General features: G+C 46.0%; 40 protein-coding genes and 1 tRNA gene (2 of these 41 running past the window's edge). 32 read left to right on the top strand and 9 right to left on the bottom strand.

Annotated elements, in window-relative coordinates; all coding sequences use genetic code 11:
- Both JT717_RS16130 and JT717_RS16125 read left to right on the top strand, forming a co-directional pair.
- Positions 1 to 982, top strand: partial view of a LacI family DNA-binding transcriptional regulator gene (locus tag JT717_RS16130; protein ID WP_205511525.1) — the 3' portion only. The gene continues 32 nt to the left of window position 1, outside the view; 982 of the gene's 1014 nt are visible here — the last part of the coding sequence; its start codon lies off the left edge, out of view; its stop codon occupies positions 980 to 982.
- A 315-nt stretch (positions 983 to 1297) separates the two neighbouring features.
- Complete coding sequence (locus JT717_RS16125) at positions 1298 to 2116, top strand: response regulator transcription factor (protein ID WP_205511524.1); 819 nt, start codon at positions 1298 to 1300, stop codon at positions 2114 to 2116.
- A gap of 446 nt (positions 2117 to 2562) precedes the next feature.
- Here JT717_RS16125 and JT717_RS16120 read toward each other — a convergent pair whose 3' ends face one another.
- Positions 2563 to 2985 (bottom strand): response regulator, encoded by a 423-nt coding sequence (locus tag JT717_RS16120; RefSeq protein ID WP_205511523.1) that lies wholly within the window; start codon positions 2983 to 2985, stop codon positions 2563 to 2565.
- A gap of 91 nt (positions 2986 to 3076) precedes the next feature.
- On the opposite strand from JT717_RS16120, the gene JT717_RS16115 reads away from it, so the two are divergent.
- The 3 genes from JT717_RS16115 (at position 3077) to JT717_RS16105 (ending at position 5676) form a co-directional block, all read left to right on the top strand.
- A complete protein-coding gene (locus JT717_RS16115) occupies positions 3077 to 3892 on the top strand; it encodes an alpha/beta fold hydrolase (RefSeq protein ID WP_205511522.1) in 816 nt (271 codons plus the stop codon).
- Entirely contained in the window at positions 3892 to 5121 is a 1230-nt protein-coding gene (locus JT717_RS16110) for a PAS domain-containing sensor histidine kinase (RefSeq protein WP_205511521.1), read from the top strand. The genes JT717_RS16115 and JT717_RS16110 overlap by 1 nt, the downstream gene beginning before the upstream one ends.
- A gap of 141 nt (positions 5122 to 5262) precedes the next feature.
- A complete protein-coding gene (locus JT717_RS16105; RefSeq protein ID WP_205511520.1) occupies positions 5263 to 5676 on the top strand; it encodes a response regulator in 414 nt (137 codons plus the stop codon).
- On the opposite strand, the gene JT717_RS16100 is transcribed toward JT717_RS16105, so the two are convergent.
- Positions 5667 to 8501 carry a PAS domain-containing sensor histidine kinase gene (locus tag JT717_RS16100; protein WP_205511519.1) on the bottom strand — a complete coding sequence of 945 codons (2835 nt, stop codon included), beginning with the start codon at positions 8499 to 8501 and terminating at the stop codon, positions 5667 to 5669. The two genes, JT717_RS16105 and JT717_RS16100, sit on opposite strands and share 10 nt — an antisense overlap.
- Before the next feature lie 784 nt (positions 8502 to 9285).
- Between JT717_RS16100 and JT717_RS16095 the strand changes: the two genes are divergently transcribed.
- Together JT717_RS16095 and JT717_RS16090 are read left to right on the top strand one after the other, a co-directional pair.
- On the top strand, positions 9286 to 14199 hold the full coding sequence (locus JT717_RS16095; protein ID WP_205511518.1) for an ATP-binding protein: 4914 nt from the start codon (positions 9286 to 9288) through the stop codon (positions 14197 to 14199).
- Positions 14200 to 14208: 9 nt separating this feature from the next.
- On the top strand, positions 14209 to 14649 hold the full coding sequence (locus JT717_RS16090; RefSeq protein WP_205511517.1) for a response regulator: 441 nt from the start codon (positions 14209 to 14211) through the stop codon (positions 14647 to 14649).
- A gap of 48 nt (positions 14650 to 14697) precedes the next feature.
- Here JT717_RS16090 and JT717_RS16085 read toward each other — a convergent pair whose 3' ends face one another.
- The 3 genes from JT717_RS16085 to JT717_RS16075 form a co-directional block, all read right to left on the bottom strand.
- On the bottom strand, positions 14698 to 15009 hold the full coding sequence (locus JT717_RS16085; protein ID WP_205511516.1) for a hypothetical protein: 312 nt from the start codon (positions 15007 to 15009) through the stop codon (positions 14698 to 14700).
- A gap of 168 nt (positions 15010 to 15177) precedes the next feature.
- The gene (locus JT717_RS16080) at positions 15178 to 15588 is read right to left on the bottom strand and encodes a response regulator (protein WP_205511515.1); all 411 of its coding nucleotides are present in this window, start codon (positions 15586 to 15588) and stop codon (positions 15178 to 15180) included.
- A gap of 146 nt (positions 15589 to 15734) precedes the next feature.
- Complete coding sequence (locus JT717_RS16075; RefSeq protein WP_205511514.1) at positions 15735 to 16154, bottom strand: response regulator; 420 nt, start codon at positions 16152 to 16154, stop codon at positions 15735 to 15737.
- 302 nt (positions 16155 to 16456) lie between these two features.
- On the opposite strand from JT717_RS16075, the gene JT717_RS16070 reads away from it, so the two are divergent.
- The 5 genes from JT717_RS16070 to JT717_RS16050 all read left to right on the top strand — a co-directional run bounded on the left by JT717_RS16070 (position 16457) and on the right by JT717_RS16050 (position 28365).
- On the top strand, positions 16457 to 19162 hold the full coding sequence (locus JT717_RS16070; protein WP_205511513.1) for a glycoside hydrolase family 2 protein: 2706 nt from the start codon (positions 16457 to 16459) through the stop codon (positions 19160 to 19162).
- A gap of 89 nt (positions 19163 to 19251) precedes the next feature.
- Positions 19252 to 21522 (top strand): GH92 family glycosyl hydrolase, encoded by a 2271-nt coding sequence (locus tag JT717_RS16065; protein WP_240348144.1) that lies wholly within the window; start codon positions 19252 to 19254, stop codon positions 21520 to 21522.
- A gap of 125 nt (positions 21523 to 21647) precedes the next feature.
- Positions 21648 to 23957, top strand: a complete 2310-nt coding sequence (locus tag JT717_RS16060; RefSeq protein WP_240348142.1) for a GH92 family glycosyl hydrolase — start codon at positions 21648 to 21650, stop codon at positions 23955 to 23957.
- A gap of 98 nt (positions 23958 to 24055) precedes the next feature.
- Positions 24056 to 26611, top strand: a complete 2556-nt coding sequence (locus JT717_RS16055; RefSeq protein WP_205511512.1) for a glycoside hydrolase family 38 C-terminal domain-containing protein — start codon at positions 24056 to 24058, stop codon at positions 26609 to 26611.
- 125 nt (positions 26612 to 26736) lie between these two features.
- Positions 26737 to 28365: a DUF5005 domain-containing protein gene (locus JT717_RS16050; RefSeq protein WP_205511511.1), complete on the top strand. Its 1629-nt coding sequence runs from the start codon at positions 26737 to 26739 to the stop codon at positions 28363 to 28365.
- 6 nt (positions 28366 to 28371) lie between these two features.
- On the opposite strand, the gene JT717_RS16045 is transcribed toward JT717_RS16050, so the two are convergent.
- On the bottom strand, positions 28372 to 29448 hold the full coding sequence (locus tag JT717_RS16045) for a prolipoprotein diacylglyceryl transferase (RefSeq protein WP_205511510.1): 1077 nt from the start codon (positions 29446 to 29448) through the stop codon (positions 28372 to 28374).
- A gap of 229 nt (positions 29449 to 29677) precedes the next feature.
- Between JT717_RS16045 and JT717_RS16040 the strand changes: the two genes are divergently transcribed.
- From JT717_RS16040 to JT717_RS15980, 13 genes are all read left to right on the top strand, one after another.
- Entirely contained in the window at positions 29678 to 33031 is a 3354-nt protein-coding gene (locus JT717_RS16040) for a SusC/RagA family TonB-linked outer membrane protein (protein WP_205511509.1), read from the top strand.
- 9 nt (positions 33032 to 33040) lie between these two features.
- Positions 33041 to 34534 (top strand): RagB/SusD family nutrient uptake outer membrane protein, encoded by a 1494-nt coding sequence (locus JT717_RS16035; RefSeq protein ID WP_205511508.1) that lies wholly within the window; start codon positions 33041 to 33043, stop codon positions 34532 to 34534.
- 76 nt (positions 34535 to 34610) lie between these two features.
- Positions 34611 to 35591: a FecR family protein gene (locus JT717_RS16030; RefSeq protein WP_205511507.1), complete on the top strand. Its 981-nt coding sequence runs from the start codon at positions 34611 to 34613 to the stop codon at positions 35589 to 35591.
- Positions 35592 to 35662: 71 nt separating this feature from the next.
- Positions 35663 to 37354 (top strand): RagB/SusD family nutrient uptake outer membrane protein, encoded by a 1692-nt coding sequence (locus JT717_RS16025; protein WP_205511506.1) that lies wholly within the window; start codon positions 35663 to 35665, stop codon positions 37352 to 37354.
- 24 nt (positions 37355 to 37378) lie between these two features.
- On the top strand, positions 37379 to 37804 hold the full coding sequence (locus tag JT717_RS16020; RefSeq protein ID WP_205511505.1) for a DUF5004 domain-containing protein: 426 nt from the start codon (positions 37379 to 37381) through the stop codon (positions 37802 to 37804).
- A 13-nt stretch (positions 37805 to 37817) separates the two neighbouring features.
- The gene (locus JT717_RS16015; RefSeq protein ID WP_205511504.1) at positions 37818 to 38789 is read left to right on the top strand and encodes a DUF4961 domain-containing protein; all 972 of its coding nucleotides are present in this window, start codon (positions 37818 to 37820) and stop codon (positions 38787 to 38789) included.
- Positions 38790 to 38830: 41 nt separating this feature from the next.
- Positions 38831 to 41731: a SusC/RagA family TonB-linked outer membrane protein gene (locus tag JT717_RS16010; RefSeq protein ID WP_205511503.1), complete on the top strand. Its 2901-nt coding sequence runs from the start codon at positions 38831 to 38833 to the stop codon at positions 41729 to 41731.
- A 5-nt stretch (positions 41732 to 41736) separates the two neighbouring features.
- Entirely contained in the window at positions 41737 to 43434 is a 1698-nt protein-coding gene (locus JT717_RS16005) for a RagB/SusD family nutrient uptake outer membrane protein (RefSeq protein ID WP_240348140.1), read from the top strand.
- A gap of 28 nt (positions 43435 to 43462) precedes the next feature.
- Positions 43463 to 46492 carry a SusC/RagA family TonB-linked outer membrane protein gene (locus JT717_RS16000; protein WP_205511502.1) on the top strand — a complete coding sequence of 1010 codons (3030 nt, stop codon included), beginning with the start codon at positions 43463 to 43465 and terminating at the stop codon, positions 46490 to 46492.
- 2 nt (positions 46493 to 46494) lie between these two features.
- Complete coding sequence (locus JT717_RS15995; RefSeq protein WP_205511501.1) at positions 46495 to 47889, top strand: SGNH/GDSL hydrolase family protein; 1395 nt, start codon at positions 46495 to 46497, stop codon at positions 47887 to 47889.
- Positions 47890 to 47929: 40 nt separating this feature from the next.
- Positions 47930 to 48808 carry an ROK family protein gene (locus JT717_RS15990; RefSeq protein WP_205511500.1) on the top strand — a complete coding sequence of 293 codons (879 nt, stop codon included), beginning with the start codon at positions 47930 to 47932 and terminating at the stop codon, positions 48806 to 48808.
- 44 nt (positions 48809 to 48852) lie between these two features.
- Complete coding sequence (locus JT717_RS15985) at positions 48853 to 49866, top strand: LacI family DNA-binding transcriptional regulator (RefSeq protein ID WP_205511499.1); 1014 nt, start codon at positions 48853 to 48855, stop codon at positions 49864 to 49866.
- 118 nt (positions 49867 to 49984) lie between these two features.
- Positions 49985 to 50557: an RNA polymerase sigma-70 factor gene (locus tag JT717_RS15980; protein ID WP_205511498.1), complete on the top strand. Its 573-nt coding sequence runs from the start codon at positions 49985 to 49987 to the stop codon at positions 50555 to 50557.
- A gap of 138 nt (positions 50558 to 50695) precedes the next feature.
- On the opposite strand, the gene JT717_RS15975 is transcribed toward JT717_RS15980, so the two are convergent.
- Positions 50696 to 50779, bottom strand: a tRNA-Leu gene (locus JT717_RS15975).
- Positions 50780 to 51008: 229 nt separating this feature from the next.
- Here JT717_RS15975 and JT717_RS15970 point away from each other — a divergent pair.
- Both JT717_RS15970 and JT717_RS15965 read left to right on the top strand, forming a co-directional pair.
- Positions 51009 to 51665 (top strand): YdeI/OmpD-associated family protein, encoded by a 657-nt coding sequence (locus tag JT717_RS15970; RefSeq protein WP_205511497.1) that lies wholly within the window; start codon positions 51009 to 51011, stop codon positions 51663 to 51665.
- Positions 51666 to 52155: 490 nt separating this feature from the next.
- A complete protein-coding gene (locus tag JT717_RS15965) occupies positions 52156 to 53553 on the top strand; it encodes a PQQ-dependent sugar dehydrogenase (RefSeq protein ID WP_205511496.1) in 1398 nt (465 codons plus the stop codon).
- Positions 53554 to 53861: 308 nt separating this feature from the next.
- Here JT717_RS15965 and JT717_RS15960 read toward each other — a convergent pair whose 3' ends face one another.
- Positions 53862 to 54491 carry a hypothetical protein gene (locus JT717_RS15960; protein WP_205511495.1) on the bottom strand — a complete coding sequence of 210 codons (630 nt, stop codon included), beginning with the start codon at positions 54489 to 54491 and terminating at the stop codon, positions 53862 to 53864.
- Between the two features lie 18 nt (positions 54492 to 54509).
- Complete coding sequence (locus JT717_RS15955) at positions 54510 to 54779, bottom strand: hypothetical protein (RefSeq protein WP_205511574.1); 270 nt, start codon at positions 54777 to 54779, stop codon at positions 54510 to 54512.
- Between JT717_RS15955 and JT717_RS15950 the strand changes: the two genes are divergently transcribed.
- From JT717_RS15950 to JT717_RS15930, 5 genes are all read left to right on the top strand, one after another.
- Positions 54767 to 55582, top strand: a complete 816-nt coding sequence (locus tag JT717_RS15950) for an AraC family transcriptional regulator (protein ID WP_240348138.1) — start codon at positions 54767 to 54769, stop codon at positions 55580 to 55582. The genes JT717_RS15955 and JT717_RS15950 overlap by 13 nt on opposite strands.
- A gap of 160 nt (positions 55583 to 55742) precedes the next feature.
- On the top strand, positions 55743 to 56117 hold the full coding sequence (locus tag JT717_RS15945) for a VOC family protein (protein WP_240348136.1): 375 nt from the start codon (positions 55743 to 55745) through the stop codon (positions 56115 to 56117).
- A gap of 67 nt (positions 56118 to 56184) precedes the next feature.
- Positions 56185 to 56511, top strand: coding sequence for a DMT family transporter (locus JT717_RS15940; RefSeq protein ID WP_205511492.1), 327 nt, complete (start codon positions 56185 to 56187; stop codon positions 56509 to 56511).
- Positions 56512 to 56568: 57 nt separating this feature from the next.
- On the top strand, positions 56569 to 57378 hold the full coding sequence (locus JT717_RS15935) for a helix-turn-helix domain-containing protein (RefSeq protein ID WP_205511491.1): 810 nt from the start codon (positions 56569 to 56571) through the stop codon (positions 57376 to 57378).
- Between the two features lie 79 nt (positions 57379 to 57457).
- On the top strand, positions 57458 to 57671 hold the start of the coding sequence (locus JT717_RS15930; RefSeq protein ID WP_205511490.1) for a DUF8817 family protein. The gene runs 521 nt beyond the window's last position; 214 of the gene's 735 nt are visible here — the first part of the coding sequence; the start codon lies at positions 57458 to 57460; its stop codon lies off the right edge, out of view.

Genomic DNA, 57671 nt, shown 5'->3' with positions numbered 1-57671 from the left:
GGTAATTGAAAAAGTTAAAGGTTCTTCCATCAATGCGAAAAAGTTGCTATTTGATCTCCCCTATAAACGCCACCAGCAGTTTGCTCTTCAAACCGGTATTCAATCCGGTCCTTACGGAAGAAAGATAAAAAAACCAGCCGCCAATACGATTGGCGTGCTGGTGCATACATTGCACAGCCACTTTATCAGGTCTGCATTGACCGGCATGGAAGAGGTAGCCGATCAGCTGGGGTATGAAATAATGATCATGCATTCGCAGGAAAACAGCAAAAGAGAAGCGGCAAATGCGCAAATGCTTTTTGATCTGCAGGTAGCTGGATTGATCGCCTCGCTTTCACTTGATACAAGGAGCCTGGACCACTTTAATATTTTTACCAGCGAAAGTATACCGGTCGTTTTTTTCGACAGGGTCGATACAAGGGGTAACAATCGTTCGGTGGTGATCGATAATGTTGGTACCGGTTATGCAGCCACCCACCATTTGATTCAACAGGGTTGTAAGCGTATTGCCATTATTACATCCTGTCTTGAAAGGAATGTTTATGCAGACAGGTTCACCGGATTCCGCAATGCGTTGCATGATGGGGGCATTGCCTTTAATGATGATTTGCTTTTTGTAAACGATATAACGGAATCAGCAGGGGTGGAAGCGGCCAAACAGATCCTGAAAATGCGAAATAAACCAGATGGATTATTTATAACCAATGATGTGGTGGCGGCCGCTTGTATGCGTAGTTTGATGGAAAATGGTGTACAGGTGCCGGATGATATTGCCATTGTGGGTTTCAATAATGACCCTGTTTGTAAGTTAACAGTGCCTACGATCACTACTGTTGATTATCCCGGTATAGAAATGGGCCGGACAGCCGCCAAACAATTGATCAATATGATGGCAAAAAGAGATTGCCCTGCCATTGAAACGCTTCCAGCCGCTTTGGTCATAAGGCAATCGTCTTTGAAGAACGCCGTCTTTGGTAGCTAGCGATGTAAAATTAATTGGCGGAATCTGGATCCAAATAATATATTACATAATTTGATCATGATGCAGCAGCCAGTTCAGAACCTTTGCCTTGGCTGAAATAAGAGCACTCCTACATTAATGCATTGAAAATCAATAGCGGTTCTTCTTTAAGGAAAGCAGTATTTACCAACTCATAAGGCGTTTAAGACATAATTACTATGAATTTAAACGAATGAACCATGGCGCCGGCCAGCTCACCGTTACTTTTGTTTAAATGTACGAATGACGATTTTCTATCCACAGGAAAATTTTTTGTGTAATTAAAGCGGCGCCGCCATGCGAAATAATCTGCTATTGATCGTTCCTGATAAAAAGGAACAGGAGCTTTTGGTAAAAAGATTTCTGGGTAATTACAATATTTATATAGCCGGAAACTGGGCGGAGGTCCTGCATCTTGCAGAAACAAATTCCATACAATTAATTATGTGCAGTGTTGATGTTCCGGCGGTGAATGGCTGGGAATTGTGCCGGCAGGTAAAATCAGCAGCTCATTTATGTCATATTCCGGTAATATTATTGACCGCCGATGACTCTTTCAGGTCCAGGATCAGAAATCTTGAGTCAGGGGCAGATGCTTTTGTCAGAAGGCCTTACTCCCTCACATACCTGGACGCGCTGGCCAGCAATCTGCTAGCAAACCGGGAAAAGATCAGGGCGCATTTTGCCGGTTCCCGGTGTAAGCCAATAACGGCTGCAAATGCAGGTGAAGAGGACTCATTCTTCAAAAAATTGCATACTCACATTATTAATAATATGCACAACTGTTCGCTGAATGTTTCCCTGCTTGCCAGATTAATGAATATGAGCCGTGCCGCCTTCTACAAGAAAATGAAAACGGTTACCCATCTTACGCCCAATGAGCTCATAAACAAGCTACGGTTAAGCCGCGCCGCCGAACTGCTTACATCAGCCGATTACAAAGTGAACGAAGTTGCAAGAATGACAGGGTTCCATTCACAAAGCAGCTTTGCAAAAACATTTGTAAAACGATTCAAAGTAACTCCTACCGAATACCGGCAGATGCGCCAGAAAACAAAGTTGCCCCAACGGCCCGCCCTGCACCTGCTAAATAATGATGCTGCTCTTTATAATTGATCGAAATTTAAGTTTAAGGGCTCCCACCTCTCTACCCCCATTGCTTCAGTTTCCATTATTGAACTTCTGGTAAGGGTATACTATGGACTTGCAAGCTATTATTATGTACCGCCCGCGGCCAACCCGTCAGTAATCTATAGGAACACCGTCGCTGATGAAAGTTTTCGCCTGTATGTGAAAAATAGGAAGCTATATATTGTTTTACACGGATATACCGGTGACTTTCCTTTTCAGTTACGAGCCAGTTCAAAAAACACATTTTACCTCAAGGAATATGAGCGAATGTTCTGTACATTCAACGGAAATCATCTTACTGTAATGTGGCCAGATGGACATGAAAGCAAGTACATAAAAGCAAATTAGTAATTGAAAGAATCAATAATGAGCGAAACCTTCAGGCGTTTTCAAGTTGCTATCAGACGATCTCTGATTCTTTGGTAGCCGCGTTAACAGCAGGAATTCCACCGCCGTATAAAGAGGAGAATATCCCTTGCAATTTCGTCGTACCCCGAAATATGAAAAGGCTTCTTGTAATATTTAAAACAACCAGCCTCCATACACCATTTCTCATCCTCTTGTTTAGATGACGATGTTAAAACGACAACCGGTATTTTTTGGAAGCTGTTGTCCTTTTTTAGCTTATTTAACGCCTGGTAACCGTTTAAAATGGGCATGTTAAGGTCGAGAATGATGATGTCGGGCGATGCCTTTTTCACGGCAAATTGGGTATCAAGTAGGGATAATAATTGCAAACCATTTCCTGCTTCCAGTAGGTTGCCTTTAAACTCGTTCCGTTGAAAAGCTTCAGCAAGAAAACAGCGATCATCGGCGTCATCATCAGTTAAAATTATTTGGCAATCCTGTACCATTCGCAAAAGTAATATTTTACATTTACATACGATAAAATAGCTTTTCTGTCGTAATTTGCCCGGCAGTTTCGCCAACTTTAAATGTATTATAATGAAGCAAAACGTTCTGGCCAGGAATAATGTAAAAATATTAGGAGAGGGGACTGTTCCAATGATTTTCGCACATGGATTTGGCTGCGATCAGAATATGTGGCGATATGTTTGGCCGGCGTTTGAAAAGGATTATCGCATTGTGCTCTTTGATTATGTAGGCGCCGGCAAATCTGACCTTTCTGCCTATAATAAAGAAAGATATTCTGATTTAAACGGCTACGCACAGGATGTATTGGACATTTGTGAAGCGCTTGATTTACGAAACGCCATTTTTGTGGGGCACTCAGTTAGTAGTGTTATCGGTATGTTAGCGGCAATAAAAGGGCCTTCTTATTTTTCAAGCCTTATCCTGGTCGGCCCATCCCCGAGGTACATTAATGATGGCGACGGCTATATAGGGGGTTTTGAACGCAGCGATATCGAAGAACTACTAAGCACGATGGAGAAGAACTATATTGGCTGGGCGAATTTCTTAGGACCAGCTATTATGAAGAACCCCGAGCGCCCGGAATTAGCTGAAGAACTAGTGGACAGTTTTTGTTCTACAGACCCGGTTATAGCAAGGCTATTTGCGGAAGCAACATTTTTTTCAGATAACAGGAACGATTTGCGGAAAATTAGCCATCCTACATTAATCATGCAGTGTTCTGAAGACTTAATAGCACCATATGAAGTGGGGGAATACTTGCATAAAAACCTAAAAAATAGTACGCTTATAGTGCTAAAGGCTACAGGTCATTGTCCGCATATGAGTCATCCGGAAGAAACGATACAGGTTATTAGTGAGTATTTGAACAATTTTTCATTCAATTGATGGCAGGTACACAACAAGGAGCCTCCGGCTTTATACAGAAAATTCCAGCCGGCGTTATCTCTTTTACAGATGACGGCAACATTACTTACATTAATGATTGGTTGCTTAAATTGTTACAATACAAAAGCAGCGACCTGAGCGGTAAAAAAATAGAACACATCCTCACTCTTGCATCTCGAATTTTTTATCAAACACATCTGTTCCCTTTAATAAAACTCGAAAAGAAAATAGAGGAGATATTTCTGTCGCTTAAAAGCAATGAAGCAAAAGAAATTCCAGTGCTGGTATATGGACATCGTGAGGAGGAAGAGGGGCATTGCATAAATACTTGTGTAATTGTTGCAGTATGGCAAAGAAAAAAATATGAAGAAGAATTATTGAAAGCGAAACAGCGTGCGGAAAAAATTGTTAAAGAGAACACTGAACTGACCATCGCTCAAAAGGAATTGGAATCAAAAACCAAGCTGCTTGATAAACAGATTTTACGCCTGAGGCAGATTAACAGAGAATTAACTGCTTTCAATAAAGTTATTTCACACGATTTACAGGAGCCGATCAGAAAGATAAGTTTATTCACACAATCTATTAAACGTGCATTTGACACAGAGAACGAGAGTGTAAATAATTATTATCAAAAAATAGATGCTTCCATTAATCGTCTGGTTCTTTTAACGCAGTGTCTCGCACAATTTGTCTCACTTACCGGCAATACAGAGCAAATACAGGTGTTATCCCTGAAAGAAGTAGTTATGGAAAGCTTAGCGCTTGCCCGGTCTACGCTTGCTTTTGAAGATATTGTAGCGGAAATTGAAGATCTTCCGCACCTTCAGGGCTACTTGTCACAGATCAAACTGCTTTTCTATGAATTGATCAAAAATTCAATACAGTACCGCGACAAAAACCGGAAACTAAGGATTTCTGTAAAAGGCGTTATTAGTCAATATAACGATTATAAAGTGCATGAGGATAAGTATAGGTACGTAGATTTCGTACGCATCGAATACGCCGACAATGGCATTGGGTTTTCTAACGAATACAATGAATATGTTTTCGAAATTTTCAAGCGTCTTCATCTTGATGTAGAGGGCCTTGGATTTGGTTTAACCATTTGTAAAAAGGTCGTAGACAACCATTTTGGCGAGATATTTTGCCATTCAAAACCCGGCGTTGGCACTACATACACCATCTTATTGCCGGTAAACATGCCTGACTTTTCACTTGATGTGTAAACAATTGAAAATGAGATCTATCGGGTATATATCGGTTTTGGTCCCGTATTTGTTATATTGTTATAATTTGAAATGTAAGTCTTTGCAGTAATTTAATGTTCTTTTTGATAACTTACATTGAAATTTCAGCTTTGCATCGATATGAAAAATAAGTCGGTTAAAATTCTCATAACAGATGATGATCGGGAAGATCTGGAATTAATTGAAGAGGCTTTTTTACGGGAAGAACCAACCGTCCAAATACAGAAATTTACCCACGGCAAAACCGCCCTTGAATTTTTGAATGCAAGCGTAGACCAGGATTTGCCTTGCCTGGTAATTCTTGATTATAGCATGCCGGAGATAAATGGGTCGGAAATGTTGTTGTTTATGAAACAAAACGACCGGTACAACCACATCCCAAAAATTGTATTAAGTACCTCCAATGCTCCTATCCATATTCATGAATGCTTGAATAATGGAGCTACTGACTACCTTGTGAAACCCAATAGCATGAAAGCTCTTCAAACGCTGGCAAAAAAGTTACTGGCATTTTGTGACCCCAATCAAAGCTGAATTGGTAGATATATTGAAAATCTGGCGCCTTCATTTGGTTTTCCTGATGCATGGATAAAACCATTGTGGTTTTGTACAATTTTTTTACAGATGGCTAATCCAATTCCAGATCCTGCTACAGTAGATGCATTTTTTAATCTCTGAAATATATTGAAAATTTTGTAGGCATACTGAGTGTCAAAACCTACGCCATTATCCTCGATGCAAAGCTTATGATACACAATCCTGGGGTCTGCCATATATTCCGGGACTAAGTTACCTGGTATCTGTTCACAAGTTATGCTAATAAGTAATTTTCGTTCAGGATGCTTATATTTAAATGCATTATCGAAAAGGTTTATTAGCAACTGTTTTATTTGAAAGGGAATCGCTTTTATAATTGTAAGTGTGCCCGTTTTAACTGTTATATCTTTTTGGTCCAACTCCTCTTTAAAAAGATGTGTTACTTCGTTTACCATTTCTTCCAAATCAAAGGTCTCATAACTTTCCAGTTTTGCAGTCGTGCGGGAATAAATCAATAAGTCTTCTATGAGGTTATGCATTCTATTAGCTGCATTAATAATTCGACCTATATAGTCACCGGATTTGTTACTTAATTGACTGGACGCATCTTGCGCAATATAATCACTATAAAAATGGATTTTTCGCAAAGGCTCTTTTAAGTCATGTGATGCGGCATAAACGAACTGTTCAAGCTCCTGATTTTGGAATTCAAGCTGGTTCAGATACTCTTTCATTTTATCTTCCGACTGCTTTCGCTCAGTGAGATCACGCGTCACTTTCGAAAATCCAATTACACGACCATCAAGGTCATGAAGGGCTGTTAAGACAGTACTCACCCAGAAAATGCTATTGTCCTTTCTTTTTCTCCAGCCTTCATGAACTGCTTTGCCCGTTTCTCTTGCAAGGTTAAGTAACTTTAATGGCAACCCGTTTTTTCTATCCTCAGGCAGGTAAAACTCCTGAAAACTTTTTCCAACAATTTCCTCTTCTTTGTAACCTTTTATTTTTTCAGCACCTTTATTCCAGTTTTGAATGATGCCATCTTTATCTAACAGAATGATGGCATAATCTTCCACCTCTTCTATCATCTTATGATAACGTTCTTCGCTCTTTTTTAAGTCTTCACTTTTGGATTTTAGGTCTTGCACTTTTCTTTCAACTTCTTTTTCGAGAGAACCAGCCAGCGTACGGTATTTTGCCTCGCTTTCCCGCAATGCCTTTTCTGTTTGCTTCATTCGGGTAATATCAACCAGCATATTTATTGCCCCTGTCATATTGCCCGAACTGTCTAAAATTGGTTGGGGATGCGGTGCAACATTTCTTATGGATCCATCAGGGCGAACCACCAGGATCTCTTCGCCATAAACAGGCCGTTTTTCTTTCAGGCATATAGCCATTGGGCATGTGTCGAGTGGCATATCAGAACCATCATTGTTAAGGATTTTAAAAGAACCGCACCAAAGGTCCTTTCCGATTTCAGGCTCTCTGCCCCATAGATCAACTGCAGCTCTGTTATACAGCGTTATCCGGCCATCCGGATCCGTTGTATATAAGGGTGTTTCCAAAGTGTGAATAAGTTGCCGGTATCTCGATTCACTGTCTTTTAATGCTGCTTCAGCGCGTTTAAAATTGCTTATATCCTGGAAAACATTGATGGCTCCGATTAAATTATTGTCGGCATCAAAAACCGGATCGATATTTATACAAGCGAAAAAGCCCGAGCCGTCGGGCCGTTCAACATATGCCTCCACATTCCGGAAAGCTCTTCCTGTTTGCAGCGTGATCGCCATCGGCGTTTCATGGGGCGGTATATATTTACCATCGACATATGCCTTATGACAAGCGCAATACTTCAGCAAATTATTATCGATATCAGGTCTGTAACCCCATAATTCTACCGCTACTTCGTTGAAAAAGGTAATGGTTCCTTCTTTAGAACAGGAGTATACAGCAACCGGTAAACTATTAACCAAACTTTTATAACGCGCTTCGCTATCTATGATAGCCCGAACCAACTTTTTTTCTTCGGTAACATCCATGGTAAAGCACCGGGTATGTACAAATTTTCCATCTTCCCGGAATACACTCGAGCTAATATGAACTGTCTTAATAGTCCCGTCCTTGCAACGCAATTCTGATTCGTATTGATTCAACGTCTCGTTACAGTTCAACTTGGCCAGAATCTCTTCTATTTTATTGCGGTTGACATGAAATTCTGCAATGTGATGACCGATATATTCGTCTTCATGATAGCCGAGCATATCCAACTCCGCTTTATTGGCCCATTTGATAATTCCATTCTCATCCACCCAATGGAGTGCGACAGTGGCATTTTCAACATAATCTTGTAATTCGACGGTTTTTCGATACAGTTGCTTTTCAGTATCCTTTTTGTCTGTATTATCATAAAAACAGCTGATTACGCCGACCTGGAGACCCTTATCGTTCGTTACAGGAATGACGTTTAACTGAACATCTATTCGTGTAGCATCTGGCCGTTCAAATATTAATTCAATTCCTTTGCGGGCAATTCCGTCTTTAATGCATTCAGCTGTAGGTGATAGTTCATGTGGCAAAAGCCTACCATTAGAACCATAGATTTTCCAGGCGCCGTTAAAACGGTCATGCATACTACCCATTTGAGGCCGTCTGCCCCAAATCTGTGCGGCCTGGTCATTATATTTCATAATGACACCTGACATATCACATACGAAAATTCCCTCTGGTAACATATTCAGAATGTAGCTCTCCTCCAGATAACCTGAAGAAAGTTCTTTTGAGGGCTGATGTACGTTTGTCGGTGGCACCGTTTGATTCTCCATTTCCTTTATTTAACATAAAGATATTGAATTATCTACCGTCCTCCCGGATATGGTGGTATAAGTTCAAAAATGACTATTATTAAAGGCCCAGGAATACTGAAACTTAATCAAGAGCCTGAAGTCTGCTGACATTGTAACAAACGATTAACAATCAACACGTGGTATGATTTTTACTGTAAGCTTAAACCGGTACATAAGGGGAGGCTTTTAGTGCAAAGCATTTACTTACTTTGAAAAATAGAGGGTCGAAAACTCCTTGATCTAAAAGGCCCGCATTAAAAAACCCAGGCCGTAATCCTTAACATGAACTATAGAGATAATGCGGTTCTAAATTTCGCTACTGTATCAAAGGAAATCTATCGATACGAAGATCTTCTGAGATTAATAACGGCCCACATTAAAGATGCAGGCCTTATATCATTAACCCATAAAGAGTTCTTATTTTGTAAACGTCAATTGGTTTGACATTTATATACTGCGATTCAAAATCATAGTGGAATAAATTATTTTTTAGATAAATGCTAATGTAAACGCTTGGTAAGCGGCTGCCGGGCAATGTACAAGGTGCTATATGCGGAGTACCTTAAAATCAATGAATCATTGATCTATCTGATCAGGCTGAAAGTATTTGAGTAACTGGATCGAGAGTGTATGGGGTGTAACCTTCCTGTTTAAAATAAGGGGCCTTGCCGTTCAGCTACAAATGTTCCTTTTATTAATTTTGGGCTGGTGATGTAATAGATAATGGTTTTGTGCAATTTCGTAACTTCAGTCAACTTGAACTATGAAACAGCGTTCAGTGAGCAGTACAGATAGCATTATCCCGGAGTTTTTATCCGGTGGGGGTGAAATGGGGCGGTTTATTCGGGAATTAGACTGGTCAAAGACCCCACTGGGAGATCCCCTTAACTGGCCTCAAAGTTTGCGGTCAACAACTAGTATTTGCCTCAATTCCAATTTTCCGATAGCTATTTATTGGGGAAACGATCTGATCCTTCTCTATAACGATGCCTGGGCGCCGATCCCAGGCAATAAACATCCGTGGGCTTTGGGCAAACCGGCGAAGGAAGTCTGGCCTGAAATATGGGAGGTCATCGAGCCTCAATTCCGGAAGGCTTTCAGCGGTGAACCGGGAGGTTCTACAGATGCATTTCTTCCCATGAAGCGCCATGGCTATACAGAAGAATGTTATTTCAATTTTACATTTACTCCCATTTATGGTGAAGGCGGAAAAGTGGAAGGTGTGTTCAATGCGGTGATCGAAACCACGAAAACTGTACTTAATGAACGTCAATTGCAAACTTTGCGTGGATTAGGGAATCTCGACAGAACTTCCAAAACGGTAGATGAAGTTTTAGCTTCCGCAGCAAAAGTGCTGCAAAGAAATAACAAGGACTTCCCTTTTGCGATCATTTATAAAATCAATGAGGATGAAAACAAGGCCAGTCCTGTTTCATTCGTGGGAACATCAGAGCAGCAGCAATTTTTACCATTATCCATTAACCTGAATAGTTTAACCGGCGATACCAGCTGTTTTTACAGGGCTTATTCCTCTGGTAATCTGGTATTGGAGGATAATGAAAAGAGAAAGGAATTACCAAAAGGGGGCTGGGATATTGAAGCGAATCACTTAATTCATCTGCCTATCGTAAGTCAGGGCAGGAAAACACCGATAGCGATTCTAACGGCTGCATTGAATCCATACAGGCAGTTCGATGAATTGTTCAGGCATTTCGTGCAACTGATTGCTGATCACATTACCACGGAGGTCAACAATGCATTAGCATATGAACAAGAACGTAAACGCGCAGAAGCCCTTGCCGAAATTGATAAAGCTAAAACGGCTTTTTTTACTAATATCTCACATGAATTCCGCACACCGCTAACCTTAATACTGGGATCACTTGAGGAGTTGCTTAACCGGAAGCAGGAAGGAATGGTAACTGAGCATAAAGAGGCAATAGAAACCTCACATCGCAATGCGTTAAGAATGTTGCGGCTTGTTAATAACCTGCTTGATTTCAGTCGTATTGAGGCAGGAAAGGTCAAAGCTCAGTTTCAACTTACCGACCTATGCCGTTATACGACCGAAATTTCTGCTGGTTTTCGTTCTGTAATTGAACACGGTGGTTTACAGTTCCTGGTTCATTGTGATCCGATTTCTGAGCCGGTGTATGTGGATAGAGAAATGTGGGAAAAGATTGTGCTTAATCTGCTGTCTAATGCATTTAAATATACACTCGCCGGCAGCATCCGTATTTCACTGCATTCAGAAAGTGGGCATGTTCTTTTAAAGGTCAAAGACACAGGTACCGGTATTCCTGAAGAAGAACTTCCTAAGATGTTCGAACGTTTTCACCGGGTACAAAATGCGACAGGGAGAACTTATGAAGGGACCGGTATCGGACTTTCATTGGTAAAAGAGCTTGTACAAATGCATGGTGGACAAATTTCAGTGAAGAGTAAGGCTGGTGAAGGAACAGAATTTGTCGTTTCCATCCCGGCAGGGAAACATCATCTTCCTTTGGCAAATGTTGTAGACAAGGAGACGGGTTTTGATGCGAGTATTTCCGAAGCTTTTATCGAAGAGGCAGATGCACTCCTTCAGAAGCCTGCCGCTTTAGATGCAGAGGGTAGTCTGAAAGATGCACCAACGATTTTAGTAGTGGATGATAACGCCGACATGCTGAGCTATATCAGAAACATCTTACAGAAAGATTTCAATGTAGCTACCGCCAGCAATGGAATGGATGCTTTACTGAAAATAAAAGAGAGGCATATTGACTTAGTGGTAAGCGATGTGATGATGCCGGTAATGGATGGCATACAGTTGTTAAAAACCATTAAGAAGACAGAAGAAGTGTCAACCCTTCCGGTGATCCTGGTGTCTGCAAGGGCAGGTGAGGAGGCTAAAATAGAAGGCATTGATATTGGTGCTGACGATTATCTGGTTAAACCATTTTCAGCGAAAGAATTGTTAGCGAGGGTACGCTCACAAATCAGTATTACACAAAAAAAAGACAAGGCGCTAAAAGATATCTACAACCTATTTAATGAAGTGCCATTTGCTGTCGGTGCTTTGAAGGGCCCTGACCTAATAATTGAATATATTAATCAATATAATCTTACTATTTGGCAGCAATCCAGAGAAGAAGTGATAGGTAAACGTTTGTTTGATGTCAGGCCTGACCTCCGCAAAAGCGCCGCACCGATTCATGAAGAAATTTACCGTACAGGGAAGCGGTTCGAAGGAAAAGAGATACCAATCCAGATCTTTACAAACGGTAAGGAGGAACTGCGGTATTTTAATGCCATCATCGATCCTATGAGGGATGATGAAGGCAAGATAGTGGGTCAGTTGGCTACTTCCATTGATGTAACCCCGCAAGTGGTCGCAAGAAAAAAAATAGAGGAGAGTGAAACGAGAGTTCGAATAGCGGTGGAGTCAGGGCAATTGGGAACCTTTGATCTGGATCTTGTTCAATCTTCTATCGTTTTTTCTGAAAGGCTCGCTGTCATTTGCGGTTTAGATCCTACAAGAGAGTGGACACACCAGGATCTGTTAGATGCATTGCATCCGGATGACCTGCCGGTACGCAATAAAGCGTATGAAATAGCCTTGCAAACCGGCGCCTTACATTATGAAGCAAGGGTGATCTGGAAAGACAGCACTGTGCACTGGCTTCGCATTCACGGTAAGGTAAAATATGAAAATGGTGTGCCTAAAAGAATATATGGGATCGCACAGGATATAACAGATGAAAAAAATGCCCAGGAAAGGATCAGGGAAAGCGAAGAACGTTTCCGGGCCCTGGTGAATGCCACTTCTGATGTTGTGTATCGGATGAGTCCAGACTGGACCGAAATGCAGGAATTGAAAGGCCGCGGTTTTATTTCCGATACCGGAGAACCTATTAAGGACTGGCTCGACAAATACATACATCCAAAAGATCAGGAAAGGGTACAGCATGCAATTGCGAGGGCGATAGAAACAAAATCCATATTTCAACTGGAGCACCAGGTAATTCGTGCTGATGGCACATTGGGCTGGACTTTTTCCAGAGCGATCCCTATTTTGGACAAGGATGGAAATATCGTTGAATGGTTTGGCACCGCCAGTGATATAACAGAAAGGATCCGGATACAAAGTCAATTAAAAATAAACGAAGAAAGGTATGCCCTTACTATTAATGCAACTAATTTGGGCATCTGGGATTTTGATGTAAAAAGCCAGGTTGTTGTAGGCAGCGGAAATATAGCTGCTATTTACGGACTTGACTCAAACGAGGAATATAACCTTCACATTGCATTCGACAGCATTTATCCTGATGACAGAAAAGAACAGGATAACCTGTTTGCATCTATTATCAATGGCAGGGTTAATAAAAGTTTTGCAACAGAATATCGGATTATACAAAGAAACAGCGGAGCTATCAAATGGATAAAGGCACATGGAAAAGCTTTTTTTGATGAGCAAGGGCAGCTGTTTCGCACTGTTGGTACCGTAGCTGACATTACGGAAGCAAAGTTGGCAGAAGATGCATTGAAAGAAAGTGAAAGCCGTTTCCGCACATTAACGCAGTCGCTGCCGCAATTGGTTTGGACAGCCACCGGGGAAGGCTACTGCGACTTTTTCAACCAACAGTGGTACGATTACACCGGCAGTACACCTGAACAATCCTGTGGTGATGGCTGGGCACAATACATTCACCCCCAACATGTTTCGGCTTTATACGCAAGATGGCAGCAAAGCATCAGAAGTGGGCAACCAGTGGTATTTGAATTTCAGTTAAAAGCCAAAGACGGTGGCTACCAATGGTTTTACGTGTTGGGTAATCCTGTATTAGATAAACATGGAAGCGTAATTAAATGGGTTGGCGCCTTAACAAATATTGAGGAAAGAAAGGCAATAGAGGAAAAGCTGGAGCGTCTTGTTGCAGAAAGGACGTCTGAACTTTTGCAGGCCAACCAGGAATTGCATCGTTCGAACGATGACCTTCAACAGTTTGCGCACGTAGCTTCTCATGATCTAAAAGAACCTGTTCGGAAGGTAAGAACCTTTGTCAGCCGTTTAAAAGAGGAGTATGGTACATTATTGCCAGAACAAGGCGAACGCTTTTTACAAAAAATTGAAAATGCAGCTAACCGAATGTACGCCATGATCGATGGTGTATTAATGTATTCATCGCTTACAGCCACGGATCAAAAAAGTGAAACAGTGGATCTGGCAGAAGTGATAGAGCAAATTCAATCAGATCTGGAATTACTAATCCAACAGAAGAACGCGACCATAGAAAAAGACATGCTTCCCTCTATTGTAGGTTCACGGGTATTATTATACCAATTGTTTTACAATTTAATTAACAATTCGCTGAAATTTGTACGACAAGCTGAAAAACCTGTAATAAGGATTTCATCAGAGCGGTTAACAGGAACCGAATTGGACAACAAGGAATTTGACCATGAGAAGCAGTACCTGCAAATCAGGGTTACGGATAACGGCATCGGATTTAACCAAAGCAAGGCAGAGGTTATTTTTAAGACCTTTACCCGTCTAAACTCAAAAGATCAATATGAGGGCACAGGACTTGGACTTGCACTTTGTAAAAAGATCGTGGAACGACATGGAGGTAGTATAACTGCAAAGGGCAAAGAGGGTGAAGGATCGCAATTTATCATAACGCTTCCGGTAAGTTAAGTCACTCACATGAAACATATATTTTTATTAGCTGACGATGATGCGGACGATAGAGAGCTGTTTTGTGAAGCGTTAGAAACGGTTGATTCCTCCATAACCTGCTATTGCGCAGACAATGGCCGGACGGTTTTGCAGATGCTTGACAGCAAACAACCTTCAGAATACCCCAAATTGATTTTTCTCGATATCAATATGCCGGTAATGAATGGATGGGAATGCCTGATACAATTAAAAAGCCACAAAGCCTACAGGCACATTCCGGTATTCATATATACCACTTCTTCACATCAAAGAGAGGCAAATATTGCGTTTGACCTCGGTGCAGATTGCTTTTTTACGAAGCCTGCTAATTACAATGAATTAAAATCGATCCTTCAATTGATCGCCAATAACATGGAAGGTGATTTTCTGAAGGCGATCAGCCATTTCGATAATATTAAATCAAGATGACCCGATTCTTTTTATCCTTCTGCACGCCGGTGATTGCACACATTCAATTTATATCAGCTGTTTTCCTGCGCGGAAAATCTCCAACATGGTGAGGCCGCCCGGATCTTGAAAATACTGGCTTACATTCCATATGCCATTATCATTTTGAACTCCCACTAAAAGGGTTTTATCCCAATGTATGGCTCTAAAATAATATCGCTTTCGGGGACGGCCTTTAATTTCAAACATAATCGTCGGCCTTTCAATGGTAATGGCTATATAAAGTTTTAATAGCTCTGTCTCCCGACCGATCACATTAAATAAAGAATCGCCAAAAAAAACGAGTGATTGCAAGGGGTCTTTCGCATGGTGCAAGATCATAGGTAAGAGATATTTTGTAAGCTATAGAGCATTTATCTAAAAAAAAGCAGCCTCTTGTGAGACTGCTTCTAATCAATTGCCTTAACCAAGATATAACAAAATTAGAAATATTACTTAAGATTTATAGTGACCGTGCATATAAATATCCCGGTGCAGGGTAGGCGACAGTTATGTTTGGGAAACTTTCCAATCCATAGACAATATATCCTTTAATTTTTTGCGCAACTGGCCAATGGTTGCAGGTTTAGTGAGGAAGTAGGAAGCACCGAGCCGCTTTGCCTCATCCTGGTCTGCCTGAGTCTGAGAGGTAGTGTATATGACTATCGGCAAGTCAGCATATCGAAGTATTCTTCGAATGGCCAAAAGACATTGCCGGCCAGTCATGCGGGGCATATTCCAATCCAGAAACAAAATGTCAGGAACAGCGTCCTTGTCTTTTCTGAGCTTTTCAATAGCTACTTCACTATCTCTGTCAAAAAAGAACTCTACCGGCGAATCAAATTCTTCCAGGGCAGTGCTGAAAAAGAAGCAGTCATCTTCGTCATCATCAATAAGCAGAATGCGTTTTGTAGTCTTCATTTTAAGATTAAGTTTGGAAAATGAAGTCAGCGTCAGGATGGCCCCGGCACTGGTTTCTTAAACCTGCTACAAATCTGCCTAAATTATTGATCTAAAACAAGTATTTTAGTGAAACTACTTGTTAATGAGGCATTAAGCATTGAATCTCAAATATTAATATTTTTAAAGTGTTCGAAGTCGAGTGTAAAGATATATTTCAGCTTATTGACAAAATCGGCCATTACTGATGGTTTTGAAAGAAAAATGATGCCTGTTAGGTCTTTTACCTCCTTCATAACCACTTCCGGAATAGCATCAGAAATGATGACCACGGGTACATTTGAAAAACGTTCTGTTTTTCTCAGGAGATTTAGAAAGTCTTTACCGCTGTAATCTGGAATAACCCAATCCATGAATATTATTTCCGGTGAAACGAAACGGTCATCCATTAGTAAATTCGTTGCGCTTTTGCCGCTGCTTTCATATTTTACATCTACGGCCCCACAACACTCTTTCAAAGCAGCTCTAAAGAGATCACGGTCATCTTCATCGTCTTCTATAAGTAATACATTTTTAGGATATTTCATAGTTATGGCTTTTAGTGGGTTAATATTTGACTAGAACCGGCAAAAATCTGTTTCGCAGGGGGGCTAAAATACAAATAAATTAGATAAAGAGTATATGCCGCCTTATTGTAAATAATTGATTTCCTGTTTTTTCCTGTCAATTTTTTGCGGGTCATTGGATTTCTCTGGCGTATAACATCTTGCAAAGTACCGACGGTCGGTTTAAATGCGTAGGTAAAATGTAATATGCAAAGCTTTCATGCACTAATAGATAAATAGCGGTAAAAGGGTAAATAAGTGACTAGAGAGAAAGCGTGATATAAATGAATATCAGAAGCCCCTTTTTACTGTTGTTTTGCATAATGCTCGCCTCGGTTACAGCCAATACACAAACCACCAGGATATCGTTGAATAGTGCCAGTCCGGGCTTAGTATGGGAGATCAAACCCCAGGCAGACCTGAAAAACTCAGGCTACGAAATATCCACACCGGGTTTTAAACTTCCTGCTTATATAAAGGGTATTGTACCGGGTACGGTGTTTACGTCATATGTAGACGCCGGAATTGTCCCCGACCCGAACTATGGCGACAATATTTACAAGGTAGACGAATCGTTCTTTAACCGTCCGTTTTGGTATAGAACCGAATTTGAACTGTGTGCCAATTATGTCAAGGGCCAACGCGTATGGCTTCATTTTGATAATACCAACCGCTATGCAGATTTCTATTGTAACGGAACCAAATTATCCGGAACTGCAACATCTACTAAAGATGTCAGCGGGCACATGCTTCGAACAAAATACGATATAACTGATCTGATCAGGAGCTCCGGTAAAAATGCCGTGGCCGTTTTGATCACGGATGCAGATCAAAAGAAGAAGCGTATTTCCAAAGAAAGTTTTGGTGTTGCCGCCAGCCCAACCTACCTGTCGGCAGCGAGTTGGGACTGGATGCCCTATGTGCCTGGAAGGCTGGCGGGCATTACCGGTAATGCTTATCTGGAGATCACCGGTGATGTGACCGTGGAAGATCCATGGATCAGGTCAGAACTGGAGTCGAACGATATTGCTTATTTATACGTTTCCTCAACACTTAGAAACGCGTCTGCTGCCAAACAGGAAGTTACTATTTCCGGAGTCATTCAGCCGGGAAACATCCAGTTCTCCAAAAAGATCACGCTGGATGCGGGCGCTTCTTCCAGGATCTACCTCGACCGGAAAGATTTTCCGGAATTCATCATCAACAATCCCAGACTTTGGTGGCCCAATGGTTATGGCGAACCAAATTTGTATACCTGTACATTGAACTGCAGTGTAGGCAACAGTGTGTCGCATGTAAAAGAAATTCGTTTCGGTATAAAAAAATATGAATACCAGTTTGTAAAAAATGCCGCCGGATGGCCGGTTATGACCTTTTTCATCAACGGCCAGAAATTATTTTTGAAAGGAGGGAACTGGGGAATGAGCGAATACCTGCTTCGTTGTCATGGTGACGAATATGAAACAAAGGTCAGGTTACACAAAGACATGAACTATAACATGATCAGGTTATGGACCGGCTGTGTTACTGACGATGCGTTTTACGACTATTGCGACAGCTACGGTATTATGGTATGGGACGATTTCTGGTTATACGTGGCCTACGACGACGTGGCCAATGATGATGACTTTAAAGCCAATGCCCTTGATAAAGTAAAGCGTTTGAGAAACCACCCGAGTATCGCCTTATGGTGCGGCGCCAATGAAACACATCCCAAGCCGGCACTGGATAATTACCTCAGATCGATCGTTGCGCTGGAAGACCATAACGACAGGATGTATAAATCCAGTTCCAACCAGGATGGTTTATCCGGCAGCGGATGGTGGGGAAATCAGCCGCCTAAACACCACTTTGAAACTTCGGGCAGCAACCTGGCCTGGAACAAACCGCCTTATCCATATGGCTCAGACCGCGGTTATGGCTTGCGTTCAGAAATAGGAACAGCTGCTTTTCCAACGTATGAAAGTGTAAAGAAATTCATTCCTGCCGGTCAGTTATGGCCATTGCCAACAGACGAAGCATTAAAAAATTCAGATACCACTGTCTGGAACCGACACTTTTTTGGTAAAGAAGCTTCCAATGCCAATCCGCTCAATTACAAAGCAGCGGTAAATAAACAATTTGGTGAATCGGCCAGCCTGGAAGAGTTCTGCGAAAAAGCGCAGTATTTAAATATTGAAGTGATGAAAGGCATGTATGAAGCCTGGAACGATAAAATGTGGAATGATGCTTCCGGGCTGCTGATCTGGATGAGCCAGTCGGCTTATCCCTCTTTCGTATGGCAAACCTATGACTATTATTACGATGCTACCGGGGCTTACTGGGGCGCCAGAAAGGCTTGTGAGCCTTTGCATATCCAATGGAACGCTTCGAACAATAGCATAAAAGTAGTTAATACAAGTTCAATCGACCTAAAAGGGGCAATCGCAAAAGCTACCATTTATGATCTCCATGGAAAAGAGCTTACGCACCTCGGCAAAGAGGCACGGATCGATGTTCTTTCCAGCAATATTGCTGAAGCATTTACCCTTGACTTCAATGGCGAGAACAGATCCGGCGCGGTGTTTACGCCACTTCATTTTATCAAACTGGAACTGAAAGATGCTGCAGGCAACGTCTTGTCTGATAACTTCTATTGGCGGAACGGTGTCAATGACCTGGATTACACCAGCCTAAAGTCCCTGCCGGCGGCCGACCTGTCATGTAAGCTGGTTGGTAAAGAGTCGGTTGGCGGAACCGGAAAACTGAAGGTGATAGTAAAAAATAATTCCGGCACCATAGCCTTCGGAAACCGCCTGCGACTGGTTAACAAAGCCACGCAGGAACGCGTGCTTCCGGTGATCATGTCAGAAAATTATTTCACCTTACTGCCCGGTGAAGAAAAACTGGTGACAATAGAGGCTGCTGCCAAACTGCTTACAGGCGGCGTAACGTTGCTGCTGAAGCAATATGGGCAAAAGGAAAAAAAGAAGTTTTCTGTGGACCTTTGATCCTTTATTTCAAAGATCCTGATTATTTATGCCTCCTTACTGGCGGTAAAAGCTGTTTAATGCGACTTTACACTGTAAGCATGCCAGCTATGAATAAATTGAAAACAGGTATGATGGCCCTCTTGCTGTTTGCGACCGGGGCCACTTATGCTCAGAAGAACCTGGTTGACTATGTGAACACCCTGCAAGGCACCAATTCACATTGGGGCCTTTCGTATGGTAATACCTATCCAACCATTGCCGTCCCGTTTCCCATGCATTCCTGGTCGCCGCAAACCGGCAAAAATGGCGATGGCTGGAAGTATACTTATAATGCACAAACGATCCGGGGCTTTCAGCAGGTACATCAATGCAGTCCCTGGATGGGCGACTATGCGGTGTTCTCGCTCATGCCGGTCACGGGCGCCCTGGAAGTAAACGAAGACAAAAGGGCTTCGTCTTTTACCCATGCCGGTGAAATGGCAAAACCGCACTACTACAAAGTAAAACTGGGTAATGGCGTTACCACAGAGATCGCGCCTGCAGAACGCAGCGGGCATATGCGGTTCACATTTCCTACAGGAAAAGAGGCTTACCTGGTGCTCGATGGCTATACCAAAACAAGCAGTGTCACCATTCATCCGGATGAACGGAAGATCACCGGCTGGGTGCACAACGGCACTTTCATTCCCGCAGCCTTCCGCTGCTATTTTGAGATGCGGTTCGATCAGCCCTTTCTGTCATATGGCACCTGGGAGGACCGGTCGAATCGTATTCAACATAAAAATGTAACCGATTCCGGTGACGGTAAAGGCGCCTTTGTACAGTTTAAACCCGGCGGCGTGGTGCAGGTAAAGATCGCTTCCTCTTATATTAACGCTGCACAGGCAGCGATCACATTACAACAGGAGCTCGGCAGCTATAAAAATGTAGCGCAAACCAGCGAAGCGGCAAAAAGATCCTGGAATGAACTGTTGGGCCGAATAACAGTGGAAGGCGGCACCGAAGATGAAAAAGCAACCTTTTATTCCTGCCTGTTCCGCGCCAACCTGTTTTCTCATAAGTTTTATGAGCTCGACAAGAACGGCAACCCGTATTACTTCAGTCCTTATGACAGTAAAATACATCCCGGTTACATGTATACCGACAATGGTTTCTGGGATACTTTCCGGGCGCAGTTCCCGCTAAGCAATATCCTGCATCCTACTATGCAGGGACGGTATATGCAATCCCTGCTCGATGCACAACAGCAATGCGGCTGGCTGCCCACCTGGTCGAACCCGGGCATGTCGGGCGTAATGGTGGGCAATCATGCCATCTCTCTACTCACCGATGCCTGGGTAAAAGGCATTCGCAGCTTCCATCCTGATTCCGTTTTAAAAGCCTATTATCACGAAGCCACCAGCCGTAGCCTGATGGGCGGTTCCAGCGGCCGGGAGGGACACGAATATTATTTCCGGTTAGGTTATATTCCGCAGGATAAAGTACGGGAAAGCGCCGCAAAGACCCTGGAATATGCCTACGACGATTTCTGCGCTTACCAGCTCGCCAGGCTTACCGGCAATACATTTTACGAGAACATTTTTAGCCGCCAGATGTACAATTACAGGAATGTCTTCGACAGCACAGCGGGTTTTGTGCGTGGCCGCAACAGCAACGGCGAATGGATCCCGGAGGATTTTGACCCTGTGGAATGGGGTGGGGCCTTTACGGAAGGAAATCCCTGGCAGTGGACCTGGTCGGTGTTTCACAACATAAGCGATCTTATCCGGATGTTGGGTGGTGAAGCCATCTTCAATAAAAAGCTCGACAGTTTATTTCATGGCTCCAATGCCGTAAAATATGGTTCCTATAAACAGGAGATCCATGAGATGAAGGAAATGGTGCTGGCCGGCATGGGACAATATGCGCACGGCAATCAGCCGGTGCAGCATGCGCCGTATTTGTACAATTACAGCGGCGAGCCCTGGAAAACGCAAAAGCAGGTACGCGAAGTGATGTCCCGGTTGTACAACGCCACTGAAAACGGCTATCCCGGCGATGAGGACCAGGGGCAGATGTCTTCCTGGTACGTGATCAGCGCCCTGGGATTGTATAGTGTTTGTCCGGGTACCGATGAATATGTGATTGGCAGTCCTCTGTTCCAGAAAGCAACCGTTACGCTTGAAAATGGAAAGAAGTTTACCGTGGAGGCTGTGAACAACAGTAAGGAAAATGTGTACATTCAATCGGCCACCCTGAACGGCGAGCCCTTACACAGGAACTTCATCAAACACGGCGACATCAGCCATGGCGGAACGCTTCGTCTGGTGATGGGCAGTAGTCCGAACAGGCAAAGAGGCATCCGGGAAGAAGACAGGCCTTTCTCACTGGCAAAATAGTTTTGATGTGGCCAGCTGCAGCATATGCATACACTTTCGTTGCGTTTGTCCCATGCTTTACCCGGGACCGCACACTGTAGCTCGGTAATGCTATTCATCAACAATCGGTATGAACAGAAAGAATCATGAGAAATAAAAATTGGTTAGGTTTCTTTGGGTTGTTAATGGCCTCTTTTTTGTCGCTTGCTCAAGAACCGGTTGATCTTGTGAATCCCTTTATTGGCGCCAGCACCAGCGAAGGCGCGGCCGGAATTTATCACGGCCTGGGAAAAACCTTTCCCGGCGCCACTACTCCCTACGGTCTGGTACAGCTGAGTCCCAACACCATCACAGGCGGTGACAACGGGTCTGGTTACAGCTATGAGCATACGAGTATAGAAGGATTTGCCTTTACCCAAATGAGTGGTGTGGGCTGGTATGGCGACCTGGGTAATTTCCTGGTAATGCCAGCCACCGGCCCCCTGAGAACGGCTGCAGGCAGTTTAAAAGATCCGGCTGCAGGATACCGCTCCCGTTATGATAAAAAGAGCGAAAAGGCCAGTGCCGGCTATTATGCAGTTTCGCTCACTGATCACAACATCAAAGCTGAAATGACGGCTGCGCCGCATAGTGGTTTGCTTAGGTTTATTTTTCCAAAACACGCGTTATCCCGCATTCAGATCGACCTGGCAAGAAGAGTGGGTGGTACATCGGTGCTGCAGGAAGTGGAGGTAGTGGATGACCACACCATCCGGGGATGGATGAAGTGTACGCCGGAAGGCGGCGGCTGGGGCAATGGCGAAGGCAATGCCGATTATACCGTTTATTTCTATGCACAGTTCAGTAAACCCTTAAAGAACTATGGTGTATGGAGTGCCGACATCCCAGACAGCTGGGGCCGTAAACGGCAGGACGTGGAAAGTGAAAAATACCAGCAACGAATAGGGGAAGCAACTGTTATAAAAGGTATAAGAAAAAAGCAGGGCAAACACCTTGGCTTTTTTACAGAATTTGCAACTAAAAAAGGGGAAGAAGTGCTGCTGAAAAGCGGAATTTCTTTTGTGAGCATAGAAGGAGCCCGCAAGAACCTGGAGGCCGAAATACCGGACTGGGATTTTGACAAACTGCACAAGCAGGCTCGTGCATTATGGAATGCAGCCCTGTCGAAAATGCAGGTAAGCGGCGGCTCGCAAGCGCAAAAAACAATTTTCTATACTGCTCTTTATCATACCATGATCGATCCCCGGATCTTTGAAGATATAGATGGCAATTACCTGGGCGGAGATGGCAAAGTACATCAGTCGGAAAATTTTACCAAACGCACCATCTTCAGTGGCTGGGATGTTTTCAGAAGCCAGATGCCGCTTCAAACCATCATCAACCCTTCCTTGGTGAATGATCTGATCAATTCCCTGATCACCCTGGCAGATCAAAAAGCAAAGGATCATTTTGAACGCTGGGAGCTGTTGAATGCCTATAGTGGATGTATGCTGGGTAACCCTGCCGTATCGGTGCTAACCGACGCCTATGCGAAGGGCATCAGGAATTACGATGTGGGCAAAGCCTATCAGTTATCGGTTGGTTCGGTGGAGCGGTTTGGTAACAAAGAGCCGGGGTATACACCCAATCCTTTAAGCATTTCCTATACCCTGGAATATGCGTATTTCGACTGGTGCGTATCGAAGCTGGCGAAGCAGCTGGGAAAAAGGGGGGATGCCGAGAAATACGCAAAACGCGCGCAGTACTACCACAACATCTTTGATAAAGAAAAGGGCTGGTTCAGGCCAAGGCTAAAAGACGGTAATTGGGAGCCCTGGCCTGCGGAAGGGCGGTTGAAACAATGGTATGGAAGTATGGAAAGCAATGCCTGGCAGCAGGGATGGTTCGTACCCCATGATGTGGATGGTATGGTGGCCCTGATGGGGGGTAAAGAAAAAGTACTGGCCGATCTGACCAGGTTTTTTGAAAAGGTTCCCCCCAATATGATGTGGAACGACTATTACAATCACGCCAACGAACCCGTTCATCATGTGCCCTTTCTTTTTAACCGTTTAGGTGTTCCATCACTTACCCAAAAATGGACAAGGACTATTTGTGAACGGGCTTATAAAAATGCGGTTGAAGGCCTGGTAGGCAATGAAGATGTAGGACAGATGTCGGCCTGGTATATTTTGGCCGCAAGTGGTTTGCACCCGGTTTGCCCGGGCGAAACCCGGTATGAAATTACCAGTCCGGTATTTGACAAAATCACCATTGCCCTGGATCCCGCCTATAGCCAGGGACAGACCTTTATCATTTCAACTGTAAATAACAGTGCAGAAAATGTGTACATACAGAGCGCAACCTTGAATGGTAAACCTTACAACAACTGTTTTATCGATCACAGCGACCTGATGAAAGGCGGCCTGCTGGAATTGATTATGGGGCCTGGTCCCGGCATGCAATGGGGAAAATGACCCTGGAAAAAACGGCCGCTCTTTAATAGAGGTAATCTTTCATCCAGGTGACTTCCCCAGGGCGCCCCTGTTACCGCCCGTTTAGTTAATTGTTTGAAATGAAGCCGTATCTAAACATTATTTATTGCACCTGTTTATTCATCTGCACGCTTAGGTCCCATGCACAGAATGCCTATTTTATCGATGGTTATCATGGCGGCGTTTATGGTCATTATCCCAAAGGGTATACGCAGTTTATAGTCGACAAATTAAATGAAAATCCTTTCTGGAAGATCAATCTGGAAATTGAGCCGGAAACCTGGGATTCGGTTGCGGTGTGGGAGCCTGCTGCGTTGAAACAATTGCAGCAAATTTTCAGGGATCAATCCGATACCGGCCGGATAGAGTATGTAAACCCGGCCTATGGGCAAAGTTATTTCTTCAATACTTCCGGCGAAAGCATGATCCGGCATTTTTCATATGGAATAAAAAAAGTAAAAGCATATTTCCCCAATGCCGTTTTTACCACCTATTCCTCGGAAGAGCCTTGTTTTACCAGCGCGTTGCCACAAATATTACGATCATTTGGATATAAATATGCGTCTTTGAAAAACCCCAACACCTGCTGGGGCGGTTATACCCGCGCTTATGGTGGAGAGCTGGTGAACTGGATAGGCCCCGATGGTACCAAACTGGTAACAGTACCCCGGTATGCCACAGAAAACCTGCTGCCAGGTTCAACCTGGCAAACGGAGGCATGGACCAATTCGCCCAAATACATTAAAGATGCATTTGCCTATGGCATAAAAAATCCGGTAGCCATGAGCCTGCAGGATGCAGGTTGGAAAAATGGCCCCTGGATCGGTAATGGTAACAGGGGCTATCAGCCCACCTACTACAAAACATGGCGCGATTATATAGAGAACCATTCTATTAAAACACCCAGGCAAAACTGGAAATTCAGCCAGGAAGACATTCTGGTAAGTCTGGTATGGGGTTCACAGGTATTACAACAGCTGGCACAGCGGGTTCGAACAGCCGAAAACAAGCTGGTTATGGCTGAGAAGGTAGCAGCGCTGTCGGCCGTCTATGATGACAAGCCCTGGCCGAGTGCCATTGACGAAGCCTGGCGCAACTTACTATTGTCGCAACATCACGACTGCTGGATAGTTCCATACAACGGCAGGAAAGGCAATACCTGGGCAGATAAAGTGAACGCGTGGACAAAAATAACAAATGATATCAGCGACAGTATCGTGTATAAGGCAGCCGCTCAACATGCGGAGGGTTCCATCAGGGCCATTCGTGTGCATAATACTACCGGTAATACCAGGCATGAAGTGGTGCAAATGAAATTACCGGCAGGTATGGCTACCAATGAAATGGCTGTTGTAGATGGCGGTGGTAAAGAAATAGTTTCTCAAATAACTAAATCGGCGGGCAGTAAAGAAATTTGTTTCCATGCCGTTGTTCCTGCTATGGGTTATAAAACATACAGCATCAGCTATAAGCGCCCCGCCAGCGCAGCCGGTGCAACAGCTACCATTTTAAACGGCGGTGATGTGGTTTTGGAAACCGATCTCTATACATTGATTATCGACAGGTCGAAGGGGGGTGTTGTTAAAAGCCTTATAGCGAAAAAATTAAACAACAGGGAGTTTGTAGATGCAAAAAACGAAAGAGGATTCAATGAATTGAGCGGACAGTTTTATAATCACGGCGGTTTTTACGCGAGTTCCCGCACCCCTGTTACCATTTCCATCCTCGAAAATGGACCGGTTCTGGTAAAAGCAGCCATCAGCGGAATGCTTTTGGACCATCCCTTTACGCAAACCATCACTTTAAGACAGGGTGACAGCAGAATTGATTGCAGCCTGAACATAGCATGGAAGAACAATACCGGCATTGGCGATGCTTATAAACAAAGCGGTGGCCCGGATGCCAGCAATTACCACAAGCCTTTTTACGACGACAGCAAAAAATTGCTGGCGCTGTTCCCTGTAAAGTTTACCTCGCAAAAGATCTATAAAGATGCCCCTTTTGACGTAACGGAAAGCAGACTCCATAATACCTTTTTTACTACCTGGGACAGCATCAAAAACAATATTATTTTGAATTGGGTGGATGTGTATGATGCCAAAGAGGATCACGGCCTTGCGCTTTTTACTGATCATACCACAAGTTATGCCCATGGTGAAGGTTTTCCTTTAGGGTTGAACGTTCAGTACTCCGGCGCCGGTTTATGGGGAAGAGATCATTCCATAACAGGTACTACTGAAATTAAATATGCATTGATACCCCATAAAGGAAAATGGGATGAGAGCGGCATCAGTGAGCAGGCTGCGCACTGGAACGAGCCGCTGGTAGCGCTGCCTTCTTCAATAGTAAAAAAAGAGGAACGATCATTGGTAAATGTAACCGGCACAGGGTACCAGGTATCGGCAGTTATAGTGGAGGGCAGGGACCTGCTGGTACGCCTTTTCAATGCAGCAGGCAATGATAAAGTTCAAAAGATTGCGTTTGGCGGAAAAGCGACCGGCGCGCAACTGGAAGAACTGAACGGTGCAGTGAAACAGTTATTACAGATACATACTGGTAAAACGACTGCCATTCATCTTGCTATGCCGAGGTTTGGCATCAGGACCATTCGATTGAAAAACTTCGCTTCTTCTTAAAGACCGCTTTTTTTACGCACACAAAGGGGGTAGCTGTTGGCTTAAGTGACAGCAGATGTAAGCTGCCGGCGCCCGGCTGTGTACGAACACAGTCATTACGCTAACCATTTATAAACTTTGATTGCATGAAAAAACGATTGCTATGCCGCCGTCCGGTCTGGACGGGCGCCCTTCTTTGCCTGCTCTTTCTTCAACACTGTACGAAAATCGATGCGCCGGTAAACGACCATGCAGCTGAATATTCAGGTACGGTCTCGGTCCGTTCTGTAATTGCTCCGGGTACCAATGGCTTTTACAGCATCACAAATGTGTTTAGTGGCCATGCTATGGAAGTGTTTGCCAGCTCCACAGCCGATGGCGGCCCCGTAGTGCAGTATGCCAATTACCATTTTCAAAACCAGAAATGGGTGGTGAAAGACATCGGTTCGGGTTATTTTACCATCATGAACGGATTTAGCGGAAAAGTGCTTGATGTACCGGGCAGTACTAATGAGACCGGACGACAACTGCAACAATACACCTGGAATACGACGAATGCGCAGCAGTGGCGCATCGAGGATGTGGGCGGCGGTGCATACAGGATCATTAACCGGGGTAACGGACTGGCAGTTACCAATCAAAACAATGCTACAGGCAGCGGTACCGCCATTACGCAGCAGCCTTATACCGGCAGCAATGCCCAGAAATGGATCTTTACACTGGATACACGTATGACCTTCGCAGTTAACAATGGCTGGGTAAACAGCGCACAGGTATATATCGACAATGACTACAATAATTACCTTACCCGCTACAGCGGATGGAACGGCGGCGATGGCTGCGTAACTACTTTATTACCCAATGGCAGCCTGTTATGGTCGTTCCAGGACAGCTTCTTTGGCGAAGTAACACCCAACCGGGCACGAATAGATAATGTGTTTGTACGCAATGCAGGGTTCCTCCAGGTGAACAGGTCGCTTTCCAGCTACCAGCAGTTGAATCCTGTTGGTGCAGATGGCAAGGCAAAGACCTGGGTACTGGTGCCCGGTGCAACCAATGGCGACCAGGACCTTTATTGGGGCGGGCCCGCACAGGTACTGGGTAGTGAAGTACAAATGGTGATGGGGCATATGCACCTGAATGCCAGCAATGTGCTTGAACACCAGTCTACCGACGTAGTGGTTTTCGATGCAGCCAATATGCAGCAAAAGCGGGTAGTGCAGAACCGGTATACCGGCAGCCTGCCTTTTGATGCCAGTTTGTTTAAAGCAAATGACGGCTATACCTATATGTACACGACTCAGAATGTAGGTATTTGTGGCTCCAGGTTATACGTAGCCCGTGCCGCCAACCACAATATAACCGGCGCCTGGGAGTTTTACACCAACAGCGGCTGGACAACCAACCAACCTGCTGACGCCAATCTGCAACCCATCCTGGAGGCCAATGCCACCCAGCCGAACGTATTTTATAAAGACGGTAAATATTACCTTGTTTCACAAACCACCTGTTATGGGCTCGATATCAACATCTGGGAAAGTAATAGTCCGGTTGGCCCTTTTGTTAACCAAAGGACCATTTACCGCATACCGCAGCAATACACGCTGCCTGAATTTGTTACTTATAACGCGGTGGTGCATCATGCATTGTCGCGCGAGGGCGAACTGGTAGTGTCTTATAATATCAACCCCACCGATTTCTGGGCTAATTTCAACAGTCCGGGCAGTGCAGACAGGTACCGGCCATGGGTAGTGAGGATCTATAACTGGAAATGAAAATAATTACGAAACAGCAGCGGGTGCATGAACAGTATTCATGCGCCCGTTTCTTTGCAAGGTGGTAGCCAGTAGAAAAATAATACCAGTAACGATAAACAGGCTGCCGATCAATTCGGCCTGCGTAAAGCGGATAGAGCCGGCGGTATATACCGGATTGATCCTGATCTGTTCTATCAGCAGCCGCTCCGTTCCATTCAGTAAACAATAAACAGCAAACAGTTTCCCGGGTGTAATGATCCTTTGGCGCAATTGCCATAACAGCAGAAATAATAACAAACAGGCGATGCCTTCATATAAAGAGGTGGGAAATACCGGTTGGCCGCTTAACGGGTATTTATAAGCCCAGCAAACCGATGGCAAAAACGACAGCCAGTTCGGTATGGGAGCCGTATTAACAATGCCCCAGTCGCCATCACCCGACAAATGACAACCCAACCGGCCGATGCCATAAGCAAGCATCATGGCCGGGCTGCCCATATCCAGCATATGCACCAACGGGATCCTGTGCCGGTAGGCGATATACAAGGCAACCACGATACCACACAGCAGGCCACCATAATAGGTGAATCCTTCCTCAGCTGTATTTTCCAACCGGTGAAAAAAGACCGCACCTGCAAAACCCGCGAGGCCGCACCACCATAACAGGGAAGGCATGAGCTGATAAGGATGCACAACGACCTTTTCAGCAGCAGTTGCTGCTTTTTTACTTTTTGTCCGGTAAAGGACGCCTGCTACCAGTAATGCAGCCAGTATACCCACCGGCCAGTGACCCACACGTGAGAACAATATGCGGCCGGGATGTGCTGCAAAGGAGCGGTAATGCAATATGGCGGGGATCATTTTAGCTGCCAGCACACCGGCTGCAATCGCGTAGCCGGCCAATACAGGCCATCCGGTGCTGCCCGCCGTTTTTACAACTGCTTTTATCAGGCCCAGATCTTCCTTTCGTTTCAGTTCCTGCCGGTAGGCCCAATAAGCAGCGGCAAAAGCCAATGCCATCATGGTCCCGAATGTTTGAAAGGGCAGGAGCAGCCGCCAGCCGGTAAGGTATTGCAAGAGGTCTGAAATAGTAGGGAACATATTTTCTCTTAGTCACCCAGGTGCCCGTTTGCCGCCGCTTTCGCGCTAAAATACTGCTATGCATTAGCGGCATACATCCATTCAGGTGACTTAGGAATACGGGCGACAGCTGAAAAGCTTTATGTATATTGAGCCGCATTTAATCAAGATCCCACCATTAAACAGGCTTCCGCTAGACATGCAAGGGCCCGGCAAGACCGGTTTTATCCCTTTCCAAAACGAACTGCCTATGATGGAAAAATTTATCGAAAAACTCGTACCGCTGATTAGCTGGAAGCATGGCCGGCGGCGCCCCAGCACCCTGCTGCTGTTCATCTGTTGTGTACTGACCAACACCAGCCGGTCACAAGTGGCGCCGCAGGTACAGGAGGTATATATTAACCTGGCAGCCAGAAATGTTCCCCTGGACAAAGTCTTGCAGGAAATAGAAACGCAAACGCCGTTCCGTTTTGTTTACAACAGCGCCGAACTGGAAGCGGTGGGTAAGGTTTCGGTTAACCGGCGGCACCGTTCTGTAAGCCAGCTGTTGTATGAATTGTTACCGGCCCACTTCGAATTCCGCCAAAGAGGTTATAATATCATAATACTCGAAAAGGAGCGGATCAATGATCATTCATCTGCCGGCATTTTTATTGTAAGCGGCCGCATTGTAAATAGTGACCAGCAACCACTGCCTGGCGTAACGGTAGCTGTCAAAAATTCCAATCGTATCGCCATAAGCGGCGATCAGGGCCAGTTTGTGATCAATGCCGCCAAAGGCGACAGCCTGTTCATTACTTCCATAGGTTTTGCCCCCCTGACCATGGCAGTGCCTGTACATCCTGTAACCATTGTGCTGAACCCGCAGCAGCCAGAGGCTTTAAACGAAGTAACGGTGATCGGTTACGGCAACCTGCAACGGAAAAAACTGTCTACGGCAATAGTAACTGTTCCGGGCGCGCGGTTAAATGAACGCTCCGTATCACTGAACATTGTTGAAGCCATGGCCGGCAAAGTGCCGGGCGCCAGCATCATGCTGAATTCGGGCAAACCGGGCAGCAATGCGGTTATTAAAATAAGGGGAACGGGCTCTATTCACGCATCCAATGCGCCTTTGTTTGTGCTCGATGGCATTGTTGGTATTGAGCCCAAGCTGATCAATCCAACTATTATAGAATCGGTGGATATCCTGAAAGATGCAGCTTCCGCCGCTATTTATGGTTCACGTGGCAGCAATGGCGTGGTATTGATGACCAGTAAACAGGGGGCAAAGAACAGATCGAATATTTCGTTCAATCAACGCATCAGTGCGGGTAAACCAGCGCGTAGGATCAACCTGTTGAACGCCCGGGGAGCGCTGGAAATGATCGAACGGCAATATGCCTATGTACCCGGCAGGCTGGCGCCGCATAAAGATCCTTCCAATAATTTTCCGCGCAAAATTGAGCTGTTCAACCCCGATGGCTCGCCAAAATATGATATCGACTGGCAGCGGGAAGCAACCCAAACGGCGCTGTCTACCAGCAGCAACATCAGTTTTTCAGGCGGCAAAGAAAATATGACAAGCCTGCTCGATGTGACCTATAATAACCAGGAAGGCATTGTGAAGAACAGCCGCCAGCAGCAATTGAATATTTTTACCAACCTGGGCTGGACCGTAAAACCCTGGTTATCGATAAAAACGATCCTGAATGGAGGAGCACTGCAATCCCGTAACGTTGACCTGAATACGCTTGGCCTCAATGCCATTCGTGAAATGTATGAATATCTTCCATTCATACCGGCCAGATACAGCGATGGCAGCTGGTCGCGCAAAGGCGATTATCCGGGGGCTGAGAACTCTGAAAATCCGGTTCGACTGGTGAACGACGTACGATCGGTATTGGGTCAAACCTACCTGATGGGCAATTTCAACGGCACTGTTCGTTTGCATAGGAAAATAGACCTGGTTACCAGCTTCAGCGGTCAGTTGGTTGGTGGTTACAATAATTATTATGCAGGAATCAACGTGTATGGTTTTTCCGATCTGCAGAACGGGGTGGCGCAGCGCTTCAATGGCGATGCAGCGGCCTGGACGAATGAAGACTATCTTACGTTCAATGATGCTTTCGGTAAAAGCAAACTGAATGCGGTAATGGGCGCCAGCTGGTATTATCATGTAGGAACCTGGACCCTTGCCGGCGCTGAAAATTTCTTTGATGATTTCTTTGGATATAATAACCTGGGCGCCGGAACGGTGCGGCAACAGCCGGGCTCCGGCCGGCAAGAACACCAGATGAATTCCTTTTATACCCGTATACAGCATGAATATGATAACCGCTATATGGCGGGCGCTTCTTTCAGGGTAGACGGATCTTCGCGCTTTGGCGCCAACAACAAATATGGCTATTTTCCTGCTGTATGGGCTTCCTGGTTGATCTCGAACGAAGCTTTTTTTGCCCCTTGCCTACCGGTTGTCGATTTTTTAAAGTTGCGGGCCAGTGTAGGCGTTACCGGTAATGCGGAGATCGGTAATTATGTTACGCTTTCCAGGCTAAACCCTACCCAGATCGTTTTTAACGGACAATTACAACCAGCCGTGGAGTTAGCCAATCCCGGCAATGATAACCTGAAATGGGAGCGGGAGCGGCAGTGGAACATTGGTTTGGATGCCGGCTTCTTCAACGACCGCATAGCATTTACCGCCGATGTATACCGTAAAGTAACATTCGACCTGTTGTACAATAAACAATTGCCTGCTACCACAGGTTATTCAGGAATATACGATAACATCGGTTCCATTCGCAACAAGGGCCTCGAACTGAGTATACGGTCGAAGAATATCATCTCAAAAAAATTCAACTGGAACAGCAGCGTGAGCTTTTACCTGAACCGTTCGAAAGTCTTGGATTTGAATGGCGACATCCTGTATAACTGGGCAGGTCGTATTGAGGAAGGCGCCCCGGTCGATGAGTGGTTTGGCTACCGGCGGGCGGGTACCTGGAGCACAGGTGAGGCCAACGAAGCCGCTGCCCATGGCCGCAGGCCTGGCGATGTAAAATGGGAGGATGTGAACAAGAATGGCGTGAAGGATGCCGGCGACCGGGTGCCGCTTGGCAGCAAGATGCCGCGTTACCAGGCAGATATCACCAATGTTTTTTCAGCCGGCCCTTTTCAGTTGTTCATCGATGTAAGTATGATGACCGGGCATAAACTGGCCAACTATCCGCGGTTCATTATGGAAAGCGCCACTACCAGTGTGAACAGTTTTGCCAGCATTTTACAATCGTGGACGGTTACGGGCCAAAAAGCAAATGTGGGGCAGTTGCGCTTGCAATCGGATGGCGGGGAAAATGAAATGGACAATTATTACATCGAGGATGGTTCTTTTGTAAGGTTGCGTAACATAGCACTCAGTTATGAGTTGCCACCCCGATGGTTGCAAGCAATGCGAATGGAAAAATGCGCCATAACGCTGAATGCCGAAAACTATTTACTGTTCACCAGGTACAGGGGGTATGATCCCGAAGCTTCCTCCTTCGACGCAGACCTGAACCAGGGAGCGGATATGTATCAATATCCAAAAGCAAAGACCATATCGTTAACCATGCAGGTAACGTTTTAAAATAAGCATATGAAGCAGATCGCATATAGCGTGGGTTGGGGTATGATCCTGCTGTGTAGTGCATGCACCAGATTTCTGAAAGAGGAGCCGGATGGCTTTTTAACAACTGATAAGTATTATACCACGGAAAGCCAGGTGAAAGCGGCCGTCAATGGCGCTTATGCAGGGCTGGATGATATTTTTGCGACCGGCATTGGGGTTGCTACCAGTCCGGCCTTCGTGCCCGAATACCTCACCGGTTATAGCACGCGGTTAAGGCCCGGTGATGGTGACGCAGAGAACCAGTTCCTGCGACTCGACTACATCGATCCCGCCAATGGCCGCCTGGAGCCATGGTGGACGGCCATTTATTATCCCGTGGAAAATTGCAACAGTGTACTTGACAATTTATCGCGCACCAGTTTTCTGCCCGCGGGGGCGCAAAAGCAATATATGGGCGAAGTGTATTTTTTGCGCGCCTGGTATTATTTCCAGGGCGTACGCCTCTTTGGCGATATACCACTTAAAACAACGCCAACCACCGATCTCAGCAATACCAGGATACCAAAGGCGCCGCAGGAAAAGATCTATGATCAAATTGTGGCCGATCTGCTGATGGCTGAGCAAGCGGGATTGCCGTGGACGGATATAAGCGGCCATGTATCGCAGGGCGCCGTTAAATCCTTACTGGCCAAAGTATATATTACCATGGCCGGTTATCCGCTGCAAAAAGGGAATGACTATTACCGTAAGGCCTACGAAAAAGCGAAAGAGGTGATCGACAGCAAAGCATTCGCCCTGTTTCCCCGGTACAGCGATCTGCGGCAGGCATCCCTGCAGAATACCGGTGAATTTATTTTCATGCTGCAGCGCGATCCCGTAAATGCGGGAAACTTCATACATTTTTATTTAATGCCTTTTCCCGAACTGCCCATAAGCATTCAGCCCACATATGGAGGGGCGTTGGCGCCACACATAGCATTTTACAATGCATTTGCTGCCAATGATCAGCGCAAACAGGAGCAGGCATTTTTTTATACGCGGTCTTTACAATACAACGATCCCTCCAATATGGTAAACCTGCCCGGCCCATTGATCTATAAGTATTGGGATGATGAGGCCGAAAAGACCGGCAAAGCCGGCCAGAACTTTTGCTACCTGCGGTTTGCAGACGTATTGTTACTATGCGCAGAAGCCAGGGCGAATATAGACGGCGGCAGCACCAGCGACGCCACCGCTATAGACGCTTATTACCAGGTGCGGCGCCGCGCATTTCCTGCAGCTTCAAAACCAGCGGCCATCCATGTGGATGAAGTGTTAAAGGAACGATTTTTTGAACTCTGCTTCGAATGGCAAACCTGGTACGATATGCTGCGTACGCGCAGAACATTGAACCTGGCAGACGGCCAGATGGTAAACCTGATCGGTTACAAAGCCCCCACCCATTTAAAAGCTTTTGCCGAAACAGACCTGTTGCTGCCGGTTCCATTGAGTGAAGTACAAAAGAACCCATTATTGAAATAACGGGCGGCTCTGCGAAAAAAAAGGGTTATTTTATTTATTCAGAATACCTTTGCACGGGTTCGTCAACAAGAGCAGCATGGAAAATCAACGCTTACAGCAATTGATCAATAAGGTTTTGAGTGGCCGGGCTTCTGCACAAGAGCAGCAGGAGCTCGACGATTGGTATGCTGCCCAGGAAACAGGTAAAGGACTGACCAGCGACCTGGATGAAGAACATAAAAGCGCCATGGGTGAACAATTATTTGAATCCATTCATCAACGTTTACGACCTGAACAAACCTCATCCATGATCAACTATCGTACATGGATGATAGCAGCCGCTGTTTTCTTAGTGCTGGCTTCTGCTGCGCTGTATTTCTTTGTGAACAGGCGGGCCTATGCGCCGCCGGTAATGGCATCCATATGGAAAGAAGAAAGATCGGTTAATGAAATAAAAAGCATCCGGTTGCCCGATGGCTCTGCTGTCTGGTTGAATGCAGGTTCTGCCATTCGCTATGACAGTAATTTTATGAGCGGCAAAAGAGAAGTATGGGTGCAGGGAGAAGCATTTTTTGACGTAGTACATACAGAGGGAAAACCGTTTGAAGTGCATACCGGCAGCATCACTACCCGTGTACTGGGTACCGCCTTTAACATTGATGCCTATTCGCCGGAAGAAGCCATTGCCATTACCGTAAAACGTGGGAAGGTAACCGTGGCTGACTCAGTGCACAATAGTGGTGTCTTGTTACCTGGTCAGCGGTTATTGTATAAAGCAGATGGAACGTTCGAGAAAGACAGTGCAATCGCAGGGGATATCACCGCCTGGACCACCGGACAATTGGTTTTCCGCGATATGCCTTTCCGTGCAGTAGCCAAACGCCTGGAAAAAAAATTTGGCATACAACTTACTTTTAAAGATGCCACTATCGGCAATTGCCGCATCACCGCCAGCTTCCATCAAAATACACCCTTAAGGGATATGCTCGACATGCTGGCGCTTGCCAATGGCAGTACCATTGAACCTGCCAGGCATACAAACACCTATTCCATCTCCGGAAAAAAAAGGTGTAAATAGTCGTCACAAATAATGCAGAGGCAGTAGCGGTTTACAGCAGCCAACGTGACTAACTGTAATCATTGCTGCTTATGATCAAATCTACAATTGTTACCGGTATAATTATACTGGGGTGTTTGGTGGCCTGTAAAAAAGGGGACTTTCTTGACAAAACCGCTACTTCTGATCTTACAGAACGATCTGTTTTTTCCGACAGTACCCGCACCATGCAATTCCTTACAGGGATCTACGCTGACATTGGTTTCAGCTTCAATCCGTTTCGTTTTGGCGGAGCCGGGCTCGAAGCTGCCTGCGATGAAGCGGAGGGACCTGCTTCGGCCAGCGCCAGTGCCTATATTCAATGGGCGGGGGCTTCGGTGAACGCATCCAGTGTAACCGGCGATGCATGGGGTGTTTGCTACGCCAATATCCGGCGGGTAAATCTGTTCCTACAGCATGCGCCCCAATCACCTATTACACCTGCTCTCAAGATCACTGCCCTTGCGGAGGCCCGTTTTCTCCGTGCCTGGTATTACTTCAACCTGCTGAAACATTATGGCGGCGTGCCGTTGATCGGCGATACCATTTATAGTGCAGATGCGCCCATTACCGTAAAGCGTAACACATTTGAAGAATGCGTGAACTACATTGTAGGCGAATGTGATGCCATAACTCCTTTATTGCCCGCTTCGCAATTTACCGTCAACTTCGGACGCATCACCTCGGGCGCCTGCATGGCTTTAAAGGCCAGGGTATTATTATATGCCGCCAGTCCGCTCTTCAATGGCGAACAGGTTGCTACAAGCGAACCGCTGCGTTCGCTTACCGGTTATCCGGTGGCTGATCCGCAACGGTGGCGTTTGGCAGCCGATGCCGCAAAGGCAGTCATCGATCTCAACCGTTATAAACTGAACGAAGACAATACCACGGCGCCCGGTTATGGCTTCTATAAATTATTTACGCTGCGTAAGAATGATGAGTACATCTTGCAGGAAATGCGCGCTGCCAACAGAGAACTGGAAGGCATGTGGTTGCCGCCGAGCCGCGGCGCCGGCGATGGTTCCAATCCTTATCTCGAGCTGGCCGAAGCTTTTCCGATGCGCAATGGCAAACCCATCACCGATCCCACTTCGGGCTACGATCCGGCCAACCCATACCACAATCGTGATCCCCGCTTTGATTATACGATTATCCGCAATGAATCCATGATATGGAGGAATAATGGTCCCAAACAACCTGTATATACCTATACAGGAGAACCACAGGATGGCATCTACGCAGGAACGCTCACCGGTTTTTACATCAATAAAATGCTGCAGGAAGATATCGTGCCCAACAATTTTGGTCAAACCCAGCGTTGCTATCCGCTCATCCGATATGCCGGAATATTGCTGGATTATGCAGAAGCGCTCAATGAGATCGATGGCCCGGTTCCGGCTGTGTATAATGCTGTGCAGGCCATTCGTAAAAGAGCGGGCTTACAACCATATGAGCTAACAGCAGGACTAAACAAAGAACAAATGCGCAGCGCCATTCAAAATGAACGCCGCATAGAGCTGGCATTTGAAGAACAGCGGTTCTGGGATGTGCGGCGATGGAAAATTGCCGAACGAACCGACAATAAACCCATGCATGGGCAGGAAGTGACGAAAAACGGCGCTGTGTACAGCTATAAAACAATTGAGGTACGCCCCCACGTGTTCAGGCCTGCCATGTATTTGTGGCCATTGCCACAGGGCGAGCTGTCGAAATCTCCCGAACTCATACAAAATACCGGTTGGTAATTATTCAAGCATAATAACTGCGTTATGAAAAATAAAAGAAATGCACTGGTGCTGATACTGGTGATCCTGGCTGCCTGCCGGAAAAAAGAGCTGGTCTTCACAGAGGCTGACAAACCATTGACCGGCGCCTGGAAAATTGTAAAAGTGATACGTAACGGGGAAGATATAACAGCCAGGTTTGATTTCAGCGCTTTCCGCATCAACTTCACCGATAGCAGTTACACCCTCACTGATCCTGTACCATTTGTAGTGGCCGGGAACGGGCGATGGAGTTTCGATGATCCTCAATATCCGCAAGCGCTCAGCCTGCAGCAGGAGGGGGCGGCTGCACCGGTGCGCCCCGCATTCCGTTACCCGGTGGTAAAAGGGAAACGAAGCCTTATTCTCACGTTCAGTCCGGGTTGTACCTCCAACAAATATGAATATACGCTTGAACCATTGCCCCTCTAGCTAAATAATTACTATGAAACGATTGTTCAAAAAAGAAAAGCTGCGCATCATTTTCTTTCTGCTTGCAGTTGCCATCATTGTGGCCAACTGTATTGAAATACGCGGTCTTTCCCAGCCTGCATCGGTAAATGCCGGGGATACGCTGACGGCGGTTGTTAAAGCCTGGATGGATCCCTATTGGGATCAGCCGCAATCGAGACTGATCGTTGGTTTCCTGGCCCCCCGCAGCTGGAATGCACGCCAGAACATGCGCATGTACTATACAAGCAGCTTCGACAATGGTACCATGAGCCCGGTACCAGCCAATGCTGCCCCAAAAGGCGCCAGCCAAACCTGGGCCGAAGCAATACAGGAACGCCTGGGCATTGGGGGCAACTATATCAATGACCTGGAATGGATCGTGTTTCAGTCAGACAGGGCTTTTGACCTGAGCGATCTGCCACCCATTGAAGCCGATGTAACCATCAAAGTGAAAGTAGGTGCCGGAAACCTGCGGGTAAAACTTGGTTATTTCAGCGCCTCCAGCCAGCAGGAGCTCAGCGAGCCCAAGTTTTATGGCAAATGGTTCAGCGATTGTTTTGAAGTGACGAATGGCAGCGGCGCGCTCATAGATTTTTGCAGCCCGCAGATAAGCGCCATCGATCCCGTACAAAGCACCGATAACGATATCATAACGATCAAATATGATGAAGACGCCATTGCAACCAACCTGTCAGGCGCCGATAAAGTATTTCTGTGTGCCAAAGGCTATACCACCGACAACAAGGAAATAACGGTATGCAAACAGGACGGTGAAACTGCCTTTACTGCATTAGGCGGTAAAAAATGGCGTAAGGACATCTGGCCGCGTAAATATTTCGGGTTAACCGAAGGACAAAGCCTTGACCGGATAGAATACTATTTCACCGATGTAACGGGAACCATCAAAGTACTTAAACAGGGCAACACCGGCGATCCCTTTGTATTCACTTTCAGTTGCCGGTAATCGTTCAAAAAATACCCCTGCCAATTTTAAAAAAACCAACTATGGCTTGCAGTTTCTATAAACATTTCATGGCCACCGGGTGTGGCTTGTTGTTGATGAGTGTTGGCACCTTGCAGGCGCAAACCGGTAAGGGAGCTGCCGATACGCTGCCACCCGTTACCGCAGATACCATTATTACCATCGGGAAGGCGCAAAACCGCCAACGCATAGATATACTATACGGCGAAAAAAACAAAACCGGCCTGGTACAGGCAACCGCTACCATTTATACCGGTGAGCTTACCACTACCCCGGCCTCGTTATATGCATATGCCTTGCCCGGCCGCCTGGCAGGGTTGTATGCACAGCAAACCAGCGGGTGGACGTTTACGCCTACTACCGGCATTACCCAGCAGGAAATATTGTTCAATATACCGAATAAGGCTTCGGTAGGAAGGACAGAAACGACTGATAACACCGAGATCGATTTCACCCTGCGCGGGCAGGACCCGGTAACCGTGATCGACGGCGTACAGCGCGATATCTTTTCGCTCGATCCCGAAACGATCGAGTCCATATCCGTACAAAAGGATGCGCTGTCTTCTATCCTGCTGGGCCAAAAAAGTTCAAGAGGCCTGTTACTGGTTACCACGAAAAAGCCACAACAGGGGCCACCACAGATCTCTTTGACCGCCCAATCGGGCTGGCAATCGCCGCTGGGCTTACTCGATCCATTACCTGCTTACCAGTTTGCCTACCTGATGAATGAAGCGTTGATCAACAGCGGGCAGGCGCCTGCTTATACTAAAGAGCAATTTGAAGGCTACCGCAATCACCTCGACCCTTATTTGTACCCGGATGTAAACTGGCAGAAAGAGCTGCTTGAAAAGAGCTCCTTATTAAACCGGTATTCTTTAAATGTGACGGGCGGTTCCAAGGTGGCGCGTTACCTGGTAGGACTGAGCTACACCGGTCAGCAGGGCATGCTGAAGGAAGGTGGCAACAACTCCTATAATACCAGGCAGGAGATCAAGCGCTACCTGATCAATACAAAGGTTAACGTTGACCTTACCAAAGAGCTCAATATTTCTTTACAGATCTTTGGCCGCATCCAGGATGGCAATCAACCTGGCGCCGGCTACCTGAACATCTTCAGGACCATGCTTGGCACGCCTAATAATGCGTATCCTGTATTCAATCCCGATAAAAGTTTTGGCGGTACAGCCACCTACACCAATAACGTGTATGCGCAATTGGCCAATTCGGGTTACATAATGAATAACGACAAAGAGCTCTTAAGCACCCTTGACCTTTCCTACAAACTAGACAATTGGGTAAAAGGAATGTGGTTCAGGGGAAAAGCCAGCACATCGGTGCTCACGTCCTCCGTCATAAACAGGAGTAAAGTATCGCCGGTGTTCCGGATGAATGCCACCGGCACCGACACTTCCTACACTCAATATGGAAGCCCTGTGAGCCAGGGTAACAACTTCAGCATTACTGCGAGCGGCCAGTTCTGGTTTTACCAGGCTTCACTGGGATACACAAAGCAATTCGGCCGGCACCAGCTTGAAGCTGTTACTTTATTTGATCAGCAGCAAACCACTTACAATTTCGATCTGCCCTCGAAATTCACCAATATGGCGGCAAAGCTGGGGTATAATTTTGCCGATAAGTATTTGCTGGAAGGCGCCATAACATATAGTGGTTATGATCGTTTTAAACCCGGCCATCGTTTTGGCGTTTTTTACGCAGCTGGAATAGGCTGGAATATGGCCGAAGAACCATTTATCAGGGACAATCTTGATTGGCTTAACAGGTTCAAATGGCGGGTGAATTATGGATTGACCGGCAATGCGAATATGGGTTATTTCACCTGGCGGCCTTCCTACAGCGATCGCTTTCAGTCATACGGCTATGGCGTGAACAATACTCCGTTGAACGGCGTATACGAATTACCGCTGGTGAATGAAAATGCCGAAGCCGAAAAGGCACATAAATTCAATGTCGGCCTTGATATTGGCATCTTCAACGACCGGCTGCAGATCAGTGCAGACTATTACCGCGACGAATACTTTGATCTGATGCAGGTGCGTGGGCGCAGCATCGCGTTGATCGGCAACAGTTATCCCGCTGAAAATATTGGCCGCAACCGGTATACGGGTACGGAATTGTCGGTTAGCTGGCAGGATGCCCTCAACAACTTCCGGTATTTTATTAACGCCAATGGCAGTTTTACCGGGTCTGAAGTGCTGTTCATGGACGAAATTGGCCGCCGTTATGCCTGGAATGAAAGAACAGGCCAGCGGGTAGGTGCTACCTTTGGTTATATTGCGGATGGACTGATACAAACCCAGGAAGAAGCGAATTCATCAGCTTCCATTGCCGGCTATACCTTGCAACCCGGTGATATCAGGTACCGCGACCTGAACGGGGATGGCGTGATAGATCAGTTCGACGAGACGAATATCAGCGGTAACAAACCATTTTTCTTCTATGGCATCAACGCCGGTATCGAATACAGGGGATTTAACATCAGCATTCTGCTGCAGGGCGTGGAAAACCGCAGCTTCTTACTCAACTCCTGGGAAACACAATTTGAATTCGGAGCGCTGAATCGCACCGGGCAATTGTATAATCACCACCTCGGCCGCTGGACGCCCGAAAACGCCGCCACGGCCACCTATCCGCGGCTTACCTATGGATTTAATAACAATAATCATGTCAGCAACAGTACATACTGGTTGCATTCCGGCGATTACATCCGTATAAAGAACATTGACCTGGGTTATGCACTGCCGCAGTCATGGATTAAAAAACTGAAGCTGCGCCAGGTGCGTGTATTCGTCAATGCGCAAAACCTGTTTACGCATGCCGATGCGCCTTATGGCGATCCGGAAGTGTATGGCAAGGAATATCCTATTCAGCGGGTGATCAATACAGGTATCAATATCAAATTATAACTTTTATGAACCCTCATAATAAAGTATGCCGTTGTGCAATGCTGGTTGTTTTCAGTGCGCTGGTGATCACCGGTTGCAAAAAGACATGGGAAGACGTGCCGTTGGAACAATTCACCGAAGAATATGTTTGGGACGTAAACGATTCACTGGGAACAAAGGCCAGGGGTTTTCTGGCAGATATGTACCGCAATTTACCCGCAGGGTATAACAGGGTCAGCAGCGACCTGCTCGATGCGGCCAGCGACGATGCCATTTCATCGGCGACCGGCAATACCGAGATCCAGAAACTAGCTACGTCCAGTTTTACTTCGCTCACCAATCCGGAAGATGTCTGGAACAACGCTTATAATACCATTCGCAAGGCCAGCTTATTTCTGAACAACTTCGACAGAGTGCCGTTGAACACGATGTTGGCCGATGGCCGGCCTGCCAAACCAGCCTGGCGCGGCGAAGCCCGTTTTTTACGCGCCTTCGCGTATTTTGAATTATTGAAAAGATATGGCGGTGTACCGGTCATGGGCGACCGGGTGCGGCAGGTGAACGATGATGTAAGTATCGCGAGAAGTTCGTTTGAGGAAACCGTTAACTACATAGTATCCGAATGTAATAAGGCTGCCGACAGCTTATACATCGATCCTATAGAAGACAGCAAACTGGGCTATGTTACCAAAGGAGCTGCCCTGGCCTTAAAAGCAAGAACGCTGTTATATGCAGCCAGCCCTTTATTCAATGGCGGCAATATTGAAGCAGGCAATACATTGACTGGCTACACCAATTACAATGCTGAACGCTGGAAACTGGCTGCCGATGCTGCCAGAGAGCTCATCGATTATGGCAAATTTACCCTGGAAAACGACTTCAAGAATATTTTTATCGTTCCCAATAGCCGCGAGGTGATCTTTGCCAGGGTACAGGGGCCTAACCAGGATGTGGAGAAGAACAATGGCCCCATTGGCTACGCAGCGGCCGTTTCGGTTGGCCGTACCAGCCCTACCCAGGAACTGGTAGACGCTTTTCCTATGAGCAACGGCCTGCCCATAAATGACCCTTCCTCGGGGTATGATGCCGCCTTTCCATATGCGAATCGTGATCCACGGCTAACGTTTACCATTTTTTACAACGGTTCCCAATGGATGAACCGGGCGGTGCAAACTTTCGAAGGCGGTCTCGACAAGCCCAACACCAGCGTACAACAAACCCGCAGCGGATATTACATGCGTAAGTTCATGGGTAATTTCGAGAATGAGAACAACCTGGCCAATGTATCGCACAATTTTGCATTTTTCCGGTACGGCGAAGTATTGTTGAATTATGCCGAAGCTTTGAATGAATATGAAGGGCCTGTACAGGAGGTATATGATGCGGTAGCTGCTCTTCGCCGGCGCGCCGGTTTAAATCCTTATCAACTACCCGGTGGGTTAAGCAAAGAAGAAATGCGAACGATCATCCGCAACGAAAGGAGGGTGGAGCTGGCGTTTGAAGAACACCGTTTCTTCGACATCCGCCGGTGGAAGATAGCAGAACAGGTTATGAATACGCCTTTGCATGGCATGCGTATAGATGTTTCCAGCGCCGGTAACAGAAGCTACCAGCGCATTCAAATATTAACACCCCGGTTCAAAGCGCCGGCCATGTATCTGTATCCCATACATTACGACGAAGTGGCCAAGAACCCGAACATGCAACAAAACCCCGGCTGGTAAAATTGATAACCATTGCTAATTCATGCATATGAAAAGGATTTCCCTGCATTTTATCATACTCATACTGGTATTACCTGTGCTCACGATGGGGCAGCGGACGGTTACCGGTATTGTTAAGAATGACAACGGCCCTGTGGCCAATGCTAATATTACTGAAAAAGGTAATAGCACTAATGGCACTACTGCAGGCAATGACGGACGGTTCCGGATCACTCTGCGGTCAAAAACCAATACCCTGGTGGTGTCGTATATCGGCTATGTAACACAGGAGGTAAATGTAAAAGACGATAATATAGAAATTACCTTGCAGGCCAGCCGCGGCGCCATGGAAGATGTGATCGTGGTTGGCTTCGGCAAGAAGCAACGGATCACCAATACGGGTTCTGTAAGCAGCATCAAAGCGGAAGAGATCAGGCTGGTGCCTACCGCCAATGTACAAAATGCTTTGTCGGGCCGGTTGCCGGGATTCTTTTCGCAGCAGCGGTCTGGCCAGCCGGGCAATGATGCGGCAGATTATTTTATTCGCGGCGTGAGCTCATTGAATGCCGAAGGTAACCGACCCCTGATCATTGTTGATGATATTGAATATACTTATGTGCAACTGGCGCAAATAAACGTGAACGAGATTGAAAGCATATCTATTCTCAAAGACGCTTCTACTACCGCTATTTATGGTATTAAAGGCGCCAATGGCGTACTGGTGGTCACTACCCGGCGTGGCAGCATTGGCAAACCACGGGTAAATATACGTTCAGAAGCCGGCGCACAGGTGCCCACTTTCAAACCAAAATTCCTGAACGCCTATGAAACCGCATTGTTGGTGAATGAAGCGCGCGCCAACGACGGACTGGCCCCGCAATTTACGCAGGTGGACCTGGACCATTTTCAGCAGGGGGACGATCCTTACGGCCACCCTGATATAAACTGGTACGATGCCATCTTCAAGAATTATTCATTGCAGGCGAACACCAATGTAGACATTTCAGGAGGCACCGGAACCGTAAAATATTTTACATCATTCGGAGCGCTTACCCAAAATGGTTCCATCAAAGACTTTTCAGGCAATAATGAGAACCTGAACACGAACTACTTTTTCCGCCGCTTTAACTTCAGGACCAATCTCGATATCCAGGCTACCAGCACATTGAGCCTGCGCCTGGATGTGACCGGCCGTTTTGGGATGATCAATACGCCCAACACCAGTAATATTATGGAGGAGATCTACAACTTCGACAAGATCACACCGTATGCGGCACCCTTTATGAACCCGAATGGCACCTATGCCTATGCATACAGAACAAAACACAGTTTACCTACATTGAATGCAAGGCTCGCTTTATCTGGTTATACCCGCACCAAACAAAACGATCTGAACATTCTGTTTGGCGGCACGCAAAAGCTCGATGCTGTTTTGCGTGGCCTGTCGTTCACCGGCCGTATTGCCTATGCCAGCACCTGGGATGTCTGGCGTAAGCTGTTGCGCGATCTGCCGCCCAGCTACCATTACGATGCAGCCACCGGTTCATACAGTATAGATCCACGCGGCCGGTACAGCATGCCTACCTACGAGGTAAGTGCCGGTACCAATATTTCAGATAAGCGGGTAAATATTCAGGCCTACCTGAACTACGACCGCATTTTTGGCGATCACCAGGTAAGAACGATGCTGCTGCTGAACCAGAACAGTTACACCAACCAGGCATCCGTTCCTGAGAATTTCCGGGGTTATAGTTTGTCTGCCGGCTACAATTACAAAAGAAAGTACCTGGTAGATGTGAATATGGCTTATAACGGTTCAGACCGTTTTCAAAGTAATAACCGCTATGGCCTGTTCCCGGCTGTTTCGGCCGGGTGGAACATCGCTGCCGAACCTTTCTTTGAGAACCTGCTGCCTTTTGTCAAGCTGTTCAAACTGCGTGCATCCTATGGCATGGTAGGATCTGATGCCGTTATCAGCAATCGTTATATTTATGAACAGGTATATGAATTGGGAGGTAATTATTCATTTGGAGAAACCGGTGGCGTGAGCCAGGGTATCAGGGAAGGAACGCTGGGTAACAGCCATGTAACCTGGGAAAAGAAAAAGTCGCAAAACTATGCGCTGGATGTGAATATGCTGCAGGACCGGCTGTCCTTCACCGTGGAGTATTTCCGGGATCTTCGTATCGACCAGCTCGTGTACCGCGGTTCTATTCCAATGGTGCTGGGTATTGGCACGCCGCCCGTAAACATTGGCTCTGTAAAGAACAGGGGCTGGGAACTGATAGCCACTTACCAGGATAAGATCGGCAATGTACAATTCAACATTACACCCACTATATCCGTAGCCAAAAATATTGTTTTGTTCAAAGACGAAGCCGCGCAGCGATATCCGTGGTTAACCGCAACGGATCATCCCATTAACCAGCCATTTGGTTATAAATGGACCGGCTTTTACCAGAATCAGGCCGATATCGACAAAAGCGCCAAGCCCAATACCGGCAGTGTGAAGCCCGGCGATCTTAAATATCAGGACCTGAACGGCGATAATGTGATCGATCAGTTGGATATGGCCCCTATCGGCAAACCCAATCTACCCTCTACCAATTTCGGGTTAACATTGGGTGCGCGGTATAAGGGATTCAGCATGAACGTGCTTTTCCAGGGCGCCTACGATTATAGTTTCAGTATTATCGGCAGTGGCATCGAGCCCTTTAAAAGCCAGTTCCAGCCCGTTCACTTACAACGATGGATGCCCGGCAATACGGAAAGCGCGCTGTTTCCACGCTTAACGACCGATGCCGCCAGTGTTAACAGCGGAACCAATTATATGTCAGATTTCTGGCTTATCAATGCACATTATATCAGATTGAAAACGGTAGAACTGAGTTACCAGGTACCCGACAGTTGGTTGCCTTTAAAAATAAACAATGCCCGTTTTTACATAAGTGGCTATAACCTGTTTACCTGGACGAATTACAAAAAATACCAGCAGGACCCTGAAACGGCCAGTAACTCTATCGGAGATTCATACCTTAACCAGCGTGTATTGAACCTGGGATTACAGATCGGATTATAATTATGAAAAAGCATTACATAAGAAAAGCTGCATGGGCAATAGCGATGGCAGCATGCAGCACAACACAGGCGCAGGTAGCGCCTTTCAAAAAAGGCGACCGCATTGTATTCGCAGGCAATAGCATTACCGATGGCGGCCATTATCATTCGTATATCTGGTTGTACTACATGACCCGTTTTCCCGGGCAGCGAATAGATATTTTCAATGCAGGTATTGGCGGCGATGTCGCAGGTCAGATCTATGACCGGTTCGATGCAGATGTGCTGGCGAAAAAGCCGACCGTAATTGCATTGACATTTGGCATGAATGATACGAAATATGGGGAATACCTGCAACCCGGGGCCGATGAAGTGGCGCGTACCGCGGTAGCCCAATCGCAGGCAAGTTATTTGAAGATAGAACAAAAATTGAAGGCCTTGCCTGCCGTGCGCAAAATTCTGATGGCGTCGTCGCCATATGATGAAACGGTAAAGGGCAGGGGAAATTACTTCCCCCAAAAAAGCCGGGCCATGTTGCAGGTGGCCCGATTCCAGGAAGTGGCGGCCAGCAATAACCAATGGGGATTTGTGGATTTCAACCGGCCGATGACAGCCATTAATCAACAATGGCAGCAAAAGGACTCCACGTTTACCATATGCGGCGGCGACCGCATACATCCCGGCCTCGACGGACATATGATCATGGCCTACATTTTCTTAAAGGCACAGGGTTTTGCGAATAAAGAGGTAGCTGCCGTAGTTGTTGATGCGGCCGGTAAAAGGCTGCAAAAGGCTTCCAATTGCGCAGTGACCAACCTTACCGCTACTGCGAATTCGGTACAATTCGATTACCTGGCCAATGCATTGCCTTATCCGTTGGATACCGTTCCCAGGGGATGGAACAATACTACCCGGCAATCAGATGCTATCAGGTATATCCCTTTTATGGATGAGATGAACCGGGAACTGTTTATAGTGAAAGGATTGAAGCCGGATAAGAACTTTGAGCTGCAAATAGATGGTGAAATCATCGGCCATTTCACCGGTGCGCAATGGAGTGAAGGCATAAACCTGGCAGCACAAAACAGAACCCCACAATATCAACAGGCTTCCGCCGTGCTGTTATTGAACGAAGAACGGTGGGAACTGGAAAGACGTTTCCGGATGCATGCCTGGATGGAGTTCAATATTCTGAAAGAGCATGGCCTGTTGCATAAAGATGACCTGAACTCGATGGACACCATCCGAGTGCTGGCCGAAAAAAATGGATGGATTAAAGGGAATATGGAGAACTATACCCGTTCACGGGTGCCCGCCATTCGCCAGGCATGGCAAAAACAAATGGAAGTGTTGATCAGCACTATTTATGCCATTAATAAACCGGTAAGCAGGCGCTGCATTATTAAACAAGTTAATTAAGGCGATAGCAGCTATACGTAACTGATGTGACTATACCGTTATGAATAATACTTTGATGGGCGCAGTAGACATAGGCGGGTCACATATAACAGCGGCTTTGGTAGAAGCTGAAACCGGGATCGTGATGCATAACACATGGCAACGCACTATGGTGCCCGCAACAGGCACAGTTGATGAGATCATCGATGCCTGGGGCCGCGTGATCAGCGGCAGTTATATGCACCACCCTTTGAAACCGGTGAAATGGGGGATTGCCATGCCGGGTCCGTTTGATTATGAACAAGGCATTTCTTATATCCGTGGACAGAATAAGTATGAAGCACTATATGGTTTGAATGTAAAAATGCTGCTGGCGCAAAAACTGGGTCTGAAAAAGGAAGCCATTCATTTTACCAATGACGCCGCCTGTTTTTTACAGGGAGAACTGGTGGCAGGCGCTGCCATATCGATGAACGAGGTGATCGGAATAACATTGGGAACCGGCCTTGGATCTGCTACGTGCAAAAATGGCAAAGTGCTGGATGCAGGGTGGTGGCGTATGCCGTTCAAGGAAGGCATTGCAGAAGATTATTTGTCGACCCGCTGGTTTACGAAACGCTATCATGAACTGTCGGGAAACGCAATAGATAATGTAAGGCAGTTGCTGGAGATCAGCGACCGGTCATTACTGCAGAACATTTTTAACGAATTCGGCCATAACCTGGGGCATTTTCTGTTACAGGCCATTTCACAGGACCGGATAGAACTGATTGTATTGGGCGGTAACATAACGCAGGCCTTCGATTTATTCAGCACTTCTTTATTGAGTTGTTTATCTCGGGCGGGGAATGATACGCCTGTTAAACAAGCCGTCCTCGGCGAGCAGGCTGCTTTGATAGGTGCGGCTGCTGCAGCCATGGAAGCACAGGAGGTCAACTGAGAAATATGACCATGGCGTTTCACTAACCTTCGACTAAAGTCAGTATGAAAGTCACCATCAGGGATATTGCCAGAAAAGCCGGTGTGGCTCCATCCACCGTCTCGGCTGTATTGAACGGTAAAGCAAAGGAATCACGCATCAGCGAACAGTTGGCTGACCGAATAAAATTGATCGCTTCGGATATGGACTATCAGCCTAACTATACAGCGGTAAGCCTGCGCACCGGAAAAACGAGGGTGTTGGGATTGATCGTGGAAGACATTTCCAATGTGTTCTTTGCTACCCTGGCCAAGATCATAGAAGAGGAAGCCGACAGGGTTGGCTACAAGGTATTGTATTGCAGCACAGAGAACAATGAGGAAAAAGCACGCGAACGCATCCGCATATTCAATCAACGGCAGGTGGATGGTTTTCTCATTACACCTACGGCCGGCATGCGGCCGTTTATCAGTGATCTTTTGAAGCAACAAAAGCCCGTGGTGCTTATGGATCGCTATTTTCCTGAACTGGGCGCACCCCATGTGCTTGTGGATAATTACAATGGTGCACGCCTGGCTATGGATCATTTGCTTGAAAAAGGATACCGCAAGATAGGATTTGTGACCATCAGCCTGGATCAGGTGCAGATGCACGAGCGGAGGAAGGCCTGGGAGCGGTCGCTGGCGGAATTCGGCCTGCCGGTGGCACCACATCATGTACTGGAATTGTGTTACCACAGCAGGCCGCAGGATTCCATTGAACAGATAAAGGTATTTATCAGCAGCACAACGCAGCTCGATGCCGTATTTTTCGCTACCAATTATATTGGCGTATATGGACTGCAGGCCATAAAACAACTGGATATTTCGATACCACAGCGGCTGGCCGTTGTATGTTTCGATGATCATGATATTTTCGGTTTGTTTTCACCGGGTATTACCATCGTTGAGCAGCCTGTACAACAGATTGCCCATACGGCCATGCAGTTATTAATGCGGCAGTTTGAAGAAGCGCCGTTGGTAACCAGAGAATTGCAGGTGCTTCAGCCTGCGCGGCTGGTTGTGCGGGCTTCCACCTGAAAAAATAAAAAATTTTTATAAGGAGTGGGGGTGGCCGGGTGTTCACGTGACTTTGGAAGGAAGAAGCATTTATTAATTTGTTGATATTTCTTTAAGTTTATATTCAAATTCGATTTGCATGCCCCAATCTGTGCTTTATGCCGGTCTTTCAGATTCCCAGCTTTTCCACCTGGTAAAAAAAGATGATATCAAGGCATTTGAAGAACTGTATAATCGACATTGGACCGGCCTCATAGATGCCGCCTATCGCCGTTTGCAGTCGCGCCAGAAGGCAGAAGATCTGATCCAGGACATCTTTGTAAGTCTTTACCAAAAGCGGCATACGCGGGAAATTACGATTTCTGTTAAAGCATATTTATACCAGGCGCTTAAATTCAAAGTATTGAATATATACCGGGATGAGTTTACCCGTTCAGCATGCCGGAAAGACCTTTTTTTAAACGACAATTGCAAAACCGATTCTGCGGATTATTGTGAGGCGCGCGAACTGAACACGCGCATTATGAAAACCTTACATTCATTGCCCCAAAAATGCCGGGAAGCGTTTCTGTTAAGCAGGGAGGAGAATTTATCTAACAGGGATATTTCAGTAGGGATGAATATTTCGGTCAGCACCGTTGAAAAGCATATCGGCAAAGCGCTGCGCATACTGAAGAACAATCTGCGCGATTATAGCTTTATGGTAGATTAGGGAATATGGAATTTTAGACCCGGTTATGTCCAGCTTTTCCGGTTACTGTCCCATTTATATTTGCCGGACTAGGAATTCTAGCGCTTGCATGCTACCAAATAAAAAAGCCTCCCGACTATCGAGAGGCTTCTTTTTTTGTGCCCAGGACTGGATTCGAACCAGCACACCCTTGCGAGCGCTGCGACCTGAACACAGTGCGTCTACCAATTTCGCCACCTGGGCAATACAGATCTATTATTAAAAACTGAAAGAACTTTTTACTTTCCGAACCACTTGTCTGCCGCTTGGCAGCCCTGTTATTTTTAATTCGGGTTGCAAAGATAATTGTATTTCGGAAACAGCCAAAAAATCAACTAAAAAATCCTGGAAAAAATTGACTATCAGCCGTCCACCCTGCAATTTTCAATAAACACATCAAACCGGCTTTGCTATCTTAGCTGTAAACCGTCTTATGGCCACACCGGTTGCTCAAAAGTTAAAGATCAGGGAAGGCTTTACCCTGCGTACCATCAACGCGCCGGCTGACTTTAAAAAGCAGCTGGGCGTTCTGCCCGATAAGGTGTTGATCGATGCCCGTGCAAAAGACTTTCAGCAAATTCACTGGTTTATCCTTAACCAGGCGCAACTTAACAAAGAATTGTCCAAAGTTAAACCGCTGGTAAAAGGGGAGGTGCTTTGCTGGTGCTATTATCCCAAAGGCAGTTCTGCCCTGCAAACCGATCTTACCCGCGATAAAGGCTGGGATAAACTGCTTGAAGAAAAAACCTTTCACTGGATAAGCCTTATTTCTTTTGACGATACCTGGTCGGCTTTTGGCTTCCGGTTAAAAACAGCGGCCGATGAAAAAAAGGCCGCACAACCGAAAATACGTCCCATCCTCGATTATATCGATCCCAAAAAAAAGATCGTTCGGTTGCCTGACGATCTTGCTCAGGTCTTAACCAAAAATAAAAAGGCAAAGGCCTTTTTCGAATCCCTTTCCTTTACCAACAAAAAAGAATACGTCGAATGGGTAGTGACCGCAAAACGTGTGGAAACGCGTCAACAACGCATCCTTGATACCCTCGACAGATTATCCAAAGGCTGGAAGAATCCCCGTAATTTATAATGGCATGAGATTTTAATATTCTATCATCCGGGCTTTTTGCAAGCTCGTGTTTACAACCTTTTACATGTTCATTTTCAAGAGCAAATTCCGCTTTGTTTACTGACAGAACATTGAAAAAAATATCTATTATCATATAAAAAATAATATATATTTACAGTGAAATTGCTCTGATTCCCGATTCCAACATCTTCTGATAATCCTTTTCTTCATCCTTCAATTGGTTGGGTCTTAAAAACTATTCTTTCATTACAGTTGCCTATCATTCCTAATCTACGTAACATCCATTGTCCATAAGGAAAACATTTTTCCGGAAGCTTGGTCTGTCTGTTAAATGCTTTCATTATTGGTGTGTGCCTAATTGTTGCTATTACGCTTACCATCCATGTCCAACACGAAAAACATTCTCTGAAAGCCACTTAATGATGCTTTCATTAAACTGGTGCGTGCCTGAGTGTTGCATTGTTTGTTAACCAACCAAAATTAGTTTGTTATGAAAGTCAAAGTACCTACCGTAACCAATCGTTTTGAAACCATGAATGTATTCTTTGCACTATCGCTGTTATTTATTCTCATCTTATCGGGCTGTAAAAAACATGATGAGGACTCCGGCTCCGGAGGAAATGAAAAGAAAGTAGATCTGCAGTTAGTAGCAGAAGATTTTGTTTCTCCGCTGCAGGTTGTTTCTGCCCCTGGCACTAAAAATCTGTATGTGCTTGACCAGGTTGGAAAAGTATGGATGATCGACAGCAGTGGTAAAAAATGGCCCACTCCCTTCCTGGATCTCAGCAGCCGGATCGTTCCCCTGTCATCTAACTATGATGAACGTGGGTTGATCGGCCTGGCCTTTCACCCCGATTTCAAAAGCAATTGCCGCTTTTATGTTTATTATCAATTGCCTGCCCGCCCAGGCGGCCCGGTTCCCGGCGCTTCCTGGAATAACCTGAGCCGGGTTTCGCAGTTCAGGGCGAACTGTGATGAAAGAAGGACCGACATGAGCACTGAAAAAGTATTGCTTGAATGGGACGATCCGCAAATGAACCACAATGGCGGCGCCCTCGCTTTTGGCCCTGATGAGTTCCTCTATATTGCTATTGGTGATGGCGGTGGCGCCAACGATACCGATCTTGGCCATGTTGAGGACTGGTATTCGGTTAATAAAGGCGGTAATGCCCAGAATATTGAAGCCAACTTCTTCGGAAAGATCCTTCGCATCAATATCAAATCAAGTTCTCCTTCCGGTACGCCTTATACGATCCCCACGCAGAACCCATTCCTCAACGCACCTGGTTTGGATGAGATCTATGCCTATGGTTTTCGCAATCCTTACCGGATGTCATTCGACATAGGCGGAAATCATGATCTGCTTGTCAGCGATGCAGGCCAGGTATTAACGGAAGAAATAAACCTGGTTGAAAAAGGACATAACTATGGCTGGAATGTAAGAGAAGGCAGACATTGTTTCAATGCAGCCAACAATAAGGAAGTACTGGGTTCTTGTCCTACCGAAGACAATTTAGGAAATGCGTTGAGGGATCCGGTGATAGCAATGAACAACTGGCAAAACCCGGCAGGAGGTAAGGCCACCACCATTATTGGCGGACATGTATACCGCGGCCGCGCCATTGAAGGCTGGGATGGAAAATATATCTTCGGCACATTCTCTCAATCGCCCACTACAGCTAACGGGCAACTTTTTATGGCTTCCATGGGTGGATCATCCTGGGATCATAAGCAGGTTTCAGTGAAGAACCATCCCAATGATCTGGGTTATTATATTAAAGGATTTGGACAGGATAATGACGGCGAAGTGTACGTCACTGTTTCATCCAATGCAGGTCCTTCAGGAAATTCAGGCAAAGTATTTAAAATAGTTCCTGCGCAGGATTAATAACAGCATCTTACTGCAGTTGCGCTTATCAACGTCGCTTTTTAATAGTTAACAGTGAAAGTTTACATACCAATGGAGTAAATGGGGGAAAGATCGAATTCCCCATTTCTCCATAGGCTAATGCCGATGAATAATGAGCCTGACGCAGGTACCGGCTGCCAGTAAAATAAAGAGACCTGTTATTAAAATAAAGATACCCTGATTCATACATATGGTTGTTTAACAGAGCGATCAGGTATGCCATCGGCCCCGGTCAGTGCCAGGCGGCGGATGGCTACCTGAAGCTTTTTAAACGACTGGTGAATTACTTATACGCCATCCCGTTGGAAAGCGCCTACCAGGCGGGCATGCCGTTGACCATTCACGGTACTCCACTCACTGTTATAATTCAATCCATATGGCCAGAAAGAATGGCCATCGGCATTTAAGGTGGCAGTAGGGCTTTCACCTACAAAGCTCCTCAGCATGGCCAGTCCATAAGCGCCCGTATATTTTCCATTTACCACCAGCTGCGTCCAGCGGGCTGTGGTACCCACACCCTGGGTATGCGCAATTTCGTGCATGGCGGTTCGCTGGTTCATGTATGACCTGTTGGCGCCGAAACGGATGGTTCCATTTACATTTCCATCGGCGGTGGGCACGCTGGTATTGTATTCTACCCGGAGGTTGCCACTGCAATAAGTAGTTTGCTGGTTGTACATCGCCACGGCAGCATTCATGGCGGCGGTGATGCGGTCATAGGCATCTAATTGGTCGGCACTGGGGTTCGAAACCCTTACGAGGTACCAGGTGATCGTAGCTTCCGGCGTAGGATTAGCCCTGGTCGATGGATCATTTTCAGCATCGGGGGCGGTGAGCGTTTTTTTACAACCGGTACCGCCTGCCAGGGCGCCCAATAATAAAGCGATACAGGTAATACGTGCAAGCATAACATTCATAGTTAAAAAGTTTAATAATTAATGAATAATGGAAACAATAAGTGCGACATTTAAATTACGATGCAGGAAACGATTGGCGGCTGGTGTAATTGGTTTATTAAAGGGGGCAATCTGATAATTTGCTAATGTGCTGATCCCGCAAAGCGGGACAAGTTGTGCTAATGTGCTAATAACAATTAGCTGATTTGCTGATGTGCTGATCCCGCAAAGCGCGACAAGTGTTGCTAATGAGCAGCCGGGCGGAATATTTACTATTTTTAGCCCATCGAAGACCCATGGAATTTTCATTGAATATCCGGCAGCTGTACCGGCCCTTACAGCCAACGGTAAAACAAAGCACAGACAATGTTTCCTATGTGGAACTGCCGCCCGGTGAACCATTGCTGCCCTATATTTATTGTTACTGGCAGTTAAAGACCGACAAAAGCCTGCAGGAACGATTTACCTACCGCGTAGTTGCTGATGGATGTATTGATATTTATTTTGAATTGAATAACCCTGCGGAGAATTATGTAATGGGCTTTTGCAAAAAGTATACGGAGTTCCCCCTGGCCAACAGCTTTCATTATGTTGGCATCCGCTTCCTGCCCACCATGTTTCCGCAATTGTTCCAGGTGAATGCAAAAGAGCTAAGCAACAGGTATATACATCTGAAAGAAGTGAATGACCCCGTTTCGCAGTTCATTGCCGCCACCTTCCACAGCCATCAATCCTTCCATACCATCGTACAGCTTTTAAACGGCTTCTTTATAAAACATATCTCCAGGCTTCGATTTACCATGGACGATCGCCTCTACGATGCGTTGCAAATTATTTTTCGCAACCAGGGCCTTGTTGCCGTAGAAAAGGAGCTGAACACAGGCATAAGTCCAAGGCAGCTGCGCCGGTTGTTTGACTTCTACATCGGCGATACCGCCAAAACATTCGCGAAGGTGGTTCGCTTTCAAAATATCCTGCAGGCTAAACCTTCTACCCAAAGCCTGCGGAACAATAAGCTGTTCTTTGATGCCGGTTATTATGACCAGGCGCATTTTATCAGGGAGTTCAGGAATTTTTATGGGGTTACGCCCAGCAAAGCATTCGGAAGATGATATTGTCCGATTTGTACAATGAATTGCCTGGCCTAAGCAGGAAATTTGTGCCATAATCAATTGCACAGTCATGGTACGTTTCATGTTGACATTAATAATGGCCGCGCTCACAGCAGGCACTTATGCACAAGATCATTCATCACCCGAAAAAAGGAATTCTATGAAATTAAATGCAGGCATTGTGACCAGTAAGTTAAAAGAAACAAAAGCATTCTACACAGAAAAATTAGGCTTTGGCGTTACCTTTGAAAATGAGTTTTACCTCTTAATGCATACGCCCGGTAAAGAAGCAGAGATCAGTTTTTTATTGCCTGATCATCCCAGCCAGCAGCCTCTATTTCATAAGCCTTTTCAGGGCCAGGGCATGTACCTCACCATAGAAGTCGATGATGTTGACAAACTGTATGCTGCACTGAAAAAGAAAGGGGCGGTCATTAAGATCGAACTGCGCGATGAACCCTGGGGCGACCGGCATTTTGCCATCGAAGACCCAAATGGCATTGGGATAGATATTGTTAAATATACGAAGCAATGATCAATGAACCCCGGGCATATTTTATTAGAAAAAACGCTTTACCGACATTTGCAAAAAATATCTGGTAATGAGTTGGATCCTTTTGATTATAGCAGGGTTATTTGAAGTCGTATTCGCGACCTGTTTGGGCAAAGCGCAAACGGCTACGGGCAATGCAGTATGGCTCTGGTACACAGGTTTCTTTGTTTCCTTATTTATCAGTATGTTCTTATTATATAAAGTAGTGCAAACGCTGCCGATCGGTACGGCCTATGCCGTATGGACAGGCATTGGCGCGGCGGGCACTGCACTGATCGGCATCTTTTTATTTAAGGATCCGGTCAGCTTCTGGCGGCTGTTCTTCCTGATCACACTTATTGGGTCGGTCATCGGGCTCAAGGCGGTCTCTCACTGATGCGAAGCATTTCAAAAATTGAAGCTATTTTTGGCATTTAAAGCGCTTTCATACTTAATGTATAGATCGATCTTTCCTGATGCTTCCTTAAGCCGCTATGTTTCCCGTTTCTGGGAAGGAGAACTGGTTATCGCGCCGGGCCAGGTGCATACCCACCACGCCATTGCCAACAGGATGCTGGAAATGCTGTTTTGCTATGCTGGAAATTATGTAACAGCCGCTGATAATGGCGAACCGACAGGCATCCCAACCGTAGGCTTTTACGGTCAAACCAACACCAGCAGGCAGTTTGCTTCTGCAGCAACCCTAAACGGATTCTTTGGTGTACAGCTGTATGCCCATGCATTACCGCTGCTCTTCAATATTCCGGCTACGGTTATTACCAATCAACAGATAGACATTGTTTCATTATTGGGAAGACCAGGCGCCGACCTGGCCGATGAATTGTTTCATGCAGCCAGCTTTGAAGAAAGAGTAGCCATCGTTTCCCGTTTCCTGCAAGGGCAACTGCGCCGGAGCGCCTCTAAATATAACCGGCTCGAGAAACTGATCCTTTTCGTGTATGATTCAAAGCAGTCCGTTTCCATCAATGAATTGGTAAAGCAGGCAAATTTGTCGCCCCGCCAATTTGAGCGGCATTTCAAAGATCTGACCGGTTTCCCGGCCAAAACCTTTTTCAAGCTGGCCCGTTTTGAGCAACTCATCCGGCTTCTGTCAAACCCTGATCTTGCAACTGCACAAAAGCTCACGGCCATAGCATACGACCTCGATTATTACGACCAGGCACACCTGAACCGGCATTTCAGGGAATTCACCGGCATGTCGCCTACTGCTTATTTAAAACAACAGGAAATACAGGTAGCGTAGCGGCGAAAATGTCGTTTCGGTACAATTTAATGCAGGGATGCTTATGCAACTTTGCCAGTGCTACACCAAAGCCTGTATTATGCCCGACAATCAAAAACATGCTTTTGCCATTCCCTTGCTGCCCTGTATGTCAATAAACCAAACAGAGGAATTTTATACAGCATTGGGGGCTGTTGTCACCTATAAGCAAAAAGTGCCGAACAATTATATCGCTTTTAATATATGGGATATGGAGCTTCATTTTTTTACACTGAAGCAGGAGCCGGATGCGAATTATAGTGGTTGCTACCTGG

The sequence above is a fragment of the Longitalea arenae genome (assembly GCF_016924755.1).
In the GTDB taxonomy this organism is placed as follows: domain Bacteria; phylum Bacteroidota; class Bacteroidia; order Chitinophagales; family Chitinophagaceae; genus Niastella; species Niastella arenae.
This window is presented reverse-complemented; position numbering and strand designations above follow the sequence as displayed.

Excerpts from the sequence above, each read along its gene's own strand:
- JT717_RS16125 (WP_205511524.1), top strand. The coding sequence starts at position 1,298 with ATGCGAAATAATCTGCTATTGATCGTTCCTGATAAAAAGGAACAGGAG.
- JT717_RS16120 (WP_205511523.1), bottom strand. The coding sequence starts at position 2,985 with ATGGTACAGGATTGCCAAATAATTTTAACTGATGATGACGCCGATGAT.
- JT717_RS16115 (WP_205511522.1), top strand. The coding sequence starts at position 3,077 with ATGAAGCAAAACGTTCTGGCCAGGAATAATGTAAAAATATTAGGAGAG.
- JT717_RS16110 (WP_205511521.1), top strand. The coding sequence starts at position 3,892 with ATGGCAGGTACACAACAAGGAGCCTCCGGCTTTATACAGAAAATTCCA.
- JT717_RS16105 (WP_205511520.1), top strand. The coding sequence starts at position 5,263 with ATGAAAAATAAGTCGGTTAAAATTCTCATAACAGATGATGATCGGGAA.
- JT717_RS16100 (WP_205511519.1), bottom strand. The coding sequence starts at position 8,501 with ATGGAGAATCAAACGGTGCCACCGACAAACGTACATCAGCCCTCAAAA.
- JT717_RS16095 (WP_205511518.1), top strand. The coding sequence starts at position 9,286 with ATGAAACAGCGTTCAGTGAGCAGTACAGATAGCATTATCCCGGAGTTT.
- JT717_RS16090 (WP_205511517.1), top strand. The coding sequence starts at position 14,209 with ATGAAACATATATTTTTATTAGCTGACGATGATGCGGACGATAGAGAG.
- JT717_RS16085 (WP_205511516.1), bottom strand. The coding sequence starts at position 15,009 with ATGATCTTGCACCATGCGAAAGACCCCTTGCAATCACTCGTTTTTTTT.
- JT717_RS16080 (WP_205511515.1), bottom strand. The coding sequence starts at position 15,588 with ATGAAGACTACAAAACGCATTCTGCTTATTGATGATGACGAAGATGAC.
- JT717_RS16075 (WP_205511514.1), bottom strand. The coding sequence starts at position 16,154 with ATGAAATATCCTAAAAATGTATTACTTATAGAAGACGATGAAGATGAC.
- JT717_RS16070 (WP_205511513.1), top strand. The coding sequence starts at position 16,457 with ATGAATATCAGAAGCCCCTTTTTACTGTTGTTTTGCATAATGCTCGCC.
- JT717_RS16065 (WP_240348144.1), top strand. The coding sequence starts at position 19,252 with ATGAATAAATTGAAAACAGGTATGATGGCCCTCTTGCTGTTTGCGACC.
- JT717_RS16060 (WP_240348142.1), top strand. The coding sequence starts at position 21,648 with ATGAGAAATAAAAATTGGTTAGGTTTCTTTGGGTTGTTAATGGCCTCT.
- JT717_RS16055 (WP_205511512.1), top strand. The coding sequence starts at position 24,056 with ATGAAGCCGTATCTAAACATTATTTATTGCACCTGTTTATTCATCTGC.
- JT717_RS16050 (WP_205511511.1), top strand. The coding sequence starts at position 26,737 with ATGAAAAAACGATTGCTATGCCGCCGTCCGGTCTGGACGGGCGCCCTT.
- JT717_RS16045 (WP_205511510.1), bottom strand. The coding sequence starts at position 29,448 with ATGTTCCCTACTATTTCAGACCTCTTGCAATACCTTACCGGCTGGCGG.
- JT717_RS16040 (WP_205511509.1), top strand. The coding sequence starts at position 29,678 with ATGATGGAAAAATTTATCGAAAAACTCGTACCGCTGATTAGCTGGAAG.
- JT717_RS16035 (WP_205511508.1), top strand. The coding sequence starts at position 33,041 with ATGAAGCAGATCGCATATAGCGTGGGTTGGGGTATGATCCTGCTGTGT.
- JT717_RS16030 (WP_205511507.1), top strand. The coding sequence starts at position 34,611 with ATGGAAAATCAACGCTTACAGCAATTGATCAATAAGGTTTTGAGTGGC.
- JT717_RS16025 (WP_205511506.1), top strand. The coding sequence starts at position 35,663 with ATGATCAAATCTACAATTGTTACCGGTATAATTATACTGGGGTGTTTG.
- JT717_RS16020 (WP_205511505.1), top strand. The coding sequence starts at position 37,379 with ATGAAAAATAAAAGAAATGCACTGGTGCTGATACTGGTGATCCTGGCT.
- JT717_RS16015 (WP_205511504.1), top strand. The coding sequence starts at position 37,818 with ATGAAACGATTGTTCAAAAAAGAAAAGCTGCGCATCATTTTCTTTCTG.
- JT717_RS16010 (WP_205511503.1), top strand. The coding sequence starts at position 38,831 with ATGGCTTGCAGTTTCTATAAACATTTCATGGCCACCGGGTGTGGCTTG.
- JT717_RS16005 (WP_240348140.1), top strand. The coding sequence starts at position 41,737 with ATGAACCCTCATAATAAAGTATGCCGTTGTGCAATGCTGGTTGTTTTC.
- JT717_RS16000 (WP_205511502.1), top strand. The coding sequence starts at position 43,463 with ATGAAAAGGATTTCCCTGCATTTTATCATACTCATACTGGTATTACCT.
- JT717_RS15995 (WP_205511501.1), top strand. The coding sequence starts at position 46,495 with ATGAAAAAGCATTACATAAGAAAAGCTGCATGGGCAATAGCGATGGCA.
- JT717_RS15990 (WP_205511500.1), top strand. The coding sequence starts at position 47,930 with ATGAATAATACTTTGATGGGCGCAGTAGACATAGGCGGGTCACATATA.
- JT717_RS15985 (WP_205511499.1), top strand. The coding sequence starts at position 48,853 with ATGAAAGTCACCATCAGGGATATTGCCAGAAAAGCCGGTGTGGCTCCA.
- JT717_RS15980 (WP_205511498.1), top strand. The coding sequence starts at position 49,985 with ATGCCCCAATCTGTGCTTTATGCCGGTCTTTCAGATTCCCAGCTTTTC.
- JT717_RS15970 (WP_205511497.1), top strand. The coding sequence starts at position 51,009 with ATGGCCACACCGGTTGCTCAAAAGTTAAAGATCAGGGAAGGCTTTACC.
- JT717_RS15965 (WP_205511496.1), top strand. The coding sequence starts at position 52,156 with ATGAAAGTCAAAGTACCTACCGTAACCAATCGTTTTGAAACCATGAAT.
- JT717_RS15960 (WP_205511495.1), bottom strand. The coding sequence starts at position 54,491 with ATGAATGTTATGCTTGCACGTATTACCTGTATCGCTTTATTATTGGGC.
- JT717_RS15950 (WP_240348138.1), top strand. The coding sequence starts at position 54,767 with ATGGAATTTTCATTGAATATCCGGCAGCTGTACCGGCCCTTACAGCCA.
- JT717_RS15955 (WP_205511574.1), bottom strand. The coding sequence starts at position 54,779 with ATGAAAATTCCATGGGTCTTCGATGGGCTAAAAATAGTAAATATTCCG.
- JT717_RS15945 (WP_240348136.1), top strand. The coding sequence starts at position 55,743 with ATGAAATTAAATGCAGGCATTGTGACCAGTAAGTTAAAAGAAACAAAA.
- JT717_RS15940 (WP_205511492.1), top strand. The coding sequence starts at position 56,185 with ATGAGTTGGATCCTTTTGATTATAGCAGGGTTATTTGAAGTCGTATTC.
- JT717_RS15935 (WP_205511491.1), top strand. The coding sequence starts at position 56,569 with ATGTATAGATCGATCTTTCCTGATGCTTCCTTAAGCCGCTATGTTTCC.